At 58.5% G+C, this 55489-nt stretch carries 59 protein-coding genes and 1 pseudogene (1 of these 60 cut by a window edge); 34 read left to right on the top strand and 26 right to left on the bottom strand.

What is annotated here, in order from left to right; translation table 11 throughout:
• The first annotated feature begins 299 nt into the window (after nt 1-299).
• The 4 genes from QWY83_RS01725 (at nt 300) to QWY83_RS01740 (ending at nt 5655) form a co-directional block, all read left to right on the top strand.
• On the top strand, nt 300-1595 hold the full coding sequence (locus QWY83_RS01725; protein ID WP_249946232.1) for a tyrosine-type recombinase/integrase: 1296 nt from the start codon (nt 300-302) through the stop codon (nt 1593-1595).
• 639 nt (nt 1596-2234) lie between these two features.
• Nucleotides 2235-3194 (top strand): hypothetical protein, encoded by a 960-nt coding sequence (locus QWY83_RS01730; protein ID WP_249946231.1) that lies wholly within the window; start codon nt 2235-2237, stop codon nt 3192-3194.
• A gap of 789 nt (nt 3195-3983) precedes the next feature.
• Nucleotides 3984-4181 (top strand): hypothetical protein, encoded by a 198-nt coding sequence (locus tag QWY83_RS01735; RefSeq protein WP_249943074.1) that lies wholly within the window; start codon nt 3984-3986, stop codon nt 4179-4181.
• 127 nt (nt 4182-4308) lie between these two features.
• Nucleotides 4309-5655, top strand: coding sequence for a tyrosine-type recombinase/integrase (locus QWY83_RS01740; RefSeq protein WP_249946230.1), 1347 nt, complete (start codon nt 4309-4311; stop codon nt 5653-5655).
• A 264-nt stretch (nt 5656-5919) separates the two neighbouring features.
• On the opposite strand, the gene QWY83_RS01745 is transcribed toward QWY83_RS01740, so the two are convergent.
• Together QWY83_RS01745 and QWY83_RS01750 are read right to left on the bottom strand one after the other, a co-directional pair.
• Nucleotides 5920-6246, bottom strand: coding sequence for a YnfA family protein (locus QWY83_RS01745; protein WP_067548594.1), 327 nt, complete (start codon nt 6244-6246; stop codon nt 5920-5922).
• A gap of 1 nt (nt 6247) precedes the next feature.
• Nucleotides 6248-6673 carry a MerR family transcriptional regulator gene (locus QWY83_RS01750; RefSeq protein WP_067548591.1) on the bottom strand — a complete coding sequence of 142 codons (426 nt, stop codon included), beginning with the start codon at nt 6671-6673 and terminating at the stop codon, nt 6248-6250.
• A gap of 170 nt (nt 6674-6843) precedes the next feature.
• On the opposite strand from QWY83_RS01750, the gene QWY83_RS01755 reads away from it, so the two are divergent.
• The 5 genes from QWY83_RS01755 to QWY83_RS01775 all read left to right on the top strand — a co-directional run bounded on the left by QWY83_RS01755 (nt 6844) and on the right by QWY83_RS01775 (nt 11470).
• Nucleotides 6844-7449 carry an SCO family protein gene (locus QWY83_RS01755; protein WP_067548588.1) on the top strand — a complete coding sequence of 202 codons (606 nt, stop codon included), beginning with the start codon at nt 6844-6846 and terminating at the stop codon, nt 7447-7449.
• A 36-nt stretch (nt 7450-7485) separates the two neighbouring features.
• On the top strand, nt 7486-7947 hold the full coding sequence (locus QWY83_RS01760) for a copper chaperone PCu(A)C (protein WP_156529549.1): 462 nt from the start codon (nt 7486-7488) through the stop codon (nt 7945-7947).
• Nucleotides 7947-8579, top strand: coding sequence for an SCO family protein (locus QWY83_RS01765; protein WP_067548585.1), 633 nt, complete (start codon nt 7947-7949; stop codon nt 8577-8579). The genes QWY83_RS01760 and QWY83_RS01765 overlap by 1 nt, the downstream gene beginning before the upstream one ends.
• A gap of 116 nt (nt 8580-8695) precedes the next feature.
• Nucleotides 8696-10990 (top strand): heavy metal translocating P-type ATPase, encoded by a 2295-nt coding sequence (locus tag QWY83_RS01770; RefSeq protein WP_067548582.1) that lies wholly within the window; start codon nt 8696-8698, stop codon nt 10988-10990.
• A 12-nt stretch (nt 10991-11002) separates the two neighbouring features.
• On the top strand, nt 11003-11470 hold the full coding sequence (locus QWY83_RS01775) for a DUF411 domain-containing protein (RefSeq protein ID WP_067548580.1): 468 nt from the start codon (nt 11003-11005) through the stop codon (nt 11468-11470).
• 92 nt (nt 11471-11562) lie between these two features.
• On the opposite strand, the gene QWY83_RS01780 is transcribed toward QWY83_RS01775, so the two are convergent.
• The 6 genes from QWY83_RS01780 to QWY83_RS01805 form a co-directional block, all read right to left on the bottom strand.
• Nucleotides 11563-11988, bottom strand: a complete 426-nt coding sequence (locus tag QWY83_RS01780) for a rhodanese-like domain-containing protein (RefSeq protein ID WP_067548577.1) — start codon at nt 11986-11988, stop codon at nt 11563-11565.
• Between the two features lie 41 nt (nt 11989-12029).
• The gene (locus QWY83_RS01785) at nt 12030-12335 is read right to left on the bottom strand and encodes a rhodanese-like domain-containing protein (protein ID WP_067548574.1); all 306 of its coding nucleotides are present in this window, start codon (nt 12333-12335) and stop codon (nt 12030-12032) included.
• Nucleotides 12335-12688, bottom strand: a complete 354-nt coding sequence (locus QWY83_RS01790) for a DsrE/DsrF/TusD sulfur relay family protein (protein ID WP_067548571.1) — start codon at nt 12686-12688, stop codon at nt 12335-12337. Before QWY83_RS01790 ends, QWY83_RS01785 begins: the two co-directional genes overlap by 1 nt.
• A 9-nt stretch (nt 12689-12697) precedes the next feature.
• Complete coding sequence (locus tag QWY83_RS01795) at nt 12698-13051, bottom strand: DUF1499 domain-containing protein (RefSeq protein ID WP_067548568.1); 354 nt, start codon at nt 13049-13051, stop codon at nt 12698-12700.
• A 255-nt stretch (nt 13052-13306) separates the two neighbouring features.
• Entirely contained in the window at nt 13307-14617 is a 1311-nt protein-coding gene (locus QWY83_RS01800; RefSeq protein ID WP_067548566.1) for an MFS transporter, read from the bottom strand.
• Nucleotides 14614-15468, bottom strand: coding sequence for a sterol desaturase family protein (locus QWY83_RS01805; RefSeq protein WP_067548563.1), 855 nt, complete (start codon nt 15466-15468; stop codon nt 14614-14616). The genes QWY83_RS01800 and QWY83_RS01805 overlap by 4 nt, the downstream gene beginning before the upstream one ends.
• Before the next feature lie 87 nt (nt 15469-15555).
• On the opposite strand from QWY83_RS01805, the gene QWY83_RS01810 reads away from it, so the two are divergent.
• Complete coding sequence (locus QWY83_RS01810; protein ID WP_067548560.1) at nt 15556-16224, top strand: ArsR/SmtB family transcription factor; 669 nt, start codon at nt 15556-15558, stop codon at nt 16222-16224.
• 324 nt (nt 16225-16548) lie between these two features.
• Here the strand turns inward: QWY83_RS01810 and QWY83_RS01815 are convergent, their stop codons facing one another.
• The 8 genes from QWY83_RS01815 to QWY83_RS01850 form a co-directional block, all read right to left on the bottom strand.
• On the bottom strand, nt 16549-17028 hold the full coding sequence (locus QWY83_RS01815) for an RrF2 family transcriptional regulator (RefSeq protein ID WP_249946229.1): 480 nt from the start codon (nt 17026-17028) through the stop codon (nt 16549-16551).
• 159 nt (nt 17029-17187) lie between these two features.
• Entirely contained in the window at nt 17188-18333 is a 1146-nt protein-coding gene (locus QWY83_RS01820; RefSeq protein ID WP_249946228.1) for an iron-containing alcohol dehydrogenase, read from the bottom strand.
• Nucleotides 18330-19712 (bottom strand): aldehyde dehydrogenase family protein, encoded by a 1383-nt coding sequence (locus QWY83_RS01825; RefSeq protein ID WP_249946227.1) that lies wholly within the window; start codon nt 19710-19712, stop codon nt 18330-18332. Before QWY83_RS01825 ends, QWY83_RS01820 begins: the two co-directional genes overlap by 4 nt.
• A 15-nt stretch (nt 19713-19727) precedes the next feature.
• Entirely contained in the window at nt 19728-21080 is a 1353-nt protein-coding gene (locus QWY83_RS01830; RefSeq protein WP_249946226.1) for a glutamine synthetase family protein, read from the bottom strand.
• A gap of 59 nt (nt 21081-21139) precedes the next feature.
• A complete protein-coding gene (locus tag QWY83_RS01835; protein WP_249946225.1) occupies nt 21140-22174 on the bottom strand; it encodes a TRAP transporter substrate-binding protein in 1035 nt (344 codons plus the stop codon).
• Between the two features lie 51 nt (nt 22175-22225).
• On the bottom strand, nt 22226-23548 hold the full coding sequence (locus QWY83_RS01840) for a TRAP transporter large permease (protein ID WP_249946224.1): 1323 nt from the start codon (nt 23546-23548) through the stop codon (nt 22226-22228).
• Entirely contained in the window at nt 23548-24144 is a 597-nt protein-coding gene (locus QWY83_RS01845) for a TRAP transporter small permease subunit (RefSeq protein WP_249946223.1), read from the bottom strand. The genes QWY83_RS01840 and QWY83_RS01845 overlap by 1 nt, the downstream gene beginning before the upstream one ends.
• Nucleotides 24137-24901 (bottom strand): N-formylglutamate amidohydrolase, encoded by a 765-nt coding sequence (locus tag QWY83_RS01850; protein WP_249946222.1) that lies wholly within the window; start codon nt 24899-24901, stop codon nt 24137-24139. Before QWY83_RS01850 ends, QWY83_RS01845 begins: the two co-directional genes overlap by 8 nt.
• A 148-nt stretch (nt 24902-25049) precedes the next feature.
• Between QWY83_RS01850 and QWY83_RS01855 the strand changes: the two genes are divergently transcribed.
• Nucleotides 25050-25919 (top strand): MurR/RpiR family transcriptional regulator, encoded by an 870-nt coding sequence (locus QWY83_RS01855; protein ID WP_105236224.1) that lies wholly within the window; start codon nt 25050-25052, stop codon nt 25917-25919.
• Here the strand turns inward: QWY83_RS01855 and QWY83_RS01860 are convergent.
• Genes QWY83_RS01860 through QWY83_RS01875 form a run of 4 tightly spaced genes read right to left on the bottom strand, consistent with a single transcriptional unit; the run spans nt 25916 to nt 30790 of the window.
• Nucleotides 25916-26980 carry a DUF1513 domain-containing protein gene (locus QWY83_RS01860; protein WP_249946221.1) on the bottom strand — a complete coding sequence of 355 codons (1065 nt, stop codon included), beginning with the start codon at nt 26978-26980 and terminating at the stop codon, nt 25916-25918. The two genes, QWY83_RS01855 and QWY83_RS01860, sit on opposite strands and share 4 nt — an antisense overlap.
• 1 nt (nt 26981) lies before the next feature.
• Nucleotides 26982-27965, bottom strand: coding sequence for an imelysin family protein (locus tag QWY83_RS01865; RefSeq protein ID WP_249946220.1), 984 nt, complete (start codon nt 27963-27965; stop codon nt 26982-26984).
• The gene (locus QWY83_RS01870; protein ID WP_249946219.1) at nt 27962-29476 is read right to left on the bottom strand and encodes a di-heme oxidoreductase family protein; all 1515 of its coding nucleotides are present in this window, start codon (nt 29474-29476) and stop codon (nt 27962-27964) included. Before QWY83_RS01870 ends, QWY83_RS01865 begins: the two co-directional genes overlap by 4 nt.
• Nucleotides 29477-29527: 51 nt before the next feature.
• Complete coding sequence (locus QWY83_RS01875) at nt 29528-30790, bottom strand: imelysin family protein (protein WP_249946218.1); 1263 nt, start codon at nt 30788-30790, stop codon at nt 29528-29530.
• A 194-nt stretch (nt 30791-30984) separates the two neighbouring features.
• Here QWY83_RS01875 and QWY83_RS01880 point away from each other — a divergent pair, with 194 nt between their 5' ends.
• Genes QWY83_RS01880 through QWY83_RS01895 form a run of 4 tightly spaced genes read left to right on the top strand, consistent with a single transcriptional unit; the run spans nt 30985 to nt 35073 of the window.
• Complete coding sequence (locus QWY83_RS01880) at nt 30985-31593, top strand: CDP-alcohol phosphatidyltransferase family protein (RefSeq protein WP_249946217.1); 609 nt, start codon at nt 30985-30987, stop codon at nt 31591-31593.
• Nucleotides 31594-31604: 11 nt separating this feature from the next.
• Nucleotides 31605-32798 (top strand): ABC transporter substrate-binding protein, encoded by a 1194-nt coding sequence (locus tag QWY83_RS01885; protein ID WP_249946216.1) that lies wholly within the window; start codon nt 31605-31607, stop codon nt 32796-32798.
• Nucleotides 32799-34445: an ABC transporter permease gene (locus QWY83_RS01890; RefSeq protein ID WP_249946215.1), complete on the top strand. Its 1647-nt coding sequence runs from the start codon at nt 32799-32801 to the stop codon at nt 34443-34445.
• Nucleotides 34438-35073 (top strand): ATP-binding cassette domain-containing protein, encoded by a 636-nt coding sequence (locus QWY83_RS01895; protein ID WP_249946214.1) that lies wholly within the window; start codon nt 34438-34440, stop codon nt 35071-35073. The genes QWY83_RS01890 and QWY83_RS01895 overlap by 8 nt, the downstream gene beginning before the upstream one ends.
• Here QWY83_RS01895 and QWY83_RS01900 read toward each other — a convergent pair.
• Nucleotides 35062-35670 carry a TetR family transcriptional regulator C-terminal domain-containing protein gene (locus QWY83_RS01900; protein WP_249946213.1) on the bottom strand — a complete coding sequence of 203 codons (609 nt, stop codon included), beginning with the start codon at nt 35668-35670 and terminating at the stop codon, nt 35062-35064. The genes QWY83_RS01895 and QWY83_RS01900 overlap by 12 nt on opposite strands.
• Nucleotides 35671-35822: 152 nt before the next feature.
• On the opposite strand from QWY83_RS01900, the gene QWY83_RS01905 reads away from it, so the two are divergent.
• The 8 genes from QWY83_RS01905 (at nt 35823) to QWY83_RS01935 (ending at nt 41687) form a co-directional block, all read left to right on the top strand.
• Nucleotides 35823-36113, top strand: coding sequence for a hypothetical protein (locus QWY83_RS01905; protein WP_249946212.1), 291 nt, complete (start codon nt 35823-35825; stop codon nt 36111-36113).
• A 39-nt stretch (nt 36114-36152) separates the two neighbouring features.
• The gene (locus QWY83_RS14220; RefSeq protein ID WP_353958934.1) at nt 36153-36332 is read left to right on the top strand and encodes a hypothetical protein; all 180 of its coding nucleotides are present in this window, start codon (nt 36153-36155) and stop codon (nt 36330-36332) included.
• A gap of 5 nt (nt 36333-36337) precedes the next feature.
• Entirely contained in the window at nt 36338-36940 is a 603-nt protein-coding gene (locus tag QWY83_RS01910) for a hypothetical protein (protein ID WP_353958935.1), read from the top strand.
• Nucleotides 36933-38297 carry a tetratricopeptide repeat protein gene (locus QWY83_RS01915; RefSeq protein WP_249946211.1) on the top strand — a complete coding sequence of 455 codons (1365 nt, stop codon included), beginning with the start codon at nt 36933-36935 and terminating at the stop codon, nt 38295-38297. Before QWY83_RS01910 ends, QWY83_RS01915 begins: the two co-directional genes overlap by 8 nt.
• Nucleotides 38290-38682, top strand: a complete 393-nt coding sequence (locus tag QWY83_RS01920) for a DUF6165 family protein (protein ID WP_105236237.1) — start codon at nt 38290-38292, stop codon at nt 38680-38682. The genes QWY83_RS01915 and QWY83_RS01920 overlap by 8 nt, the downstream gene beginning before the upstream one ends.
• Nucleotides 38682-39446: an FkbM family methyltransferase gene (locus QWY83_RS01925; protein WP_249946210.1), complete on the top strand. Its 765-nt coding sequence runs from the start codon at nt 38682-38684 to the stop codon at nt 39444-39446. The genes QWY83_RS01920 and QWY83_RS01925 overlap by 1 nt, the downstream gene beginning before the upstream one ends.
• A gap of 61 nt (nt 39447-39507) precedes the next feature.
• Nucleotides 39508-40308: a flagellar motor protein MotB gene (locus tag QWY83_RS01930; RefSeq protein WP_249946209.1), complete on the top strand. Its 801-nt coding sequence runs from the start codon at nt 39508-39510 to the stop codon at nt 40306-40308.
• Between the two features lie 65 nt (nt 40309-40373).
• Complete coding sequence (locus tag QWY83_RS01935) at nt 40374-41687, top strand: flagellar hook protein FlgE (RefSeq protein WP_249946208.1); 1314 nt, start codon at nt 40374-40376, stop codon at nt 41685-41687.
• On the opposite strand, the pseudogene QWY83_RS14265 reads toward QWY83_RS01935, so the two are convergent.
• The 3 genes and pseudogenes from QWY83_RS14265 to QWY83_RS01950 form a co-directional block, all read right to left on the bottom strand.
• Nucleotides 41627-41767: pseudogene (locus tag QWY83_RS14265) on the bottom strand (flagellin N-terminal helical domain-containing protein); the annotation flags it as partial. The gene QWY83_RS01935 and the pseudogene QWY83_RS14265 sit on opposite strands and share 61 nt — an antisense overlap.
• Before the next feature lie 181 nt (nt 41768-41948).
• The gene (locus QWY83_RS01945; protein WP_249946207.1) at nt 41949-42278 is read right to left on the bottom strand and encodes a hypothetical protein; all 330 of its coding nucleotides are present in this window, start codon (nt 42276-42278) and stop codon (nt 41949-41951) included.
• Nucleotides 42271-42540 (bottom strand): rod-binding protein, encoded by a 270-nt coding sequence (locus QWY83_RS01950; protein WP_249946206.1) that lies wholly within the window; start codon nt 42538-42540, stop codon nt 42271-42273. Before QWY83_RS01950 ends, QWY83_RS01945 begins: the two co-directional genes overlap by 8 nt.
• 85 nt (nt 42541-42625) lie before the next feature.
• Between QWY83_RS01950 and QWY83_RS01955 the strand changes: the two genes are divergently transcribed.
• Nucleotides 42626-43552 (top strand): flagellar hook-length control protein FliK, encoded by a 927-nt coding sequence (locus QWY83_RS01955; RefSeq protein ID WP_249946205.1) that lies wholly within the window; start codon nt 42626-42628, stop codon nt 43550-43552.
• A 13-nt stretch (nt 43553-43565) separates the two neighbouring features.
• Nucleotides 43566-44213: a flagellar hook capping FlgD N-terminal domain-containing protein gene (locus QWY83_RS01960; RefSeq protein ID WP_249946204.1), complete on the top strand. Its 648-nt coding sequence runs from the start codon at nt 43566-43568 to the stop codon at nt 44211-44213.
• Here QWY83_RS01960 and ubiB read toward each other — a convergent pair.
• Both ubiB and ubiE read right to left on the bottom strand, forming a co-directional pair.
• Entirely contained in the window at nt 44206-45732 is a 1527-nt protein-coding gene (ubiB, locus tag QWY83_RS01965) for a 2-polyprenylphenol 6-hydroxylase (RefSeq protein WP_249946203.1), read from the bottom strand. The two genes, QWY83_RS01960 and ubiB, sit on opposite strands and share 8 nt — an antisense overlap.
• On the bottom strand, nt 45732-46484 hold the full coding sequence (gene ubiE / locus QWY83_RS01970; protein WP_249946202.1) for a bifunctional demethylmenaquinone methyltransferase/2-methoxy-6-polyprenyl-1,4-benzoquinol methylase UbiE: 753 nt from the start codon (nt 46482-46484) through the stop codon (nt 45732-45734). Before ubiE ends, ubiB begins: the two co-directional genes overlap by 1 nt.
• Before the next feature lie 84 nt (nt 46485-46568).
• On the opposite strand from ubiE, the gene mutM reads away from it, so the two are divergent.
• From mutM to gyrB, 9 genes are all read left to right on the top strand, one after another.
• Complete coding sequence (gene mutM / locus QWY83_RS01975) at nt 46569-47420, top strand: bifunctional DNA-formamidopyrimidine glycosylase/DNA-(apurinic or apyrimidinic site) lyase (RefSeq protein ID WP_249946201.1); 852 nt, start codon at nt 46569-46571, stop codon at nt 47418-47420.
• Nucleotides 47421-47483: 63 nt separating this feature from the next.
• Nucleotides 47484-48260 carry an enoyl-CoA hydratase gene (locus tag QWY83_RS01980; RefSeq protein WP_249946200.1) on the top strand — a complete coding sequence of 259 codons (777 nt, stop codon included), beginning with the start codon at nt 47484-47486 and terminating at the stop codon, nt 48258-48260.
• Nucleotides 48261-48409: 149 nt separating this feature from the next.
• Complete coding sequence (gene rpsT, locus QWY83_RS01985; protein WP_105236247.1) at nt 48410-48673, top strand: 30S ribosomal protein S20; 264 nt, start codon at nt 48410-48412, stop codon at nt 48671-48673.
• A 530-nt stretch (nt 48674-49203) separates the two neighbouring features.
• A complete protein-coding gene (gene dnaA, locus QWY83_RS01990; protein ID WP_105233969.1) occupies nt 49204-50559 on the top strand; it encodes a chromosomal replication initiator protein DnaA in 1356 nt (451 codons plus the stop codon).
• A 108-nt stretch (nt 50560-50667) separates the two neighbouring features.
• Complete coding sequence (gene dnaN / locus QWY83_RS01995; RefSeq protein ID WP_067551899.1) at nt 50668-51786, top strand: DNA polymerase III subunit beta; 1119 nt, start codon at nt 50668-50670, stop codon at nt 51784-51786.
• A gap of 46 nt (nt 51787-51832) precedes the next feature.
• Entirely contained in the window at nt 51833-52942 is a 1110-nt protein-coding gene (recF, locus tag QWY83_RS02000; protein ID WP_249946199.1) for a DNA replication/repair protein RecF, read from the top strand.
• Nucleotides 52939-53370 carry a VOC family protein gene (locus QWY83_RS02005; protein WP_249946198.1) on the top strand — a complete coding sequence of 144 codons (432 nt, stop codon included), beginning with the start codon at nt 52939-52941 and terminating at the stop codon, nt 53368-53370. Before recF ends, QWY83_RS02005 begins: the two co-directional genes overlap by 4 nt.
• Nucleotides 53367-53987 (top strand): LysE family translocator, encoded by a 621-nt coding sequence (locus tag QWY83_RS02010; RefSeq protein ID WP_105233972.1) that lies wholly within the window; start codon nt 53367-53369, stop codon nt 53985-53987. The genes QWY83_RS02005 and QWY83_RS02010 overlap by 4 nt, the downstream gene beginning before the upstream one ends.
• Before the next feature lie 81 nt (nt 53988-54068).
• Nucleotides 54069-55489, top strand: partial view of a DNA topoisomerase (ATP-hydrolyzing) subunit B gene (gyrB, locus tag QWY83_RS02015; protein ID WP_249946197.1) — the 5' portion only. The gene runs 1015 nt beyond the window's last position; 1421 of the gene's 2436 nt are visible here — the first part of the coding sequence; its start codon is at nt 54069-54071; the stop codon falls past the right edge of the window.

Here is a 55489-nt window from a genome sequence, read left to right on the forward strand (position 1 = left end):
ACTGACCAAGATGTGCCGTATTGTGATGAACTACGGATTAGCCTATGTAATGAAATCAGAGTGTTAGCAGAGTTGTTGTGCCTGTAACGGGAATAGAACCCAACGTCTAACCCTTCAGCGGCACCAGTTTTCCCCAGATTTTCTGATAAGTATCAATGTAATCTGGGGTTTACTGTTTTTACGGGACCAGTTTCGGGACCGCTTTTAGGACCACTCTGTCAGTTTTGGGACCGCTTTCGTCAGGTTTGGACGGTCGATTCTTCTTGCCTTGGGGCATGGTGGGCGGAAGAGTAACGACCATGGAAGAGACAGTGGCCCCCAGATTACCTCGGTATGTATTCAAGCGCGCAAATGGGACGTTCCGGTACAAGCGGAATGTGCCACTGGAGCTGAGAACGGTCATTCCAAAGGCAACGGTCTACAGGCAGCTGGGCCGAACTTATCAGGAGGCGATGCTGGCGCTTCCGAAAGTCCATGCTGAGATCGAGGCCCTGTTCGATCGAGAGCGGGGGACCAGTGACGAGGACAGAGCCCGGGCGATTGTGAGGGAACGCCTCGGTGAACGTCATGAGGCGATGTTCATTGAGGGCGTAGTGGATCCGGAGTGGGACGTCTTCGATGACTTCCAAGAGCTGGCAGAGGACACGAGAGGTGCTGTCCCCAAAGGCGTTACACAGCAACTGACCGCAGGGGCGTCAAAAGCACCCCCTATGAGCCTCAAGCGGGTCCTGGAGACCTACTATGCCTATAAGGCAGAGGAGGCAGATGATGGGTTACGCACCCGGATTGATCGCCTCCGCAAAGACCTGATTCTGTGTCTGGGGAAGAACCGCTTCGAGTGGACGGAGCTGAAGGACATCACCCGCGCTGATATGAACAGCTACCGAGACCTCCTGTTGGCGCGGATGTCACCCAACTCGGTGAAGCGGAACGTGGGTACGCTGAAGGCGGCCATCAATCATGCCATCCTCGAGTATGACCTCGATATCCGTAACGTGCTGCAAGCCTTGCCGATCAAAGGGGCAGGGACCAGCAATTCAGACCGCCTCCCCGTCACAGAGGAGCAACTAGCAAAGCTCTGGCCCGCCTATGCCAGCAACAAGACCGCTACAATCCTTCTCACTGTGCTGACCGACACAGGAGCGCGGCTGTCAGAGATCGCCGGACTGGTGATCGAGGATGTGGATTTGGAGGCTGAGGTCCTCCACATCCGACCCAATAGCTACCGAAGGCTCAAGACCAAAACCTCTACCCGGAGTATCCCTCTGTCCCCCAGAGCCACAGAGTGCTTGCAGGAGGCCATGGTTGGTCTCACCCAAGGAGACCCCATCTTCGCGAGTTACGCTCAACCTCGTGGCAATGATAAGGCCTCCGCCATGCTGATGAAGCGGCTGAGGACTGTCATCACGGACAAGAAGATCACCATCCACTCTCTACGGCACCGAATGAAGGACCGTCTGAGGAACACAGGCTGCCCAGAAGCAATCTCCACGGCCATCCTCGGCCATAGCAGCAATACCATCGCAGCCAACTACGGCTCAGGCTATGCCATCGAGGTCATGCGCGAGCACATGCAGAAGGTCTGGGGAGAGTAGGTGCCCCTCCCAGCCACATGACGTGGGGACGAATGACCAGGAGGGGGCGGAGCAGAAGAACGAGCAGTCCCTTCGCTCCGCGGACAAGGGGCACGCTAGGCAAAACCCGCAGCAAATCAACGGGGAAGACCCGCAGTCCCATATCTCACCCGCGTGGCTGTTGCGCCTCTGCATCAGCGCCTGAGGCACCTACAAAATCTACCACTCCGGGTCGTACCTCTGTGGGTGCACCACCAAACATCCCCAGCATGACCCTCTAAGGCTAAGACCACAAAGGCCGATAATTACCGCCGCATAAAGAGGAAGCATGTGATGCTGTTGGTCCCCGGGGTATGACCCGGGTCCTACCCCTGTTGGGTCATGTCTCACCATCCCCAGTAGGGCACCTGGTATAGCCGACGCTGAAGAAGAACCCTTCCTGCGGAAGCTCTCATTCTTATGAAGATCACAAACCAAATGATCCCTTAGGGTTGGTGTCCCCCAAACCCTTATATCTTATATATTACATATTATACATTATTCCTTATCCATTACATATTATCCATTATGGATTATTCTTTATTCTTTACATCTTATCAGTAGCTTATGGTTCCTGATCCTTTTCCATAGACGTCATTATGACTGAGAAAGTTATTGCCTATGACCCAGTATATTCATCCCCAGTTTACCCCAGAGATCCTAACCACCTACCAAGGCTACCACCTGCAGATCTTCTCCTCAGGACGGGCCAAGGTGACCCTCCAAGGAGAGGGTCGGTCCCAAGTGCATTACTATGCGGAGGCTCCTAAGCGGGACCGCGAGGCGTTTACTCGCCAGAAAGCCCGGACAGGACAGGTTCTTCGAGACCACTATCGGATCGTGGAGCAGCTCCTTGAGACGCTTCCTGATGGAAGGGTTCTGCGCTTTTATGAGCAGAGCAACCGCAACAACACAGCTGACAATGCCCATATGGTGGTGTCCATTGAGAGGGAGTGTCTCTGGCTGGTGATGGCTGAGGTGGTCCACACCTGGCACCTCCCCTCACTTCTTGCCCAGCTTCTGCTCATGGGACAGGGCCCCAAGAAAGGGGTGCCGAGTGTGTTCAATGAATACATGTCGAGCCTCGAGCATGACTGGGAAGATGCTATGTTCGAGGTGGACCACTATCGGTATGGGGTTCGAGATCAGAGCCTACTGCAGGAGACTAGGCTCTCCCAGAAGACCCTAGCGCCCCAGAGTTCGTCTCACCCCACTATGCCACCAGTGACCCCCAGAGAGCCACAGAGTGCTCTCGCTCGTACACAGCTGCATCATGAATACCCCGACGGATCCCTCGTGGACCCCTATGAAGAGGAGCCCGCTCCTGAGGACTGGGCGCTCACCCGAGCTGAGGCGGTTCCACTCTTCCGTTCTGCTGATGCACAGCCACCGCAACAGGACAGCGAACTGTGGGAAGATCCCTACGACGATCTGATCTTCTTTGTTCCTGATCCGGACCCGCAAGAACTGGACGACTACTTGCACAGTGAAGACACCGTCTCGGAGCGTGGCCACACAACGACCATAGGCAAGTCCACCCTCTACACTGGGACTGCGCTCTGGGAGCAGGTGGTGGGGTAGCAGCGACAACGAGTTGTTAGGGACAGTCCCCAGTCCATTTACCCAAGTCCCACCACGATTGCGTCCGGACCACTGCACCGCTTCGCCTAGCCGCTGTCTCTTGCCCCGTCCCAATTCGACAAAAGCGGAACGATATCATCACAATAGGGATGCTTTCCCTGTAAAATGTCGTGGAGATCTTTTGGGACGGGACTGAATCTTTATCGAGGGTTTGTGGTTTTACCTGGTGCTGTCCTGCCATCTCGTGAGGCGTGGAGTTCCCCATCCATAGAGGTCGGTGACCAAGGGACCTGTCACATCTGCTCATACCCCCACTTTGCGTTCACTGATCTTGTCGGTGGGGGCATGAGAGAGCTGGTGTGCATACTGCAGAAGCAGAGTTTGCCCTGCCCCGGTGTCCCACTGTCCCAGGGTTGGTCATTGGCCTTGGTTTACTCGACCTTTGGCTGGGACAGCGAAGTGTACCCTCTGTCCCAGGGTTGGTGTCCCATCCCCCCCTCAGAACTGAGGAGTTTTGAGCATCTATGATGGTGACAACCCATCATGGAGAACGCTTATGTTTACCTCACTCACACTGCTCGCCTGTGCGGGCGGTGCCCTTCGTCTTGGCCTGGGACTGGTCTTGTACCAGAAGACCCGGGTCGTCTTGTCTGTCCCTCAGGTACTGGCAGGTGCGCTTGTTGTTTTGGCGGGCCTGCCTGACGTTCTGAAGCCTGTGCCGTTCCCTCTCCCACCGGGACTGGTGCTGGGCTTTCTCTTGCCGGATCTCTTGTTCGCGAGGTCGGCAAAATGACAGAGCGCGATCTTTCCCTCACCTCCGGCTGCATCGTTGTGATTGCCGCCTTCGATGACGTCCCCGAACATACCTTCCGCGTGGAGGAGGTGTTCGAGGACTGTGTCACCGGGATCGCCCTCACGGGTCCTCTTGCAGGAGAGTACGGAGAGCCAGACCTCTCGCTCATCCTGCAGGTGCTCCCGAGCACGTAACCGCAACAGCCAAAACCCGTCAGTTCGGTCTTCAGGGGTCTGCCTAGTCCCTGAAGGCCCCTGACACGCATCACAAAATCCCACCTCACAGCACAAACCGGGGCCGCTGCCCCGGATAGGAGACCTCATGTCGACACGTATTACGTATGCCAGCCTCCAGCATAACACCTGGGTCTATCGCCGGACCTACCCGAGGCACCTACAGCCCCTCTTGGGCTCATCCCTGAAGCAATCCCTCAAGACCACCGACGCCCGGGTCGCCAAGGCACGGGTAGAGGAGCTGAATGCTACCTTCGCCAAGGTGGTGTCCGAGGCGGAAGCATCTCTGAAGGATGAGGACAAGAACGTCGTTCTACATCCACAGGCCACCTCACCCACCTGCACACCTGCAACCACCCCTGACACTCATACAGTTCAGCTGAAGGTCACCCGTCCCCGCTACACGCGGGTGCTATTGCAGGGGGATAAGACCGTCTCGGAGATGGCCAAGGCCTATCTGGAGGAGCAGTCCCAACGTCTGCGTCCTGGGAGCTACAAGTCGGTGCGCTTTGCGATGGAGCTACTGACCTCTCAGCTGGGATCCATACCCCTGAATGCCCTGACACAAGCACAGGGGAGAGAGGTCCTCACTCTGATCAGTCGTCTCTCTCCCAACATCCGCAAGTATCGGGTGGCTTGGGGACAACCCCTGATCCAGCTGGCACGCCTGTCAGGGGAGCTGGAAAGCCAAACCCTGACCGCCAAGACCCAAGGGCGGATCTGGGAGCAGATGACAGCCCTGATCGACTGGAGTGTCCGCCAAGGGGAGCTCTCAGCAAACCCTTGGGACAAGCTTACTCTTCTCGCGACTGAGAGGTCAGAGACGAAGCCCCATGCGGTCTTGACGGATGAGCAGGTTGGTCTGCTGCTCCAGACTGTCAGCCGTCAGTCCCAGGTCTATGGAGCACTGCTCTTTGGTCTTCTCGCTGGACTGCGCTCTGGGGAGATCTGTGGCCTGACCTGGGAGGACATCCACCGTAAGGGGAACCTTGGCCGGTTTGTCTGCGTTCGACCCAACCAGCACAGACCGTTGAAGTCGAAAGCGGCAGAACGGGAGGTTCCCCTGCATCCCACGCTTGAGGCCTATCTCGATCGGAGGAGCCCAGCCTCATCCCTCAGCACCACCGACACCCCTGAGGACCGTCTCTTCCCACGTCTGACCGTCGATCGGGTGGTGAAGGCCTATGCCAAGCTGAGGACCCAGCATCCGACCCTCCAAGGCACGGTGTTCCACTCTACCCGCAAGTGGTTCGTCACCCAGTGCGAACGCACAGGCACCCCGGAGCACTTCACCGCCACCCTCGTCGGTCACGCCTCCGCCCGCTCCGCCAACAGGCTCACCTACGGGCTCTACTCCGGCGGTATCTCCGATGAGCAGAAGCGGAGGATTATCGATGGGGTGAGGTTGCCAGTGCCAACCGGAGCGGAAGAGTGAGGTAGGGACCGCCGTCCCTCCGACGTAACCCCAACACAACACCCCGTTCGGTATCTCCATGTGAGGTATCGGGCGGGGGCAAATGAGATATTTTTTTGCACAAGGGCGGGGAGCGGATAGTCGCTGCGATGCGCGGTTCTATGAACGCGTCTCTAAAGCAGCCATTCGATGGATGGGATGGAGCTGACGCCGAATCTGACCCGAATCAAGTGATTGATTTAAATATATAATAACGCCCCAGCATGCACTCTTGCGCAAGCCCCTTCAGGCGGCCCGTGGCGCCGCGAGGATGACGAAGGCGCCGATGAGGCAGAGGGCCGCACCGACCAGGTCCCAGCCATCCGGCCTCTGCCCCTCGGCGGTCCACATCCAGAGCAGCGATGCGGCGATGTAGACCCCGCCATAGGCGGCGAAGGCGCGTCCGGCCAAGCCCACCTCGACCTGCGCGAGGAGCCAGCCGAAGGCCGCGAGGCTCGCCACGCCCGGCAGAAGCCAGAGCGCGGAGGCGCCGCTCCGCCACCAGGCCCAGACGGCAAAGCAGCCGGCGATCTCGGCCAGCGCGGCCAGCGGGTAGATCACGGCGGCCGGCACGTCAGGCCCCGGTCTGGTGGTCGGCGAGGCAGGCGCCATGGTCGCGCAGGACCTCGAGAACCCGGCAATCCGAGATGGTCTCCCGGCTGCATTCCCGCAGCATCCGCTTCAGTTCCGTGCGCAGCGCCTCCAGCCGGGCGATCCGGGCCTCGACCTCCTTGAGCTGGCGATGCGCGATGACATCCACCTCGGCGCAGGAGCGGGAGGGGTTGTCGGAGAGGTTCAGGAGCTCGCGGATCGCTTCGAGCGTGAACCCGAGCTGGCGCGCGTGCCGGATGAAGGCGAGCCGGTCGAGGTCGGCATTGCCGTAGCGCCGCTGCCCGCCTTCGGTCCGTCCCGGCTCGGGCAGAAGCCCGATCTGCTCGTAGTATCGGATGGTCTGCACCTTGGTGCCGGTGCGCTTGGCGAGCGTGCCGATGGCGAGCATGTGGGGCCTCCTGATTGCTACAGCGATTGTAGGTTTTGCCATCGGCACATACAAGGGTGCTCACGAATGCGTCATGACGGCTGCCCCAGTTCAAAAAAGTGCTTGAACCTCTACCTACTGTAGCTTGTAGGTAGCCGCCAAATCGAAGAATTGCGAGGCTTTCCGGGCGGATGACAAGACTACAGAAAGGATTGTGGGCGGCGGTTGCCGTCGCCGCGCTCGGCGCGGGGGCACAGGCCGTGATGGAATCGCGCGCGCCGGAGGTCGCCACAAGCGCCGCGTCCTTGGTGGTGGCCGAGTTCGAATTGACGGGCCATGACGGCGTTGTCCGCACCGAGGAGGATTTCTGGGGCAAGTGGACCCTCGTTTTTTTCGGCTTCACGAACTGCCCCGACATCTGCCCGACCACGCTGGCGGAGATCGCGCAGGTCATGGACGACCTCGGCCCGCAGGCTGACGCGGTGCAGCCGCTCTTCATCTCGGTGGACAGCGACCGTGACCGGCCGATGGATCTGGCCGAATACGTGCCGCTGTTTCATCCGTCGATCCTGGGCCTAACCGGCACGCCCGACCAGATCGAGGCCGCCGCCGCGTCCTTCAAGATCTTCTACGAGCGCGTGCCGGAGGAGGACGCGCCCGACGGCTACATGATGGGCCATACGAGCCAGGTCTTCCTCTTCGACCCGGATGGCGGCTTCGTGCGGCTCTACGGCTACGGCACGCCCGCCCCGGAGATCACATCGGACCTTAGCGCGCGGATCGACGCGCGGAATTAGAGTTCTCAAGGATGCCCCAAATGACATGGAGACGAAATGTTGAATAGATTTTCACGCGCCGCGTTGGTTCTTGGCCTTTTCGCTGTCGCGCCCCCCGTCCTCGCCGGCGGGGAGGACGTTGTGGTCGAAGACGCCTGGTCGCGTGCCTCGATCGGGACGGGCCGACCCGGCGTCGCCTACATGACGCTGCGCAACACCGGGGCTGAACCGGTCGTGGTGACCGGCCTGCGCACCGATCTCGCGATGATGCCGATGATCCATTCGACCACCACCGATGCGCAGGGCGTCACCCGCATGTCGCATATGGAGGCGGTGGAGATCGCCGCGGGCGAGGCCGTCGCGCTCGCGCCCGGCGGATTGCACGTCATGCTCATGGACCTTCAGCGGCCGATGGTCGAGGGCGAGAGCTACACCCTGTCGGTGATCTTCGCCGACGGGACGGAGGCAACGGTCGACGTGCCGATCCTCGGCATCGCGGCGCGGGGGCCGGCGAACTGATGCGGCGGCGCGCGCTCCTGCAATACGGCGCGCTCGGTTTCGGCGTCGCCGCGGCCACGCTCTTCGCGGGCTGGTGGCAGGTCGACGGCCCCGGCGCGCCGGACACCGCCACGGGCGACGGGCGTCCGCTGCCGCTCACCGCGATGGACTTCGCCCTCACCGACCACGAAGGACAGCCGGTCGGGCCGGAGACGCTGCTCGGCCGTGCCTCGCTCGTCTTCTTCGGTTTCACCTGGTGCCCCCAGGTCTGCCCGACCACGCTCGCCGACATCTCGCACTGGCTCGACGGTCTTGGGGACGAAGCAGATGCGCTCGACGTCGTACTGATCACCGTCGATCCGGAGCGGGATACCATTGACGCGATGGCCGAGTATATCGGCTATTTCCATCCGCAGGTCCGCGGCTGGTCCGGCAGCCCGGCAGAGATCGCGCGCGCGGCGGACGGCTTCCGGGTGCGTTATGAGAAAGTATCCCTCGAAGGTGGCAATTACACGATGGACCACACCGCGGGCGTGTTCCTGTTCGATGCCGAAGGCGCGTTCGTCAGCATCATCGACTACCACGAGCCCCGCGACTTCGCGCTGCCGAAGATCCGCCGCGCGATGGCCGCACCTGACGGAGCCACCGGCTGATAGCCGCTGCCGGCAGCGGCCTGCCGCCATACGAAGTGGCGCAGGCAGCACTTGAAGCTACAGTTGCTGCAGGTCTTATGTTTATGCCCGAACCGGAAGAATAACGGAGAATCACCATGGCCGACGGGAGCACAGAACTACGCGAATGGCGCGTGACGGGCATGGATTGCGGGTCCTGCGCCGCCAAGGTGCGCGGCGCGGTCGAGCGCCTGCCGGGCGTGGCGGATGTCGATGTGGCACTTATGGCCGAGCGGCTGCGTCTGACGCTCGACGAGCGTCAGACCTCTCCCGAAAGCATCGAGAAAGCCGTTCGCGGGGTCGGGTTCGGCATTGCGGCAAAGGGAGCGCAACCAGAGAAGCCCAAGGGTGGCTTCGTCCTGCCCGATGGTGCGTTTCCCCTGGCCGCGGAAGCCCCGGACCCCAAGGGCGAGCCTGCGGAAGACGCCGCAGAGCAGCCGCAGGAGGCACCGACGCCGTCCTGGTATCAGACAGCGAAGGGGCAGCTCGTGATCGGCACAGGGGCCCTTCTGGCGGCAGCCTGGGCATCTCGCTTCGCGTTTCCCGCGGATATCGCCCATTGGGCCTTCATCCTTGCGACCCTGATCGGACTCGTCCCCGTGGCGCAGCGCGCGTTCGCCATGGCGCGGGCAAGGATGCCCTTCACGATCGAGATGCTGATGACGATCGCCGCTGGCGGCGCGCTGGTGATCGGCGAGGCAGAAGAGGCCGCGCTGGTCGTCTTTCTCTTCGCGGTGGGCGAGTTGCTGGAAGGGGTCGCGGCCGGCAAGGCGCGCGACAGCATCCGGGCACTCTCGAAGCTCGTGCCGAAGACGGCGCAGCTCGAGGTGGGTGGCAAGATCCGTGAGGTCCCGGCGGAGCGGCTCCAGGTCGGCCAGGTCGTTCAGGTCCGCCCCGGTGACAGGGTGCCCTGTGACGGCGAGGTGATCGATGGCACCTCGGGTGTCGACGAGAGCCCGGTGACGGGCGAGAGTGTCCCGAGCCTCAAGGAGCCGGGCGCGGAGGTCTTCGCCGGGTCGATCAACGCGGAGGCGCTCTTGCGCGTGCGAGTCACGAAGGCAGCCGACGACAACACCATCGCTCGCATCGTCCGCCTCGTGGAGGAAGCCGAGAGCGCCCGCGCCCCGACCGAGCGCTTCATCGACCGGTTCAGCCGGGTCTACATGCCCGCCGTCGTCGGAGCCGCAGTCCTCGTCGCCGTCGTTCCGCCGCTGGCCTTCGGGCTGGCCTGGGGCGACTGGGTCTACCGCGCCTTGGCGCTTCTGCTGATCGGCTGCCCCTGCGCGCTGGTCATCTCGGTGCCGGCCTCGATCACTTCGGCGCTCTCCACGGGGGCCCGCAACGGCCTGCTGATGAAGGGCGGCGCCGTGATCGAGGCCGCGGCCCGCACGACCCATGTGGCATTCGACAAGACCGGAACCCTCACCCACGGCAAGCCCCGTGTCACCGACATCACGGCTCTTTCGGGAAGCGTGGACGAACTTCTGTCCCTCGCCGCCGGGGTCGAGAGCGGTGCGAGCCACCCGCTCGGACAGGCAATATGCGCAGAGGCAGAGCGGCGCGGCGTGGATGCGGCAGCAACGACCGGCGGCCACGCGCTGCCCGGCAAGGGGGCGGAAGCCGCCATCGACGGCGTGACCGTCAGCGTGGGCTCCCCGCGGCTTGCGGATGAGCGTGGCGCGCTCACGAACGACCTGCGGACCTGCGTGGCGGCACTGGAAGCCGGGGGCAAGACGGTGGTCATCGTGTTGCGCGATGACGTGCCCCAGGGCCTCATTGCGCTCAGGGACGAGCCGCGCGCCGATGCGGCCGTCGCCGTGGCGCAACTCCGCACGCTTGGCATCTCATCCGTGATGCTGACCGGGGACAACAAACGCACGGCGCAGGCCATCGCCGAAGGGCTTGGGATCGCGCATCACTCCGAACTCATGCCGGAAGACAAGGTGACGGCGATCCGTGATCTGACGTCCGACGCACGCGTGATGATGATCGGCGATGGGATCAACGATGCACCCGCGCTTGCCGCCGCCCATGTCGGCGTCGCCATGGGCTCGGGCACCGATGTCGCGCTGGAGACGGCCGACGCGGCGATCCTGCGCAATCGCGTGACCGATGTGGCGAGCAAGATCCGCCTCGCCCGCGCGACCATGACAAACATTCGCCAGAACATCGCCATCGCACTCGGGTTGAAGGCGGTCTTCCTCGTGACCACCCTGCTCGGGATCACCGGCCTCTGGATCGCAATCCTCGCAGACACGGGCGCCACAGTACTGGTAACGATGAACGCCCTCCGGCTGCTGTTCTTCCGGCCCTCCGTGGCGATCGACACGCCGCAACATGCGAGCCATGACAACGGAAACACGCGCTCCGACCGCGTATCCGCAACGACTTGAAAGGATATATTCATGACCCTCACCAGACGTGCCCTGCTGGCGATTACCGCGAGCTTCGCTGCCACCGTTCCCCTTCCAGGAATGGCCCAGACTGCGCCCGCAATCCACGTGCTGAAGGACCCGAACTGTGGGTGCTGCACTGCCTGGATCGATATCCTGAAAGAAGACGGATTCACCGTCACTACCGAGCGCAGTTTCGGCACCCTCCTGATCCGGCACAAACTCGAGAACGGCATCCCCCAGAATATAACCTCCTGCCACACCGGTGAGATCGAGGGCTATTTCATCGAGGGCCACGTCCCGCCCGCCGACATTCGACGGCTGCTGTCCGAGCGCCCCGATGCTGTCGGTCTTGCGGTGCCCGGCATGCCCTACGGTTCGCCAGGCATGGGCCTGGAAGAGAGCCGCGAGGCCTACGATGTGTTCCTGATCCGGCACGACGGCAGCACCGAGGTGTTCACGCGCTACGAGGCTGCATGACCTTCCCTGGTTTGGTCGTGTCACCGCCCCTCACCACTCGGACACATGTACTTGTCGCCGCGGCATGAACTCCCAGGCGCGGTTCGCGGTGGTCAAGGCCGATAGGCAGCATCCTGCTGCCAGCCGGTGAAGCCGGTCTGCATGACGACGACGTTCGACCGTCCCGCGACCCGCAGCGCGAAGGCCGCCTGTGCCGAGAGGCTGCCGGTGTTGCAGAACAGGATGGTCATGCGGCCCTCGGGGATCTCGTCGATCCGGTCGAGCACCTCGCGCCACTCAATGTTGACGGCACCGGGGATGGTGCCTTCCTCAAACTGACCCGCATCGCGGGTGTCGACGAAAAGCGCGGTCTCGAACACGGTCTGGTCGATCTGCTGGGGCAGGATGATGCCGGATTCGTATTCCGAGAACATCATGTATTCCTGCATGACCTCAACGGCTGCGTCTTGTGCCAAGGCGGGCGCTGCATGCAGCCCGAGCGCGACGGTCGTCGCCAAAAGTAGTTGTTTCAGGGTCATCCGGGGGTATCCTCCATTCCGGTTTCTTGGTGTTCGGGTGTTCAGGTGTTTCGTGCAAGCCAGCCCTTCGTGCCGCCCTCGAGCCAGAGGGCGTCCGGGTGGCCCAACTTCTTCAGTATGTCCGCACCCTCTGCTGACCGACCGCCGCCCTTGCCGCAGATGGTCACGGGTGTCTTTCCAACCGGCATTTCACCGGTGCAGTCTTCGAGTTCGGCCAGCGGGATATGCGGGATATGGACGGCGCCCGTCACATGGGCGGAGGAGAAGTCTTCCGCGTCGCGGACGTCGATCATGTGTAAGCAATCCGGGTTGGCCGCGAGGGCGGCGAGCGTGAGCATTTGAGCCATCAGACCACCAGCACCTTGTCGACGGCGAGCGTCGCCTGGGCGAGTTCGTCCATGGTCGATCGGCTCGCCCCCTCCATCATGTCGCCCTCGGTCAGGCCGCGCGCATCCATGGAGGTACCGCACATAAGGACGCGCCCCTTGGCGGATAAGAGCCTGCGGAGTGTGCGCTCGAGGTTGTAGTAGCCATCGGGCGTCTTCTGCCCCGCCTTGGCACAAAGCACCGCGTCGGCTATCAGGAAGACGGTGATTTCCGCTTCAGGTTCGTTCTTGGCAAGCGCGTGGGCCATGCGCAGCCCGTTGAAGCTACGCTCGTTGCCGTAGGGCGGATCGTTCAGAAGGATCAGGTGTTTCATTTTGGGTCCTCAGGTCCGGGCGCGCGTTTCAAGCTCCGACAGGAAGGCTTCGATGCGTCGTGCATTGGCCCCGCGGTCGATCTGGCCGAGGCGCGAGCGCGAGCGCATGTCGATGCGAGCGCCGCTTTCGGTTTCGGTCACGCGGATTGCCACCTCGTCCTCGAAGGCAAACAGACGGCTCCGGGCGATGGCCTCGATCTGGCTCTCCGCGGGATCGGCCGACAGCACCTCCCAGCCGCGCTGTTCCACGAGGGCGAGCGCCGCCGCGAACGCCTCGTCTGCGGAGACCGGCAGGTCCAGCGGGCGTACGTCCAGATAGGCGGCGCGCTGCGGGCTGCGATCTCGAACGCCGCACCAAGACATGCGACCGGCAGCGACAGGATCAACCCCAGCAGGACCGCGCCAGCGCGACCGTTCCTGCGGCGCAGCCAGACCACCAGCCCGGCCAGCGCGGCGATGACGCCGGCACCGGCCGCCCAGGCGCTCCAGCCGGCAAGGTCATAGGCCTGCGGCCAGGGCCAGCCGCCCGCCCGGAAGCCCCAGACAGAGACTGCAAGAAGCGCGATTGAGGCGACGCCCAACAAGATCGAAAGGAAGCCCAGAGAGCGGGCAAGCGTGTCAGGCATCTGCAAGCTCCCGTGGGCTGGCGGGGTTCAGTCGCGGGTGGGTTTCCTCGGAGAGCCAGAACAGAAGCCCGCCGGAGACGAACATGGATACCGCAACGAACCAGAAGGCCGCTTCCGCAGCGCCGGTCAGGCTGGCCGCCAGCCCGAGACCGAGCGCGCCGATCGCGTAGCCGAGGTCGCGCCAGAAGCGGTAGATTCCGATGGCCGAGCCGCGCCAGGCCGGCGGGGTGATGTCGGCGACCGCCGCCCCGAGGTTCGGATAGAGGAGCGCCATGCCGAAGCCGGCCACCCCGGCCGAGACCGACCACCATAGCGCGCCGGTGCCCATGACCACCATCGCCACGCCAGCACCGCAGATCCACATGCCGAGCACGTTGGGCCAGAAGCGCCCGACATGGTCCGACAGCCGCCCGGTGACAAGTTGCGAGCCGCCCCAGACAAAACCGTAGGTGCCGACGATCCAGCCGACCTCGGTCAAGGTCGCGCCTTGCGTCACGAGGAAGACCGGGAACAGCGCCCAGACCAGCGCATCGACGAACTTCTCGACCAGCCCCGCCTGGGAGATCGCGAAAAGCCGACGGTCGCGCCAGCTCATCACCGCGAAGACCTCTCCCGTCGTGGGATTCTCGGACACGCCCTGCGGATAGCGCGGTAGGGCTTTCGGCGGCGCTGCCTTGTGCGCGGCAGTTTCTGCCTTCGCCCAAGGAAGCGTGTCTTTCACCCAGACAACCGTCAGGACCAGTGCCAGTAGGACCACCGCCATGCCGAAGACCAGCAGGCCGACACGTGCCCCCAGCCACTCGGCGGCATATGCGGTGACGACGCCCGCGATCGCCACGCCGACATAGCCGGAGAATTCGTTGAGCCCCATGGTGAGGCCACGTTCCTCGGCCCTCGTGATATCGAGTTTGGCGGTCTGCGTCATCGACCAGCAAAGGCCCTGATTGACGCCCAAAAGCACAGTCGCCGCGACGATCCAGTTCCAGTCCGGCGCGGACCAGATCATCACCGGGATCGGCAGCGCCACGACCCAGCCCCAGAACAGCACCCGCTTGCGCCCGATCCGCTCGGACCACCGCCCGGCGACGAAGTTCATCACCGCCTTAACCGCACCGAAGGCCACGACGAAGGACGCCAGCAGCAGGAACGAGCCGCGCTCGAGCCCGAACTCGCTTTCGGCCAGCGCCGGGACCACCGTGCGCGTCATGCCGATGGCGAAACCCACCAGCATGACCTGGATCAGCTGATGCGCGACCTGGACCCGGTTCTCGCGGATGCCGCGCGTGTACTCACACGCGGTCATTCGGCGGGCTCCTTCGTCGTGATGCGCGGGTCGAGCGCGCCGCCCGAGGCCGGTCCGCGTAAAGGCTGGACCAGCATCCGGTCGAGCCAGAGATCGCGGCGCGTGCGGAACTGCTCGATGCCGATCTCCATCCCCTCATGCCCCTTGGCGGGCTGGGCGATGTAGGTGCCGAGGAGCTGGTCCCACCACGGCAGGTTGAAGCCGTAGTTCGAGTTGGTCACGCGCGGGTCAATGGAATGGTGGACGCGGTGCATGTCGGGCGTGACCACGATCAGCCGCAGCACCCCGTCTACCGGGCGCGGCAGGTCGATGTTGGCGTGGTTGAAGAGCGCTGTGGCGTTCAGGATCACCTCGAACAGCAGCACCGCGACGGCGGGCGGTCCGAGCGCCGCGACCACCGCCAGCTTGATCTCCATCGAGATGAGGATCTCCACGGGATGGAACCGCAGTCCCGTGGTCGCGTCGAAGTCGAGATCGGCGTGGTGCATCCGGTGCAGCTGCCAGAGCCCAGGCACTGCGTGGAACATCACGTACTGGAGGTAGATCGCCAGATCGAGCAACAGCATCGAAACCACAACCGCGACCCAGATCGGCACATCGAGATTGTTGAATAGGCCCAAGCCGTGATCCTCGGCCATGACGGCGAGCCCGACGGCGATGATCGGGAAGGTCAGCCGCAGGATCGCGGTGTCGAGCACCACAAGCGCGAGGTTGTTCGTCCAGCGGATGACGCGCGGGATCTCCCGACGCCTCCGCGGCGCCGCCACCTCCCACAGCGCCATGGCCACCAAGACGCCGAGAAAGGCAGCAAGGCGAATGGTTAGTTCAGCGGCGAGGATGGTCTCGGACATGGGATGTGGACTTCGGACTTGTGGGACGCGATGAAATCGCTATTATTCAAGTTATCGCTTGAATGATGTAGCGTCAGGAGGCACGACTTGTCAATCAGCCCGAAGTTGGCCCTGCTGGAAGAATACGCCCTCGTCGCGCGCGCCTTATCGGCACCGGCGCGTCTGATGCTGCTGGAACAACTGGCGCAAGGCGAACGCGGGGTCGAGGCTCTTGCCGACAAGACAGGCCTGACCATCGCCAACTGCTCGCAGCACCTGCAACAGTTGCGCCGCGCCGCACTCGTCACCAGCCGCCGCGACGGCAAGGCGGTGATCTACCGGCTGACCGACGCGAAGACGCTTCAACTGATGGACCTTCTGCGCATCGTTGCGGAGCGGAACCTCGCGCAGGTCGAGCGCATCTTGCGGGGGCTCTCGGGCGGCGAGGATGCCCCTGAGCCGGTCAGCAGAGAAGACCTGTCAGCCTGGATCGCCGAAGGTTCTGTGACCGTGCTCGATGTTCGCCCCGCGGACGAATACGCTGCAGGTCACATTTCGGGTGCGCACAACATGACGCTGACGGAGATCGAGCGGATCGTCCCGACGCTCGATCCGGCCACCGAAATCGTGGCCTATTGCAGGGGCCCTTATTGCATCTATGCCCACCAGGCTGTCGCCGCACTTCGCAAACACGGCCTCAATGCGCGCCGCCTTGACGGCGGTCTGCCGGAGTGGCGCGAGGATGGAAGGGTTGTGGAAACGGCCGCGATGAACTGACCATAGCAGCCTGATCACTCCATATATAAAAGTTTGCGCTGGCAAGCGCGATAGGGCTCGGTTGAATGACTGCATTCTCGTCATTTGACTGCTTCCGCGAAGAGTAATCGACCGGCAGCTTTGGGCCGGTTGTGTATCATCGCCTCGTCGATATTGCTTTGAGCAACCCCGGGACCGCTTTCGGGACCACTTCTGCGAAAGCGCCCACCACTAACCCTCTATAATTTCATCGAAATTGGCGGTGTTAGATTGCCCTTCAGCGGCACCAGTTTTTCTGGAAGAGTATTGAGCTATTGTTTCTAGTGGATTCAGTCCGCCAGAGGCTCAGCCCGCCACGGCAGCGCCGTTACATTCAACCGATGCCAATGGTGCGGTCATGGTAAAGATGTCGACCAGACCGCAGTTGCCTTTGACCAGATCTTCGAGCGTGACGAGGTCAAGCTCGTGAAAGAACGCCTCGAGTGCACGGCCGATGGCGACGCGAAGGCGGCAGGCTTTGACCAATGGGCAGGTGTTTGTGGCTTCAGAGAAGCATTCGGTAAAGGGAACGTCCGCTTCAAAAATGCGGAACACTTCGCCGATGTTGATTTTGGCTGCGTCCCGCGCCAACCGAACCCCGCCAGTGCGACCGCGTGTTGCGTCCACGAACCCGTTTACGTGCAGCGTATGAACGATCTGCGCCAAATGGTTGGCCGAAGCATTACATGCATCCGCAATGATGGACGATGGCGTGATCTGGTCCAAATGTGTGCCGCAATACATCAAAACGCGTATCGCAAGGTTTGTGCGGGTGGTGAGACGCAACTGAAACTTCCTCTCATCAACTGATTAGAGGTCAAAAATCACGTTTCTGTGCGCCCGTAACTGATCCAGATCAGAATCTTGGTGCGTTTTCGCGGAAAACTTTAGTCTGATATGCAGAATTTGTCCTGATCCGATGATATTCGGATCAGGGCTTAGGCATTAGATGACGGCCTCGAACAGCGCGCGAACGTTTGCCTCGTTCAGTTCGACGGGGTTACCGCCGCAGGACGGATCGGCCAGTGCTGCTGGAACCAATTCGTCGATCTTGTCCAAAGTTGCACCCATTTCGCGGAGTTTGCGCGGGATGGCGAAGCTGTCGTTGAACTCTTGGACAAAGCTGCGGAACCCGTCAAAGCCACCAGACACGCCGATATAGCTGGCTGCACGGTCAAAACGATCAGCGATCAGGGGTGCGTTCAGCTCAAGAACGGCAGGCATACAGACAGCGTTGGTTGTGCCGTGGTGCGTGTTGAAAACTGCGCCGATCGGGTGCGACAGCGCGTGAATAGCGCCGAGGCCCTTTTGGAAGGCCACAGCCCCCATCGCAGCCGCTGCCATCATGTTTGCGCGAGCCTCAAGGTCGGTGCCGTCTGCATAAGCGCGAGGCAGGTTTTCGACGACCAAGCGCATCCCTTCGAGCGCGATACCTTGGCTCATCGGGTGATAGAACGGGCTGCTGAAGGCTTCGACACAATGAGCAAAGGCATCGAGGCCCGTGCCCGCGGTGATGAACTTCGGCATGCCAACGGTCAGTTCTGGGTCGGAAATCACGACAGTCGGCAGAACCTTCGGGTGGAATATGATCTTTTTGACGTGTGTTTCAGAATTGGTGATGACCGAGGCGCGGCCCACTTCGGACCCTGTGCCAGCAGTCGTCGGAACAGCGATGATCGGCGCGATCGCGTCCGCGTCCGCACGGGTCCACCAGTCGCCGATGTCCTCAAAGTCCCAGATCGGACGGGTTTGATCAGCCATGAAGGCGACCATTTTACCGAGGTCGAGGCCAGAGCCACCACCGAAGGCAATCACGCCGTCATGACCGCCGGCTTTGTAGGCTTCAACGCCCGCAGCGAGGTTCAATTCGGTCGGGTTAGGGTCTACTTCGGCGAAAATCGCGCGACCGAAACCAGCCTCGTCCATGATGTCCAAGGTCTGCTGTGTGATCGCCATACTGGCAAGCCCACGGTCCGTTACCAAGAGCGGGCGCGTGATCCCTGCTTGGGCCAATGCCGCAGGAAGCTCTTTGATCCGGCCTGCGCCAAATTTCACAGCGGTCGGGTAGGACCAGTTACCGATGAGGTTCATTTCGTCACCTTCTTAAGATGGTAGGATTTTGGACGTGTGAGGTTGTGGTAGCCGATCACGGACAATCCACCGCCGCGGCCCGTATCTTTGCAGCCCGTCCAGCACAAACCCGGATCGAGGTAGTCCGCGCGGTTAAGGAACACAGTACCCGTTTCGAGCTGATCGCCCACGGCCTGCGCACGCTCCACATCTTGGGTCCAGAGGGACACCGTCAGGCCGTAGTCGCTGTCGTTCATCAGCGCGATGGCTTCGGCGTCGGACGAAACCTTCATGATGCCAACGACAGGGCCGAACGACTCTTCACGCATGACGCGCATGTCGTGGGTGACGTTGGTTAGGATTTGCGGCGTCAGGTAAGCGGCACCGTCGTCACCTTCCATTGTCGGGATATGAGCAACGGCACCAGCCTCAACGGCCTCCGCGATCTGCGCACGGACCTCTGTAGCAAAGCGGACGTTGGCCATCGGGCCAATCGTCGTGTCGCTGTCCATCGGATTGCCGAGCTTGTAGCCCTTAACCACCGCAACGGCCTTTTCGACAAAGGCGTCGTAGAGGCTTTCGTGTACGTAAATCCGTTCGATCCCGCAGCAGCACTGACCAGAGTTGAACATCGCTGCGTCAACCAGCGTATCAACGGCTGCATCCAGATCGGCGTCCTCCATGACGTAGCCTGGGTCTTTACCGCCGAGCTCTAGGCCAACACCCGTAAAGGTGCCCGCCGCAGCACGCTCCATCGCCTTGCCGCCGCCAACAGAGCCTGTGAAATTCACAAAGTTAAAGGCGCGACCTGCGATCAGATCATTGGTTGTGTCGTGGTCGAGGAAGACGTTGATGAACACGTCCTCTGGCACGCCAGCGGAATGGAACGCCTTAGCCATACGTTCGCCGACCAGTAGGGTCTGCGTCGCATGTTTGAGGATAACAGTGTTGCCCGCGATCAGCGCTGGCGCGACCGTGTTGATCGCTGTCATGTACGGGTAGTTCCACGGCGCCACGACGAACACGACGCCATGCGGAACACGTTTGATGTAGCGTTTAAAGGTCGCGTCTTCGCCCACTTGCATATCGGCAAGGCTGCTCTCTGCGATTTGCGCCATATAGCTCGCGCGTTCTTCAAAGCCGCGGAATTCGCCACCGTAGCGCACAGGGCGACCCATCATGTGCGCCAGTTCTGGCACGACTTCGTCGTTCATCGCGCCAACGGCAGCGACGCCAGCCAGCACCAGATCAATGCGTTCCTTCAGCGGACGCGCGGCCCATGCGGCCTGTGCTGCACGAGCGCGTTCGGCGACGGCAAAAGCCTCATCGCGGCTCAGCGTATCACGGGTGGCGTAAACTGACCCGTCGATGGGCGAAATACACTTCAGTTGCCCTGTCATAATGTCCTCATAGGGTTAAGAGCGTTCAAAGCCGCGTGCGACTTCGTAATCAGTCACGACGCGGTCAAAATCTTCGATTTCTACTTCTGCGGCGCGGGCGTAATGGTCAACGGCCCAGTCACCGAATGCTTCGCGGAGCATGTCAGATTTCACCAATGCAGACCGAGCATCGCGGAGCGTTTGCGGGATCGACTCGACCTCTGCGTCATAGGCATCCCCAGTGAATGGCGCGCCGAGGGTCAGGCCCTCTTCGATACCTGCGATACCAGCGGCAAGCTGAGCCGCCATCGCGAGGTAAGGGTTCAAATCGGACCCACCCACGCGACATTCAACACGAACGCCTTTGGTGTTTTCTCCGCAGAGACGGAAGCCCGCGGTCCGGTTATCGACCGACCAAATGATCCGCGTTGGCGCAAAGGTACCTTTCTGGAACCGCTTGTAGCTGTTGATATAGGGCGCGAGGAAATAGGTGTAGTCCGCCGCGTATTTCAGCAGACCCGCCATGTAGGATTTCATCACCGCCGACATGCCGCGTTTGTCCGCAGGGTCGTAGAATGCGTTCGCGCCGTCCTTCCAGAGCGACTGGTGAACGTGAGCGGAGGAGCCAACCTTGCTATGGTGATACTTCGCCATAAAGCTCGCCGCGTGACCGTTCTGCCAAGCGATCTCCTTGATCGCGTTCTTGGCGATGGTGTGGTAGTCGGCCGTCAGCATCGCTTCGGCGTATTTGATGTTCAGTTCTTCCTGACCAGCCTCGGCCTCACCTTTCGAGTTTTCGATTGGGATACCAGCGGCGAAAAGGTGATTACGGATCGGGCGCATGACGCCCTCTTCCTTGGTCGTTTGGAAGATGTGGTAGTCTTCATTATAGCCCGAAATAGGCTCTAAATCGCGGAAATTGCTCTTGCGAATGTGGTCATAGCTCTTCTCAAACAAAAAGAATTCGAGCTCGGTTGCCATCATCGCGGTATACCCCAACGCCTCAAGCCGTTTGACCTGCTTTTTCAGCATCGCGCGGGGGGAGTGTTCGACTTCTTTGTGGGTGTGGTGGTCGATCAGGTCGCACAGAACCATCGCTGTGCCTTCGAGCCACGGCACAGGGCGGATCGTGCTTAGATCAGGCTTCATCACGTAGTCGCCATAACCCGCTTCCCACGAGGTCGATGCGTAGCCGTCAGGCGTCGCCATCTCTAGGTCGGTGGCCAGCAGGTAGTTGCAGCAATGGGTTTCTTCCCATGCGCTGTCGATAAAATGCTGGGCATGGAACCGTTTGCCCATGAGGCGACCCTGCATGTCGATACCGCAGACCAAGATGGTATCGTAAGTGCCGTCAGATACCCGAGCCTTGAGCGTGTCGAAGTCTAGCATGGCGATGTTCTCCGTCGTTTAGGTGCCCTGCCGATGGGATACCGGCAGGGCGATTGCTCTTAGCTGTAGCGGTAAGGACGGCCTGCTTTGGCCATGTCTGCGTTGTATTTCTTGATGATCTCAACAACGCGCGCTTTGGTCGGGGATTCTGCGGCGATCTCGTCCCAGAATTCCATCGCCTTTGCTTCGACGGTTGCCCATTCAGCATCCGGGATCGAGGTGAGTTGCATCTTGGTGCCATTGACGCGCAGCGATGCTTCACCGCCCCAATACCACCACTGACGATAGTAGTGCGACTGGTCGGTGCAGACGCGGAACAGGGTCTGGAGATCCTCAGGCAGTTCGTTCCAACGATCCATGTTCGCAAAGAACGACCCAGCCCAAGCGCCAGAGATGTTGTTTGTGAGGAAGTAGTTGGTCACGTCAGCCCAGCCAACGGTGTAGTCTTCGGTGATGCCCGACCACGCAATACCGTCCAGTTCGCCTGTCTGCATCGCGACTTCTACGTCTTCCCACGGAATAGTCACTGGAACGACGCCGAACTGGGACATAAAGCGGCCAGCCGTCGGGAAGGTAAAGATGCGTTTGCCCTGAAGATCAGCGAGGCTGTTGATCGGGTCTTTGGTTGCAAAGTGGCACGGGTCCCACGAACCAGCCGAGATGTGTTTGACGCCAACCTTGGAGTATTCTTCGTCCCAGATTTCGTTCAGGCCGTATTGGTTGAACAGCACAGGTACGTCGAGCGAGTAGCGCGATGCGAAGGGGAAGTAGCCGCCGAACACGGTCACTTCGGTCGGGGACGCCATGGAGTCATCGTCCGACTGCACCGCATCAATGGTGCCGCGCTGCATGGCGCGGAACAATTCGCCTGTCGGAACCAGTTGGTCAGCGAAGTAGAGTTCGATCTGCATGCGGTCGCCTGCGATCTTGTTGAACATGTCGATTGCGGGTTTCACAACATGCTCAGCCAGAGCAGGACCCGCATAGGTCTGCATCCGCCAAGTGATGGTCGATTGAGCAATAGCCGGAGCCGCGAGTGGCGTTGCCAATGCGCCGACACCAGCGGTGGCTAGAAACTTACGTCTTGTCGTCATTTCTCTTCTCCTTGTTGGGGTTGATCGGCCCTGTTCAGGCTCTTTTATTGGTTAATTTCCGTAAACCGAGTTCGGCAGCCACATTGCGATGTCGGGAATGATCATCACGAGAGTAAGTGCCAGCACCATCAGCATCACAAACGGCACGATGGAACGGTAGATATCGCGAAGTCCGATCTCTGGCGGGGCCATGGCCCGCATGAGAAAGAGGTTATAGCCAAACGGCGGGGTCATATATGCGATCTGCGTGGTGATCGTGTAGAGAACGCCATACCAAATCAGGTCAAAGCCCAGCTGATCCACCAGCGGCACGTAGAGCGGCGCCACAATCACCAGCATCGCCGTATCGTCTAGGAAGGTGCCCATAACGATAAAGCTCAGCTGCATCAGGATCAGGATCGTCCAAGGGCTCAGGTGCATTTGTTCGGTGAACAGGTCTTTGATCGCGTTCACCGCACCCAAGCCATCGAAGATCGCCCCAAAGCCGAGCGCGGCTAGAATGATCCACATGAACATGCACGAAATGCCCAAGGTCTGTTTGACTGAAGTCTCAAAGACCTCTTTCGTCATGCGCCCTTTCAGAACGGCGGCAACAAACGCTGCCATTGCGCCAATCGCAGAGCTTTCCACCAGCGAGGTCCAGCCGTTCACAAATGGCACCATCATCGATGCAAAGATCACCAGCGGTAAAACACCAGCGCGCAGCAGGCGCATCTTTTCGGCGGTAGAGACATTGCGCTCATCCTCGGGCAGCGCAGGGCCGAGGTCGGGATTAATGCGGCAGCGAATGTAGATGTAGATGATGAACATCGCAGCCATCATCAGACCAGGCACCACCCCAGCGAGCCACAGTTGCCCAACAGGCTGACGCGCGATCATCGCATAAAGCACGAGAACAACAGAGGGCGGCACGAGGATACCAAGCGACGATCCCGCCTGAATAACGCCCGTCACCATGATCTTATCGTATTTGCGCTTTAGCAGTTCAGGCAGCGCAATCGTTGCACCAATCGCCATGCCCGCGACTGACAAACCGTTCATTGCAGAGATCAGAACCATAAGGCCAATTGTCCCGATGGCCAGACCACCACGCACGGGACCCATCCAAACGTGGAACATCTTGTAGAGGTCGTCGGCAATCTTTGACTCAGACAGCACGTAGCCCATGAAAATGAACATCGGCAGCGTGAGCATCGGATACCATTTCATCAGCTTCATCGCGGCTGAGAACGGCACGTCTACACCGCCCACACCCCAGAGCATCATGCCCGCGGCAGCACCAACAAAGCCGATAGCCCCAAAGACGCGCTGCCCCGTGAAGAGCATCACCATCATGGTGCTGAACATCACTATGGCGATCATTTCATAGGACATCAGAGTTCAACTCCACGAATGCGGCCAATATCTCGGAAGAATTCGGCAAGGACTTGTAGGATCATTAGGAAAACGCCTGCTGCAAGGATCAGCTTGATCGGCCAGATGTGAGGCCGCCATGCGGTAGAGCTTCGTTCTAGATAGCCCAGTTCCTCGCCCGCTGCGGTCGGTCCGCCAGTGACAAAGGCGACGATCAGATCCTTGAAATAGGTGATCGGCTCGGTGCCGAAATATCCCAGAGAATAAGACAAAGAGCCCAGCGCGCCATAGAGAAGAACGCCAAGATAAAAGAGCAGGAAGAACACGGTAAAGCCGTCCATCCACGCTTTCTGTTTGGCCGACCAATTGCCGTAAAACAGGTCCATCCGCACGTTTGACCCGAGCTGGATCGAGTATGGCCCGCCCAACACATAGTAAGCGACCATGATGAACTGTGCTGTCTCAAGCGTCCAAAGCGACGGCGTAAAGAAGGTCTTGGACACCGACGACCAGAGCAGAACGCCGATCAGGGCGAAAATCCCATACATCGCGATCCGACCGATAAAGCGGTTAATCGCGTCAATCACGTGGATGTAGCTTACGATCACACTAGGCATTCATGACCTCCAAACTGGCGAGTGCCGGACGTAAAAGTGCCAAGAGTTGATGCGCCACATCGCGCTGGGCATCAGGTGTATCGATAAGATCATTGCGGACCTCGATCATCACATTGGCGATGCCGTTAGAAATACCATGCAAGCGCAAAGAATGGGTTACACCATCGTCCGGTCCATACGGCTGGTTGCGTTCAACCCCCAACGTAATGGCATCGGATTGCGCGATCATCGCATCGGCGAGCCGTGTATCGCTGTCGTGCAGGATACCGATCTCAGTCGCACGAGGTTTCCCGAAATAGATCGGGGTAAAGCTGTGCATTGTCACGATCGCCATCGGATTAGAGCGGGTCGAGATGGCCTCGGCCACCGCTTCGCAGAAGGGCGCATAGACGGTTTCGGTCCGTTCGTCCCTTTGTTCTTGGGTCAGGCCGCGGTTGCCGGGCACTTTGATCAGTTCAGAGGTTTCAGGCATCGCGCTGGGCGCTTCGGGCGGGCGATTGCAGTCATAGACCAACCGCGACACTGCTGAGGCGACCAAAGGTGCATCCAAAGCAGCGGACAAGATTTGAGCAACAGGCAGGGCACCTGGATCCCACGCCGCGTGGCTTTTGCGGTCGTTTTCCGCCAAACCAAGGCCATTATACCGTTCGGGAATAGCGTGTGATGCATGTTCGCAGAGAATCACGACCGGAGATTTTCCCTCCGGATTAAACACCTCAACCGTTGATGTTCGTTGCGTTTTCGCCGCTTGGTTCATGCGATTTCCCTGTCGTTTGTAAAAATCTTTCCACACACTTTGCCAATGCGTCAATAATTTTCCTAAACGGTGGTGTTGAATCTTTTCTTGCGGTTTGATCAATCGCAGCGTCTGCTTAGGAAAGCAGCATTTGTGAAAGCGAGGCGTTGTGTCTGAACCCAAAACCACTGTGCGCGAATTGATCCGCGAGAAATACGCAACCCTCACCGCGTCCGAAAAGAAGCTCGCCAATGCGCTGTTGGAAAACTACCCAGCGGCAGGGATCGCCTCTATCACGGTCGTGGCGCAGAACGCGGATGTCTCGACGCCGACCGTGGCGCGTATGGTGGGAAAACTCGGGTTCAAGGGCTTCCCACAGTTTCACCAGTCCTTGCTGTCCGAATTGCAGGCTAAGGTTCAGGGTCCCACCCAGCGCCGCGCGAACTGGGCGACCGAGGCGCCAGAGTCACACCTTCTGAACCGCTTCTCTCAGGCGATCACGCGCAACCTCAGTCAGACACTATCCAACGTTGATCACGATAAATTCGATAAGGCTGCAGGGTGTTTGGCCGATACGAACGGGCGGCTCTATATCGTGGGCGGCCGCATCACGCGGGCTTTGGCTGAATACGCCTTTACCCACTTCCAAGCGATCCGCGAACGCGTCACCCATATGACCAGCTCGTCCGCGACGTGGCCGCACTATGTCTTGGATATGGTCACAGGCGATACGCTGCTGATGTTCGACATTCGCCGCTACGAGACGAACCTCCTCCGCCTCGCCGAACTCGCCAAAGAGCGCGGCGTCACGGTCATCGTCGTGACGGACCAATGGGCAAGCCCGATCGCCAGCATCGCGGACTACACATTTAACTGTTGGGTCGAAATTCCCTCGGCTTGGGACTCGAACGTTTCAACGATGATGTTGCTCGAAACTTTGATCGCTGCGGTCCAAGAAGAAAACTGGCCGCGTGCCAAGGACCGCTATGAGCGGCTCGACGAGATCTTTGAGGCCGCGCGCCTGTTCCGCAAACCCTAAAGCGCGATGATGTGGTTGTCCCAGTTCACAGGATGCTGCGCAATTTGCGTCGCGATACCATCACGCACGGCGGCGATATTGCCGAACCCGTCGCTGGACAGATAGCCGTCCGTGCCCGCAACCAGACCGCAAACATCGGGCTGGATCACTGCGCCGAGGAAGGCTCCGTTCTCATCAAACCGATGCAAACGCCCGCCCTTGGGCGATGAAATCGCAACCTCGGAACCGTTGGGGGCAAAGGCAATCGACCCCGCGTAGCCCTGCATCGGATATTCGTCAGACAGGGGCGCTTGGGCCAGAACAGGGTCTGATCCGCGACGATGAAGCCCCAACAAAGGGGGCAAATAGGACGGGTCGTCCTGCCACTGCATCGCAAACCCAACGAGGCCATCATCGCGCACGGCCAAATGGCGAATGGAGTTGAAATGCAGGTCAGGGTCTAGCGTTACGATCTCTTCCACACCATCCAAGGTCAGATAAACGAAGTTCGGCTGCATCGCGCCAACATTCAGCGGCGTCCGCCCACCGGGGTCTGTTTTAATACCACCGTTCGCTACGACCAGCGTTCGCAGATCTGGCATCAATCGCACATCATGGGGGCCTACCCCATAGGTGTCCAATTCACCAAGGCGAGAATAACCGTTCTCAGCATCCCATAGCCCCAATCGCCCTGCGCTATCGCTAGAACGCTGCTCTGTTGTGATCAGAATACGGCCATTGTCGACATAGAGCCCATGACCATTGAAGTGGTTACCCTCGGGGGCCTGCAGGTCTTTGAGAATTGATCCACTGACGCAATCAATCACGATCGCATAGTTTCCAGGACGACGGGCAAAGGCGACGGCGATGGGCTGTGTTGGGTGACCTGCGCCTGCATGTCCTCGTGCGGGCAGCGGAACCCGAAATGTGATCGCGCCCTCTGGTGTGAGGCCGAACAGTGCGTAGTCGTCCCCTTCTTTCGCGGCGGCGATATAGGAAGGGCTGCCCACGCTTGCCCACGTTAGACGGGGCGTCGCGGCGGCAGCTAAAAACGTGGTTAAAAAGCGGCGGCGCGTGGTCATATCAATCCCCGTCAGAGGCGTTAAATCCCGCCGAAATACCCATGACTGAGCCTATTTCGTTGGAAATCGCGTTCTTAACCCCATCAACCTTTTGGCCGAGGATTTGCAGCTTTAGCCAGCTCTGGGAGTTGTCCTCGATATCGGAAAAGCTTGGGTCAGGGATGGCGTTCGCTGCGTCGTGGAATTCGGCAACGGCCTGTGCCGTGGCGGGCAAAGGTGTGCCCATGAGTTCGACCGCTTGGGCATATGCCGTATCGACCACCAGCACGATATTGCGAAGCGAACGGTCAGATCGCCATGCCTCGGCCCGTGTCGGGCGCGGACGGGCAAAATCAGCTAGTGGCCTAACCACGCGACTATCGCTGGTGAATTCGAGCGAGTTCACAATCTGCGTATAAAGCGTCGCAAACGCATCGGCATCGGACACAATTGGCAGTGTTTCCCCGTCGCCCTGACCTTGGATGATCAGCGCATAGAGATCCTGCCAGTCCGTCGCCTGTGCGTGCGCCTCGCGGGCGATGTCGGCGGCAACGCGCTGGACATAGGCGCAGGTGTAACTTTCGGCATCGTAGCCATCGAACCGGTCGTCAAAAAGCAGCATTTCGAGCGCGAACAAACCACGGCCAGCAATCGAGGATGCGGCAAAGCCTTCGGCATCGTCGATCAACGGGTCAGTGTCCGCAATCATCGCAGAAAGCGTCTTGGCCGTGAAACCACGCTCATCAGGCCAAAACGCGATGTTCAGGGCGCCATTCTCGGTCGGTCCGATGCGCAAATGCTGAACACTCATCCACGCGTCAAATACTGCGTTATACTGCGGACGCATCGTTTCAATACCGCAATCTGCGGTAGCCATTTCGGCCATTTGGGCCGCAACAGTGTCGAATTTTGCGAAATCTGGCAGCACGTTGTTCGACATGACCGACGCGACATCCGCCGCCGCAGGCGTTGCGCAAATCAGGGCAAGGGCGATGGGACGTATCATAGGCTCTCCAAGAAACGGATGAGGGCGTCGCGGTCGTCTTTCGGCATGGCAACCACTGCATCGCGATGCGGTTGTGCTTCACCACCGTGCCACAAAACAGCCTCAAGCAAGGACCGCGCACGACCATCATGCAGGAAATAGGTATGTCCGCTGACCTGTTCGGTCAAACCAATCCCCCAAAGCGGCGGCGTCCGCCATTCGGTGCCCGTTGCGCGGGCTTCGGGACGGTGATCGGCGAGGCCTTCGCCCATATCGTGCAGAAGAAGGTCCGAATAGGGCCATATCAGCTGGAACGACTGCTCTGGCTGATCCTCCAGCCGAGCGGTGACGAATTTTGGAGTGTGACATGCGGTGCAGCCCGTTTCGTAAAAGATTTCTTTACCGAGAAGCACCTCTGGATCATCCAAATCGCGCCGTGCAGGGACCGCCAAATTGCGAGAGTAGAAGGTCACCAGATCGAGCCCATCCGTATCAATTTCCAACCCGTCATGCGCCTCATCACCACCATCAATCGCCATGCGGCATGCGACCTGCGTTTCGGTGCATTCGCCCCATCCATTGGGGTGCAGCGGGTTTGAAATGCCGATATCACCGGCAAACGCATCGGCGGACTGCTGACGAATGGTCGGCGCGCCCGCTTTCAGGCCGAGACGACCCAACATTGGCTGATCAAATTCGGTAGACCAAACGATATTGGCTCGACCGGAAATCCCGTCACCATCGGCGTCGGTTTCGTCCACATGGGCGAGGATATCCGCCGCTGGAATCGCTTCCAAAAGGCCAAGTCCGATCATCTGCGGTGCAATGCGCGGCGACAACATCGCGTCAGGGTGAAGGTCGCCATATCCGAGGTCAGCAGCGCGATAGGTTGGGTTGCGAAGCGTAACGATTTCGCCGCCAGCCAGTTCGACCTCGATGTCCTCATATTCAATGTCGAGGCGGTATTCCGCATCGTGGCCTGCGATTCCGAAATCTTGGAGTTGTAGCCCATAGGTCGGATCAGGTGCGGTTGGTATAAAATCGGCAATGGCCTTGATCGCCTCGTCGTCCGACGCAGGGATCGAGATGCGCAGGAACATTGAAATCGCGTTGTCGTTCGGGCCTTCGGGCGGATGGCCGCGCCCGTCCTTGAGGTGGCAGTTCTGGCATCCCCGCGCGTTATAAAGTGGCCCTAAACCGTCAGAAGCGAGCGTTGATGATGGGGCCGAGACCCAGATTTTCCGAAACAGCCCATCCCCGACTTTAAAGTCCAATTCGCGCTCAAAACTGACATTGCCCGACGGTTGCGAAAACGCGTCAGCGGTCGAATGGACGCGCACCGTCGCGGCACCAGCGGGGCGTTCTTCGAACCGTTCAGGGGTCGTGAAATCCGTCGTCGGCTGCACAATAGCCGCGATACGCGCCGCTTCTTCCGCGGTGCGTGGCACGACGTTTAGGTGAAGGTCGCTGACCTCTTGGGCAACCGCGGCAAAGGGAAGGGCGGTGGCAAAAACGACGGAAGCAAATTTCATGGTAAACCTGTGGTCTAGAGGGCCGCGCAGCGCGCGACCCCCGATAGTGGATTATTGGAAAACGGCGTTTGGATCGTCGAGGCTTTCGGACCCTTCGAACGCCACATTGTGCAGGGACAACGCGCCGACAATTTTCTCAAAGCTGCGAGTTTGGTCGATCAAACCATCGACACCAGCCATGATCAGCGCCTCACCTTCGGCGTTCTGACGGTCAAGCATCTGGTCATAGGCCATGCCGTTTTCGGCTGCGGTTACGATTGCGGTCAGGGCACCCATGGTGATGTCCAGTTTGCTACGCACTTCGCTATCCAGCGCTGGGTCAACAGCAGCGACCAAAGAGGTCAAGCCGGGGCCTTCGACAACGGTGCCGTCAATCCGCTCATAACGACCGAGATAAACGTTCTGCACGCCTTTTCCGTCGTAATAGTGACTGTTGTGAGTGTTGTCCGAGAAACAGTCGTGCTCTTCTTCAGGGTCATTCAGCATCAGCCCTAACCGCATCCTCTGACCTGCTTGCTCACCATAGGACAACGACCCCATACCCGTGATCATTGCGACGATCCCAGCGTCTGGATCGGCAAGCAGATCAGTCCGCGCCGCACCATCTTCGTCCCACTGGTCGATGATGAATTCGAGGTCAGTAATCAGGAGGTCGGTCGCGGCCGTGAGATAATCAACGCGGCGATCACAATTGCCGCCTGTGCAACCGTCATCTTGGACAAAGTCGGTATAGGGACGATCACCCGCGCCCGCATCAGTGCCATTCAAGTCCTGACCCCAAAGGAGAAACTCAATCGCGTGATAGCCACGGGCAACGTTAGTCTCGATTCCGTCGGCCTCGTTCAGGACATCACCGATCAGTTCAGGGGTGATCGCCGTTGCGTCTACATCCATGCCCGCGATGGAAAAGGTCGGGTTCGCAATGACGTTGAGCGCGGCGAATTCGTTCTCATCCGTTGGGCCGCCATAAGATGCGTCCACGTAGTCCATCAAACCTTCGTCGAGCGGCCAAGCGTTCACTTTGCCTTCCCAATCATCAACGATTGGGTTGCCGAAGCGGAACACTTCGGTCTGCTGGTAGGGTGCTCGGGACGCGATCCACGCGGTCCGTGCCGCATCCAAGGTTTCGATAGAAGGCGCAGCAACGAGCGCATTAATTGCATCCTGAAGCGCCAGCGCGGTCACGAGGCTATCTGAATATTCAGCGAGAGCAATATCGGCGTAAGTGGACAAAACGTTCGCGCGTTCATCCGCCAAAGCGCTCGTAGCGGTCAGGGCGAGAGTGGCTGAACCGGCTAAAAATGATCGATACATGGTGGTCCTTTCAATGCAGCTAAACTGACTGGCGAGTCAGAATGGCCATTACCTGACTAAAAATATAAGGATTGTCAATTCTGACAATTTAAGTCGGTTTATTTTGGATTGTGTCAACTCCTCAAATACGCGTCAGGGCAATTGCGCGGAGCCGTAACATTCGTCACAAGTTCTGAACCCCAAGGAGAAATCCCATGCTGGATTCAACAGTCCGAAAACTTATTGATCCGCCTCTGAATACGGCTGGGACAATTCTCGCGCGGTCGGGTGTTTCGGCAGATTTAGTGACGATTGTTGGGCTGTTTCTGGGTCTCACCGCAGCAGGTTTTATCGCCACGGGTGGGAATACTTGGGCCTTGATTTTTATCCTGCTTAGTCGGGTTGCCGACGGATTGGACGGGGCTGTAGCAAGGGCCAGTAAGCGCACCGACTTCGGCGGTTACCTCGACATAACTTGCGATTTCCTGTTCTACGGCGCGATCCCGATGGCCTTTGTCATCGCTGATCCAGCGACTAATGGAACCGCGGGTGCCATCCTCCTGACGTCTTTCTATTTCAACGGGGCGAGCTTCCTCGGCTATGCGATCCTTGCTGAAAAGCGCGGGCTAGACACCGCTGCGCAGGGTGTGAAATCACTCTACTACTCCAACGGTCTGCTCGAGGGCACAGAGACCATTGGGTTCTTTGTCCTTCTGTGCATCTTTCCCGCCAGCTTCCCAATCCTTGCTCTCATTTTTGGCGCTCTATGTTTTCTAACCGGTGCTTTGCGCCTCTTCGGCGCGCGTCGTCTCTTTGTTTCATGAAAGGAAACGCGATGAATTATCTTAGCCTTGCTTTGGCATGTGTTCTCCCAACCGTCGCTCTGGCTGATCCAAACCCATCTGACTGGACCGCTGTACTCGACGAGGCACAAGGCCAAACGGTCTATTGGAATGCGTGGGGCGGATCGACTGCGACGAACGACTTTATCGCGTGGGTTGGCGATCGCGTTTCAGAGGACTACGGCATTACGCTAGAGCACGTAAAACTCAGCGACACGGCTGATGCTGTGACCCGCGTTCTAACCGAAAAACAGGCTGGTCAAGATGACGACGGCGCTATCGACATGATCTGGATTAACGGATCAAATTTTGCGTCGATGAAAGACGCGGGCCTCCTCTTTGGTCCATTTGCCGAAAGCCTACCGAATTGGGCCTATGTAGACACTGAAGGTAAGACCGTTCAGACAGACTTTACCGTGCCTGTTGAAGGATACGAGAGCCCTTGGGCGATGGCGCAAGTGGTGTTCATGTATGACACGGCGGATATGGCTCCGCTGGGTGATATGAACGCTTTGCTCGACTGGGCGGTTACACATCCGGGCCGCTTTACCTACCCGCAGCCACCAGATTTCCTCGGCACAACGTTCCTAAAACAGGCACTGGTCGATCTGACCGATGACCCTTCGGTCCTGTCGCAACCCGTCACGGATGAAACCTACGCTGAGGTTACGGAACCGCTCTGGCTTTGGCTCGATGAGTTGACGCCGAACCTCTGGCGGCAAGGGCAGGCCTTTCCGCAAACTGGTCCAGCGCAGCTACAACTGATTGCCGACGGCGAGGTGGATCTGGCGATTTCCTTTAGCCCAGGCGAAGCATCGACAGCGATTGCCAATGGCCAGTTGCCCGATACCGTGCGGACTTTCGTTTTGGATAAAGGAACGATTGGCAACGCCTCATTCGTCGCGATCCCTTACAATTCAGGATCAAAGGCGGGCGCGATGGTCGTTGCAGACTTCCTTATGTCCCCTGAAGCCCAAGCCCGCGCCCAAGATCCGAATGTCCTCGGCTACGGTACCGTGCTGGATATGGCGAAATTGTCTGACGATGAACGCGCTGTTTTCGACAGTCTTGACCTAGGCGTTGCGACCCTGACACCAGCCGAGCTTGGCACGGTGCAGGCTGAACCTCATCCGTCATGGATGACCCGTATCGCGGACGATTGGCAACTTCGGTTCGGTAATCAATAAGTGGCCCGAGCGCTGGTTATTCTCATTCTGATCGGGCCGGTGATCGCTGGTCTGATCGGGGTGATCTTGCCAGCGCTTGGCTACTTCCCTGCGGCGGGCGCGGATCAGTTCAGCTTAGAGCCTATTCTAGCCCTATTTGCATGGAACGGCCTCGCGTCCGCCATTCGACTGTCCATCACCACAGGCCTATTTGCGACGGCGCTCTCTTGTCTGATCGCACTTGGTTTCACCGCGTCTATGATGGCGTCACCTTGGTGGCGGCGGGTTCAGTCGATACTGGGACCGTTGCTTGCCGTGCCACATGCGGCGGCGGCATTTGGGATGGTGTTTTTGATCGCACCGTCAGGCTGGATCGCGCGTGCGCTGGCACCCGTGATGGGATGGGACCGCCCACCAGACCTGCTTATCGTAAATGACCCGTGGGGTGTGGCGCTCGTCCTCGGTCTGGTGATCAAAGAAGTTCCGTTTCTTCTTCTCATGATCATCGCGGCCCTACCGCAAGCCGATGCCCCATCGCGGCTAAAGGTCAGCGCGTCACTCGGATATGGGCCAATCGCGGGGTGGATCCTTGCGGTGTTACCTGCCGTCTACAAACAAATACGGCTGCCGATCTACCTCGTCTTGGCGTTCTCAATGTCGGTCGTAGATGTTGCGCTGATCCTTGGTCCGACGACACCCAACACCATAGCGGTCCAAGTCCTGAAATGGATGAACGACCCCGATATATCGCTCCGCGGCCAAGCGGCTGCGGGGGCAATCCTTCAATTCGGATTGATCATCGTCGTGATTTTGACCATGCTGGTACTCGAGCGTTTGATGGGTGGGCTGGGGAAATGGCTCATCACAGGTGGGTTTCGTTTGGCCTTGTTAGAGCCGTTTCGCGGCCTGTTGCAATGCCTCGGAACGACAGTGTTTCTAACTCTCTTGATCGGACTGTGCGGTCTGTTGATGTGGTCAGTTGCGGGCTTTTGGGCCTTTCCTGATCTCATGCCAAACAGCATCTCACTTTCGAACTGGGCCCGCCATTCCGACGGTTTGCTGGACCGATTAGGGGAAACCGCGATCATCGGATTTTCTGCGGCGACGATCGGACTAGTGGTCGCGGTCCTTTACCTTGAATCGACCCGAACATTGCCAAATTGGACCATTTTTCTCCCCCTTATCATTCCTCAAGTCGCATTCTTACCAGGAGTCCAAATTCTATTATTGAATATGGGGCTGAAGGGCGGCTTGGCGGTCGTGATTGCGGCGCATATGGTCTTTGTCCTGCCCTATGTGATCCTGACCTTAGGCGGCAGCTATCGCGCATGGAACCGCGATTTCGCGCGTGTGGGTCATGCTCTTGGGGCTTCACCCAGCAGGGTTTTTTGGCACATTCGTTTGCCCATGCTTTTGGCGCCGCTCGTGTCTGCTTTTGCGGTCGGCTTTGCGGTTTCCGTAGGGCAATATTTGCCGACGTTGCTGATCGGAGGTGGCCGCATCTCAACGCTGACAACCGAGGCCGTGGCGTTGGCGTCTGGTGGTGATCGACGCGCGATTGCGGTCTTTTCAGTGTTGCAATTGCTGGCCGCTCTGGTGCCTTTTGTGATCGCTTTGGGTCTTCCAATGATCCTTTGGCGCAATAGACGAGGAATGTCGCATGGCTGACGGATTGGGGTTGAGCAATGTCGCTATATACAGGGGCGAAACGCTCTTGTTGTCTGTAGATACCCAAATCAATCGAGGTGAGGCGCTGACGATCATGGGACCGTCTGGTTCTGGAAAATCGACGCTCCTGTCCTACATAACTGGGTCGCTTGACCCTGCCTTTAAGGCGGAGGGCGGCGTCACCCTTGATGGTGAGAATATCGACACTAAACCGGCTCATTTACGTCAAATCGGGATACTGTTTCAGGACGATCTCTTGTTCCCGCATATGTCGGTCGGCGCGAACCTGTCGTTCGGACTAGATCGTTCCATCCCGAGAGCGGAGAGAACAGATCGCATCAACGCCGCACTCGCCTCCGTCGGGCTTGCTGGGTTTTTCGATCGTGATCCAGCCACGTTGTCGGGTGGGCAAAGGGCGCGCGTGTCTCTTATGCGTACACTTTTATCTAACCCCAAGGCGCTCCTCTTGGACGAACCCTTTTCACGGCTCGATCAGGATTTGCGACAGCAGGTGAGGGAACTGGTTTTCAACCACGCCAAGGCGCAGTCCTTGCCCGTGTTATTGGTGACGCATGACATGGACGACGCTCAGGCGGCTGGCGGAGCAATACTGAGGTTAGACCGTTAGCATCTTTCTAAAGAGCTGGTCGAGGTAGGCATCAGCCCCAGGGAACGGGTCTACGCCACCCAAAACGGCACGCACTTGCACGTCGAAGTCAGCGTAGTGCTGCGTCATCGCCCAGATCGAAAAGATCAGGTGATATGGATCGACTGGTGCAATTTTCCCCGCATCGCTCCACTCGCGGATAAGAGCGGCCTTTTCATCAACGAGCGGCTTTAGACCGTTGGTCAGATCGTTGAGGATACGCGGGGCACCTTGCAGGATTTCATTGGCAAAGAGGCGGCTTTCACGCGGGAACTTGCGTGCCATCTCCAATTTGCCGTGCACATAGGCGAGGATTTCTTCGACGGGATCGGCATCCGCCTTCATAGAACGCAGAGGATCGAGCCACGTATCAAGCAAACTCTCCAACAGTTCGACGTGGATCGCTTCCTTTGATGGGAAATAATACAAGAGGTTCGGCTTTGAGAGCCCAGACGCCTCTGCAATCTGGTCGAGCGTTGAGCCTCGGAAACCGTATTGGGAAAAAATGCCCAAAGCGGCGTCCAAAATCGCGCCGCGGTTCCGTTCTTGAATACGTGTGCGTGTAGTAACTTTTGCCATACTTAAGATCCTCGTTACCTATATGACCCCTAGTCAACGCGAATTGAAACGGAAAATCAGCGTTTAGGCGGGACATTGGTTTACTTTCCCTTGGACCAATTGGTTGCTTGGGGGTTAACTAGATGTAACTGAATACAACCGGACGATTTATTATGACCCGTGTGTTTGCTTTTGTGCTGTTCGCCTGCACCTCGCTCTCCGCCTGCGTGATGAGCGATTTTCCCTTAGATGAGAACGGTCAACCGATCTATCCGCCAGAGATCATCGCGGCTTTGCCTGAAGGTGTGCCGCCTGCGATCGTCTTTTTGGCCGCTGATGGGTGTTATGCCTATTCGATTGAGGTTTCAGAGCCAGCCACAGGTTTCCCGCTTTATGGTCGTGATGGAAAACGTGTCTGCAATGCAGAAGCCCAAGCGCGGGTCGCTGCGACACCTGACGTATAACAATAGCGCAGCGTTAACTGCGCCCATAGGACGACGAGAATGGAATTTTCGGTCAAGTTCGAGAACGCACCGGGTTTGCCAGAAAACAAAGGTCCAGTGACCGTTGGATGGTTCCTGAACTCACAAAAGGCGGGGGTGATTTTCTATCCGCCCGAACGGTTCCGCAGCACGGAAAAGAATAAGACCCACGCCAAATCGGCATCACGCTGCCCGCTGTGATCAACATGGAGAGCAGGTATTTCGTATTCCGCGCTCCGTTTGACCTGCATCTGCAATTCGTGCGGGACAAGGACGGCAAACCTGGACTGCGCAACCTGAATGGCGATCTTAGCCCCGTTCGGGCGAATAAGATTAGCCAGCACCTCCACCTGACATCTGAAAAGGAATGGCGGCATCCAAACGTGCCGACGATCCAATTGTCGCTGCCCTATGTCTTGGTCGCGGATGAGCCAGTTTATGCGACCCAGCTCGCACCGTTTATGCATTACCAAAAGGACCCTTGGCCGGGCACGATCTTTGGCGGGCGGTTCCCCATTAATGTGTGGCCGCGCCCGTTGATGTGGGCCTTTGAATGGCACGACACGTCAAAGCCGCTCAAGATCAATCGCGGTGATCCCCTGTTCTACGTCATGTTCGAAGCCGCCACGCCCGACCGCAGTATCGCCTTGGTAGAGACTGAATTGACCAAAGAACTGGCCGATTACGTTGATTTCGTGTCGGGCGCTGTGAACTTTGTGAACCAGACGTTTAGCCTGTTTGAACGCGCCGAAGAGGTGCGCCCCGATACGCTGATCAAACCTGTGAAGCGCCGTAAAACAGATGACTGAACGGACCGCCAGAGAGATCCGCTCTGCAGCGATCAGCGCCCATCAATCGGGCAAGCTGGATACGGCTTTGCGAGACTATGCGGACTATCTCGCGGCGCGACCCGACGATGCCCAGATGTGGTCGAACTACGGCGCTCTGTTGCGGCGGATCAAACAGTATCACAACGCAGAACGGGCACATCGGCGCGCCTATGCCGTCGACCCTGAAAATACGGTCGTGCGGGCGAACTTTGCGAATATCTTGTCGGATCTCGGTAAATACGAAGAGTCGATTGCGTTGCGGAAACTGCTGCTCGCTGAAGACCCTAACCTGCCCGAACAGCATTCCCTCATCGGGCGGTGTTTGCGCGGAATGGGGCGTTACGAAGAAGCTGTCGAGTATCTCTCTCCGCTGATCCCTCAGTTTCCCGACTATCACGACATGTCACTTCAAGCGGCCATGTCAGCACTTGCGCTGGGCGACTATGAAAAGGCCTTCGATCTCTACAAGGCGCGTTGGGACTTGGGCGAGCTCACAAAGCGTGACTTGTCGTTTCCCGAATGGAATGGCGAACCTCTCGACGGCAAAACGATCCTGGTCTTGCCGGAGCAAGGATTTGGCGATTGCGTTTTGATGGCGCGTCACCTGCCTGATCTGAAACGTCTGGGTGCGAAAACAGTCACTGTTTTGGCTGAAAAACCTCTGTTCCGTCTTTTCCATGGCCTTCCGGGTGCGGATCGTGTCGTCAGTTCGATCAACGCAAAGTCCGAAGCCGACTACTGGATCAATATGATGGACTTGGGTGGTATCGCGTTGAAAACGGATGCCGATCTGCGTCACCCGACCCAGCTATCGATCCCCGAAGATTCCCGCATTCGCGCCCGTGCCATCACCGCGCCATATCGCGATAAATTCAAGGTCGGCGTCGTCTGGACTGGCTCCGTCACCTATAAGGCCAACGCGTTTCGGTCATTTAGTCACACTGACTTCGTACCCCTAGCGGATGTAAAATCTGTACAGCTGTTTTCACTCTACAAGGGCCCGATGATCGATGCCTTTTACGCTGACGGAAGCGCGGGTTTGATCGTGGATGCGGCGTCATCGGACAGGGACTTTGCCGATTGCGCAGCGACGATGGAGGAAATGGACCTGATCATTTCGTCAGACACGGCCACCGCGCATATCGCGGGATCGCTGGGTTTGCCGACGTGGGTGGTTCTGCATTCCGATGCGTTTTGGGTCTATCGGCACAGAGGGGACACCACGCCTTGGTATCCGACGATGCGGTTGTTCAGACAACAAGAGGCGCTGAAATGGGATGAAGTTATGGGCCGTGTTAGGGTCGAATTGGAACGGAAGGTAGCAGCACATGGATGATATTTTGGTTCCGACTGCGCCGGGTGAATTGATCGACAAACTGACCATTCTCCGCCTGAAATCCGAACGTATCTTGGATGCGGCAAAGCTTACGAACGTCGCCCATGAGCGCAAAGTTCTGCAAGACATCGCTGATCAGGCTCTGCCCGAGTCCAAGAAATTGGGCCTTTTGTGGGAAACACTTTACCAGATTAACGCGAGCCTTTGGGTTATCGAAGATGACATCCGCGAATGTGAATCTCGTCAGGATTTCGGCGCAGAGTTCATCCGACTTGCTCGTGCCGTGTATCAAACCAATGACCGTCGGGCGGCGGTTAAGAAACAGATCAACCTACTGCTCGGCTCGGCCATCGTTGAGGAAAAATCCTATTTCGAGGTGCCATAATGACGATTGATAGCCGCCTACGCACTGTAAAAACCGAAATCGCCCAATTGCAGGCCGAGTTGAACGGTCTTTTGGTCGCCGAAAAGACCCGCAAACGGGGTGCGATTTTACGGGAATTGCATCAACTGCGCCGCGCTACTGATCCGACCTATCACTACATGTCGCAAGCGGGTCAGGACTGGGTCATTGACCGTTTGCTGGACCATAAAACGGGCGGAACTTTCGTCGATGTGGGCGGCTATGACGGCGTAACAGGGTCGAATTCTCTGTTCTTTGAGCAAATCCGCGGGTGGACAGGTGTACTGGTCGAACCCGTGGCGTCCCAGATTGCAAAAGCACGAATCGCACGGAAATGTCCCTGCGTCGAAGTGGCCGTGGCCCCAACAGACGGCACCGCATCGTTTATCGCGGTGACGCGGGGTTTTACGCAGATGAGCGGGCTTGCCGATTTATATGATGAAGATTTGCTTCAAACTGTCCGCGATGACCCCCGTCACGCCGAAGAATTGGTCACCGTCGAGACGCGCACCCTGTCCCGCATTTTGACCGAGAGCGGCATCCCTCATCCCGACTTCATTTCGTTGGACATTGAGGGCGGCGAAGTCGCTGTTTTAAAGGCGTTTCCCTTTGATCATCATCGGGTCGCGTTTTGGTCGATTGAGAACAATTCCAAGACCACCGAGATCGCCGATATCATGCGTGCAAACGGCTACGATCTGATCGAATTCGCAGGCCCGGATGAACTCTACCGTCGCCGGTCCTGAATTTACGACCTGTTAAACCTCTCCCCTTAGCCCTGATTGCGGGTGAATAAAGGTGGATGAGATGGCAGTTCAATCTAACGCGCCGGTGATCATCAAGCGCAAAAAGGTCGTGGCCGGTGACGGTCATCACGGCGGCGCTTGGAAGGTTGCCTACGCAGATTTTGTGACCGCGATGATGGCGTTCTTTATGCTTATGTGGCTTCTGAACTCCACGTCAGAACAGCAACGCACTGGACTCGCGGATTACTTCGCACCCTCGATCCCGCTCAGTCAGGTGTCTGCAGGCGGCGAGGGGATGTTTGGCGGCGTAGACATCGCGACACGCGATACGTTTATCAAATCAGGAGATGGCGGCACGCCTGATATAGGCGGGGATGGTGGCGCCGTTCCACCCGATGTGGCTGCGCTAGAGGAACTAGAGTCCATCCTGAACGGTCAAGGCGGCGAGGTTCTGCTATCTGACCGGATGATGCGCCATGTCGTGACCCGCATCACCGACGAGGGCCTTGTCATCGAACTCTTCGATGTCCCTGACGCGCCGTTGTTCGACGGTGTGAACCCGTCCGAGACAACACAAGACCTCGCAAAGGTCATCGCTCGCGTTGCGACGATGGTGACCAACGGAATCGCAATCGAAGGGCATGTCGCTGCGCGTCCGCTGGTCATCGCAGACAATCCCGTGTGGCAGTTGTCGACCGATCATGCCGCCGTTTTCCGAACCCTTCTCGAAGGGGCAGGTTTGCCGCCCGAACGCCTCCGCCGTGTGACGGGTCATGCGGATCGCGAACCTGCGGACCCGATACCGACAGCCCTGCGGAACAATCGGCTCGAGGTCATCTTACTCCGCGGTCCGCTGCGTTAGGCGACTGTTAAGAGGTGGCGGATATTCTGCCTGAAATCATCGTCCCCGATGCAGAAAGGCTCCGTATGACGATTTCATCTTCGCTTAATGCTTCCGTTGCTGGTTTGGCCGCGAACGCGACCCGTCTGGCTGCGATCTCTGATAACATCGCGAACTCTTCGACCTATGGTTACAAACGGGCCGTGACCGACTTTCATTCCATGGTGATTGAGACGGGCACGGGCACCTATTCCGCTGGAGGAGTGCGCACGACGAATACGCGTCTGATCGATCAGCGCGGCGCACTGGTATCTACGTCGAGCGCGACTGATTTGGCCGTTCGTGGGCGCGGCATGTTGCCCGTCACGACCGAAGCCTCGGTGAATGTCGACAACGGTGATCATCCGATGATGCTGACCACGACAGGGTCGTTTAGCACCGATGATCGCGGGTATCTCACCACGTCCAGCGGGCTTATCCTCATGGGCTGGCCGGCAAATACCGATGGCACCATTCCGACCTATCCGCGCGATACAGCGGACGGGTTGGAACCTGTCAAAATCAACACGAACCAATTCGCGGGCGAGGCGACGACCTACGTCGATCTCGCGGTGAACCTGCCCGCGACCTCAACGGACTCCTCCGCCATCGGGGAGACCGAAGAACTATCGGTCGAATACTTCGACAACCTCGGAAAATCAGAGAGCCTAACGATCGAGTTCGTGCCGATTGTACCCGCAAGCGGCTCGTCCAATTCATGGACAATGGTCGTGCGCGACAGTGCCTCTGCCAATGCGATTGTGGGTGAATATAACCTGACCTTCGACGACACGCGCGGTGCGGGCGGAACGCTGAAATCAGTCACGCCCGTTACGGGTGGCGCTTACGATGGCACCGACGGTTACATCAGTCTGAACGTGAACGGCGGGCCAATGGCTCTAAACCTTGGTATTCTGGGCACCTCTGGTGGTCTGACGCAACTTTCTGACGCGTTTCAGCCAGTATCAGTGTCGAAAAATGGAACCCCCGTCGGCAATATGACCTCCATCGAAGTCGATGCGAATGGCTTTGTCTCGGCCGCCTTTGACATCGGAATCACGCGAGTGATTTACCAAATCCCGCTCGTTGATGTGTCCAATATCAACGGCCTCGAATCCCTCGATTACCAAAGCTACCGACCCACCCCCGACAGCGGATCGTTTTTCCTCTGGGATGCGGGCGATGGCCCGACAGGTGACATCGTGGCCTATGCACGCGAGGAATCCTCGACCGACGTTGCAGGGGAATTGACCGAACTGATCCAAACCCAGCGTGCCTATTCGTCGAACGCCAAAGTGATCCAGACCGTGGCGTTGTCCTTGGCTGAATTGACCTCTTTGCCCGTGGAAATGGTGTCCTGAACCTTGGACAGGTTGCTGTTGATCGATTTCAATGTGTTCAGCGCAACCATTGCGCCGTTATTCGTCAGAATGCTCGACATGAGTGCGAGTCCTTTTCATGGAGGGGCGCTTTTGCGCCGTGAGTTCAATGGCCATTCCGGCCGGAGAAATCGTCGTTCTGACGGGGGTCAGGTCAGGCCTGACAATCCATTTCGGATGTGAGGCCACCTTGGGCAGAGTCGGCTAACGAAGTCCTAATCGCCGCCTCAAAAATCGTTCAAATTAGATCTTTTGTTGCAGGGCTTCGGGCCGCATTACGTGAACGGCATGATGCCCAGCCGCGTCATAGGTCCCGAAATTCGCCATCTGCTGTTTCTGATCAACGAGCCGTTTTCGCACGTTCTCAATCCCGTTCAGCGCCATCTGTAAGAGCCGCGCATTCCGCTCCGCCGCGGGTCGAATAGCCGCTGCAAAAGCGGCATCTGTGCTGGCCTTTTCGGTGATCGCCTTCAAGGGCGCCGACAGTTGATCCAAAGCGCGATAATCGCCGCATAAAGTGGCCTGTCGCGCCCTATCCAGCAGGTCCAAAGCGTGTTGTGTCTGGTCAGTCATGGGCTCTCTCCGAAAGGGCGCGAAAGATCGATTCCGAGAGGCCGATTCCGCCGCCTTCGACCATAATTCGGGCCTGTTCTTCGCGCAGGAACGACGCGAAATGTTCACCTCCTGCGCCCGCACCAAAGGCGCCTGACGTATCGCCAAGTCCCGAATATTTCAGCATTTCTGCCAAAAACGCGGTTTCCATTTCGTTGGCGACCGTTCGCAATTGCGAGGTCGGACTGACTGCGCTGGGCTGTTCGGTCAAAAGGGGGATCATCGGCACCTCCGATCCGTGGGTTTCGGGGATGAATTAAATTGATGGCGGTAAAGATTCGGTAAGCATCGGGCGCTAAACCCGCCCCATGATGCTTCAACCCGATCTCATCTGCGCTCTGCCGATTTTGCCCCAGATTCCCGTCGGATCTGCAGAGGCAATGCCGCAAGAGCTGCCCGATTTCGCGAGGGTATTGCAGGAGATCACTGAGGTTGAGACAGAGGAGCCTGAATTGGAGGTTGGCACCGAAATGATCGCGCCTGAGTGGGAGGTCATTACGGTCCCCGTTGTGGCTCGGGTCTTTGTGCCCCAGCCCGAACAACCGATGGTGCCAGCGGATGAGGTGGATCGTGACTTTACGCTCGAACCGAAGCAATCGACTGCGCCTGTGGCCGAAGTGGAACGCGCACCTGACAGTCCCGATACGCAGGCGTCGACATCCCCTCCAACACGGGCGGAGGCGGTGCAACTCGTTTCGGTGGAAGCAACTGAACCCGAAATGACGGAAGATATAGAGCATCGCTCTACTCTCATTTCGACACCTCCCCCTATCGCCGAGACGCCCACATTTACGCTGCCATATCATCCGATTGCTCCCATTCCGATTGAGGCACCAAAACCGATCCTCGTCCCTGCGCAAACCGTTCAGCACATTGCCGAACAGATTGTGGTTTCGGTCGCCAACGATGACAGTGGCACCACCGAAATTGCTCTGGACCCCGAAGAACTAGGCCGCGTGCGGCTGCATATGACCGTGACGGATCAAAGCGTTCAAATTGTGATCGCTGCGGAACGACCTGAAACCTCTGACCTCATGCGGCGGCATTTGGACGTGTTGCAGCAGGAGTTTCGGTCGCTTGGCTTCCAATCCGTCGATCTGGGGTTCGCGGACGAAGGCGGGCGAAACTCACCCAAAGAGACCCCGAAACCGACTCACATTGCCGTCGAAGTCCCTCCCGACGACCCAACCCCCACGCAGCAAATCGTATCGAGCGGCGTCGACATAAGGCTCTGAAAAGGATGATAAAATGGATGTGACTGCAACGACATCAACGACAACCACGACGGCACCCACCTCGTCATCGGCGATCAGCTCGGATTTCGAGACGTTCTTGAACATGCTGACGGTCCAGATGCAGAATCAGGACCCGCTGAACCCAACAGATCCCTCGGACTATGCCGTGCAATTGGCGACCTTTTCGTCAGTCGAACAGCAGGTCAAAACCAACGATCTCTTGGCGCAGTTGATGGCCATAATGTCATCCTCAGCGATGTCCGACATGGGCGCATGGATCGGTCAAGACGTCAGGGCGCCGACCACCGCGCACTTCGACGGAACGCCCATTTCTGTCACGACATCGGTCGACGCTGACGCGGACTCTGCCGATTTGGTCGTGGTGAACAGTTACGGGGCCGAAGTGCAACGCATCGCCATTGATCCGACCTCGGGCACCGTGACGTGGGCGGGGGTTGATGACTACGGGTCGCCGATGACCTCTGGCGACTACGGTTTCTATGTTGAGAGTTATCAATCGGACACCCTCATCGCGACCACACAGGCGAGCGTTTACGGCACCGTGGCAGAAGTCCGCACCGGATCTGGTGCGACCGTGCTCGTCCTCGAAAATGGGGCGGAGGTGCCAGTCGAAACCGTCACCGCCCTGCGTGCTAGATAAACAGCGTCGCGACCCAAGCCGCCCCCACGACCGCCGCGCCCGCAATCGCCCAGAGGGCAGAGGTGCTGCGCACTTCTTCCTCTTCGCCAAAGTTTTTACCCTGACGCACCAGCGCGGCCTCGGCCATTTCAGGAAGGCGCGGACCAAAGCGGGACAGAACCCGCGCTGTCCGTATGAGGTCTCGCATGACCGCCTTGGGTCCGATCGCGTTCTTAATGTAGGACTCGACGACAGGGCGTGCATCGGCCCAGATATCGACGTTCGGATTGAGCGACCGCGCCACGCCTTCGACAACGACCATCGTGCGCTGCAACAGGATCAGCTCGGTGCGGGTTTGCATCCCGAACCGTTCGGTCACTTCAAAGAGGTAGGACAGCAGACGCGCCATCGAAATGCGGCTCGCATCCATGCCAAAGATCGGCTCACCAACGGCACGCAGCGCACGCGCGAATTCATCAACATCTTGATTTGCAGGGACATATCCCGCTTCAAAGTGCACTTCGGCCACGCGTTTGTAGTCGCGTTTGATGAACCCGTAGAGGATTTCTGCGTATACACGACGTGTATATTCATCAATGCTGCCCATGATCCCAAAATCATAAGCAATAATGTCGCCATTCGCCGCGACCTTGAGGTTGCCCTGATGCATATCGCCGTGGAACAGACCATCGCGCAGCGCTTGGCTTAGGAAAATTTGCAGCACGCGAGTCGCCAGCGCATTGCGGTCGTGACCTGCAGCATCCAGCGCCGCGTTGTCACCCATATTGGTGCCCTCAGCCCACTGAAGCGTCATCACGCGCCGCGCCGACAACTGCCAATTCACGCGCGGAACGGTAAAGCCCTCGTCGGCTTCGGTGTTCGCCGCAAATTCAGAAGCTGACGCGCTCTCTAGCCTGAGGTCCAACTCGCCACGCACAACACCGTCGAAATGTTCGATCACTTCGATCGGGCGCAGACGGCGGGATTTGCGCGACAGAAACTCGATCATATTGGCGGCAAAGTAGAAGGCGTCGATATCCTTGCGGAACGCCTTTTCCACGCCGGGGCGCAGAACCTTTACGGCGACTTCTTCACCCGTCGACCGCAGTACGGCCTTGTGAACCTGCGCGAGCGATGCGGCGGCAACGGGTTCGGAAAAGCTGGCGAATACTTCATCCACAGAAATGCCCAGTTCGTGCTCGACCTCGCGTTTCGCGATATCGACCGAAAATGCGGGCAACTGGTCCTGCAACACGCGCAGTTCCCGTGCGAGGTCGTCGCCCACTACGTCAGGACGCGTCGAAAGGATCTGACCGAATTTGATATAAGCAGGCCCCAGCGCCGTCAGCGCCCTCGTGGTCGGCGGCAAAGACGCATCGCCACGGTAGCCCAGCCAGCGAAACGGCAGCGCCAGCGTCCGCGCAGTGAACCGCAGCAACGGCCCAGCCTCAAACGCGTCTAGAACGACATTCATAGCGCCCGCGCGTTCCAGCGTGGCACCCGTGCGGACAAGCCGCCAAATGTTGTGAGGCCCGCGCATCAGATTTTCCACCCCGAATGCAGCGCTGCGATGCCCAGCGACAGGTTGCGATACTTCGCGTTCTCGAACCCTGCCTTTTTCACCATCGATAGGAACGTGTCCTGATCAGGGAACTTTCGGATCGATTCGACGAGGTATTGGTAGCTGTCACGGTCATTCGCGATCAGTTGGCCCATCCGCGGAATAACGTTGAACGAATAGAGATCGTAGGCCTTTTGCATCATTGGGTTCGGCAGCTGGCTGAACTCCAGCACCATCAGGCGACCACCCTTGCGCAGAACGCGATAGGCTTCGTTCAGCGCCTCTTGGGGGCGGGTCACGTTACGGATGCCAAAGCTGATCGTGTATACGTCGAACGTATTGTCGGGGAACGGCAGCTTCATCGCGTCGCCCACAACCCAGTCGAGGCTATCGGCCATATCGTCCGCCTCGGCCCGTTGGCGCCCAGCCACCAGCATCGATTCCGTGAGGTCGAGCACCGTCGAATGTCCGCTGCCAGCCCGCTTCAGGAAACGGAACGAAATGTCGCCTGTCCCGCCTGCAACGTCCAACAGCTTTTGTCCCGGACGCGGGGCCAGCCAATCCATCATCGCGTCTTTCCAAACGCGGTGGATGCCGACGCTCATCACGTCATTCATAATGTCATATTTCGACGCGACCGAAGTAAACACGCCCTGCACGCGGCCTGCTTTTTCGTCTTCCCGCACGGTTTCGAAACCAAAGTGGGTGGTGTTTTCTGGTGTCTCGGTCATGGCACTTGCCGTCCTCGTGCTTGCGTCACATCTTTAGGGGCCAATTGGGGCATACACTGGACCCCCGCAGATAGGAAGCACGCCATGCCCGAATTGCCAGAGGTAGAGACAGTCCGCCGCGGCCTGCAACCCGCGATGGAAGGCGAAATCATCGCCAAAGCCTCGGTCAACCGTCCCGACCTGCGTTGGCCGTTCCCCGAAAATATGGCGGATCGTCTGACAGGCAAGCGGATCAATGCCCTGCGCAGGCGGTCCAAATACATCCTCGCTGACCTTGATAGTGGGGAAACGCTGCTGATTCACCTAGGGATGTCGGGGCGTATGACCGTCTCTGGCGTCACCATCGGCGAATTCCACCACCCGCACCCCGTGCCTGCGAAACACGATCACGTTGTCTTTGATATGGCGAACGGTGCGCGCGTGACCTTTAACGATGCCCGTCGGTTCGGCGCGATGGATCTGATGGAGACGGCCAAGGCCGATGACCACTGGCTGTTGCGGGACATCGGGCCAGAGCCGTTTTCCAACAGTTTCAACGAACACTACCTGACCGAGCGACTCAGGGGAAAGAATTCGCCCATCAAAACGACCCTCCTCGATCAGGGAATCGTTGCTGGATTAGGGAATATCTACGTCTGCGAGGTTCTTTATCGCGCTGGCATCAACCCAAAGCGCAAAGCAGGCCAAAATTCTGCCGCTCGTATCGCATCGCTTGTCCCGATCATCCGCGAAGTCCTCTCTGAGGCGATAGAAGCAGGCGGTTCTTCGCTCAAAGACCACCGTCAAGCCGATGGAGGGTTGGGATATTTTCAGCATACGTTCCGCGTCTACGATCAGGAAGGAAACCCTTGCAAAACAGAGGGATGCCCTAACGTCATTCATCGATTCGTACAGTCGGGACGCTCAACTTTCTATTGTCCGCAATGCCAAAGATAGCTTGATCGGTGTCACAGCTTTGTTAAGCAGTTGGTCCTGTGAAAATGATAACAGAGGCTGCACATGGCTTATGAGACCATCATCGTCGACGTTCAGGGATACGTCGCACTGATAACCCTGAACCGTCCCGAGGCTCTCAATGCGCTGAACTCGAAACTTCTCTGCGAACTGTGCGATGCACTCGAAGCCGCTGATGAAAACGAGAAGGTGCGCTGCATCGTCATCACTGGTTCAGAAAAGGCATTTGCCGCTGGTGCTGACATCTCCGAAATGTCGGAAAAATCCTTCGTTGATATGGTCAGCGCAAAGTTCTTTGCGACCGAAAGCGACCGTTTCAACAACACAAAGAAACCGATCATCGCAGCCGTTGCTGGTTACGCGCTGGGCGGTGGCTGCGAACTCGCAATGATGTGCGATTTCATCATCGCAGGCGACAACGCTAAATTCGGCCAGCCCGAGATCAACCTCGGTGTGATCGCTGGGATCGGCGGTACGCAGCGCCTGTCGCGCTACGTCGGCAAATCCAAATCGATGGATATGCACCTGACGGGCCGTTTCATGGATGCCGAAGAAGCAGAGCGTTCGGGCCTCGTGTCCCGCGTCGTTCCTGCGAAAAAGCTGAAAGAAGAAGCACTGGCCGCCGCTGGTAAGATCGCAGAGAAATCGCTGATCGCCGCCGCTGCTGCGAAGGACTGCGTGAACAAGGCGTTCGAAACCTCGCTATCCGAGGGCGTCGCTTACGAACGTGCGGTGTTCTACTCGCTCTTTGCGACCGAAGATCAAAAAGAAGGCATGGCTGCCTTCCTCGAAAAGCGTGAACCGCAGTTCCGCGACCGCTAAAACACTTGCCTTTTTGGGCGGCGGGCCTTAAACGCCGCCCGATACATGCGTGTGAGGCCCGCTCTGGCCAGAATCAGCCGGTTCAGAAACCCGGTCGGGCTCCGTTGCATTAACGATATTCAAATTAGCCCGAGAGAGGGGAACCGCACATGGCAAACACGCCACAGTCCAAAAAACGCGCCCGTCAGAACGTTGTTCGCGCTGACATCAACAAAATGCGCCGTTCGCGCATCCGCACATTCCTGCGTAAAGTCGAAGAAGCAATCGCTTCGGGCGACAAAGACGCAGCTGCGGCGGCTCTGAAAGCTGCTCAGCCGGAACTGATGCGTGGCGTCACCAAAGGCATCTTCCACAAGAACACCGCATCGCGCAAAATGTCGCGCCTTGCATCGCGTGTTAAAGCGATCGCCTGATTCCATCCTTTAGGGTAGAAAAACGAAAAATGAACGCGCCTCTCGGGGCGCGTTTTTTGTTGCCCACTTACCACCGAAACCCAATTTTATAAGCGCTTTCAAAAAACGAACAGATTCTTTTTGGCCAAAGTCCGAGTCAAGATCGTTGTTGTGTTGAAGCGGTCCGAGTGAGGTTGCTAGTGTCACTCAGCGATTCACATCGTTCCTGGGGGAGCATGGTGAAAGTGAGGTCATTGTAGCATCCGGATCTGCTCTGGATGACACCTGATTTTTGCGCTCACCTGGCCAGTACCATTTAGTACGGCCATAATGTTCTGACGTTTTTCACTCTGGCAGGGTGACGAACGCACACCCAATATTGGGCTCGTTATGTGCCGTCCGACAGGCGGTAAAGCGGATCCAGACCAGAGATGCAGGTGACCTTGGCTGTCCGAATTTGGGATCGGGCAAACGATGGTGCTTTGTCTTTTGTGGAGTTGATGTGTCGGGGGAAACCTATCGCAAGAAACGTATGGGACAGGCATTGGGATATGACGACGACTATGTGGGGCACGATTCGCGAAACGCTAAAAAACAGTGTGGGGACTGGAAATTTTGCGAACTGGATCGAGCCGCTTGAACTAGTAAGTGTGAATGAAGGCGTGGCACAATTTACAGCGCCGACCTCGTTCTTTGGTAACTACGTCACGCAAAACTATGCGGACCAGATTATCTATCATTTGAACCGCAATGGTGCCCAAGTCGAACGCCTCGCGTTTGATGTCCGCCCTGCCGCCAACAGCGCCCGTCCCGCGCCTGTTGCTGCTGCGCCTGTGCGTCAGTCCCCTGCGAGCATCGATCCCTCGATTCCCGATGCAACGCTGGACCCGCGTTACACATTCGAAAATTTCGTCGTCGGAAAACCGAACGAGCTCGCCCATGCTGCGGCCCGTCGCGTTGCCGAAGGTGGCCCCGTCACCTTTAACCCGCTGTTCCTTTATGGTGGCGTTGGTCTGGGTAAAACCCACCTGATGCACGCCGTTGCCCATGAAATCCGCCGCCGTTCGCCGGAAAAGAACGTGGTGTATCTCTCGGCTGAGCAATTCATGTATCGCTTCATCTCCGCGCTCAAAGATCGCAAGATGATCGACTTCAAACAGATGTTCCGTTCGGTCGACGTCCTGATGGTCGACGACGTGCAGTTCATCGCCGGCAAAGACTCGACCCAAGAAGAGTTCTTCCACACCTTCAATGCTCTCGTTGAATCCCGCAAACAGATCATCATTTCCGCCGACCGTGCGCCGGGTGAAATCAAAGACCTTGAGGACCGCATCAAATCGCGTCTCCAGTGCGGCCTCGTTGTGGACCTGCACCCGACCGATTACGAACTCCGCGTCGGCATTCTCCAGACCAAAGCGGAACTCTATGCAGAGCAATTCCCGGGTCTTCAGATCGACAACGGCGTGCTGGAATTCCTTGCGCACAAGATCACAACGAACGTCCGCGTTCTCGAAGGTGCGCTGAACCGTCTCTTTGCGATGGCATCGCTGGTCGGTAAGCCGATCACCTTAGAGATGACGCAAGACTGCCTTGCTGACCTTCTGAAATCGTCCGAACGTCGCGTGACCATCGACGAAATTCAGCGCAAGGTCGCAGAGCACTTTAACATCCGTCTGTCCGACCTCATCGGTCCAAAACGTCTGCGCGCCTATGCTCGTCCGCGTCAGGTTGCGATGTGGCTGGCGAAACAGCTGACCAACCGTTCCTTGCCGGAAATTGGTCGGAAATTCGGCGGCCGCGACCATACGACCGTGATGCACGGTGTGCGCCGCATCGACGAACTTTCCGCGGCAGATTCGCAACTTTCCGACGAATTGGAACTGCTTCGCCGCACGCTCGCGTCTTGACGCTGCACGCGCAGTATTAAACAGTGACAAAAAGAGCTTGAGCCGAGAGGGGAAACGTATAGTTTTCACCTCCCGGCCTTGTCAGGTCCGAGAAGCGGAGCGAGGGACATGAAATTCAGTATCGAACGCGCGGTTTTGCTCAAGGCAGTCGCACAAGCCCAATCGGTTGTTGAACGCCGGAACACTATTCCAATTCTGGCCAACGTCTTGATCGAAGCCGAAGGCGATAGCGTTCAGTTCCGCGCCACCGACCTCGACATCGAAGTCGTTGATAAAGCATCCGCAATGGTCGAACGCGCTGGCGCCACCACGGTCGCCGCCGTTACCTTGAACGAAATCGTTCGCAAACTGCCCGATGGCGCGCTGGTCACCCTGACCGAAGACGGCGTCAAAGGTCGTCTGACCATCGAAGCAGGTCGTTCGAATTTTAGCCTCGCGACCCTTCCCAAAGAAGATTTCCCCGTGATGGCGTCGTCCGACTACGCGACGAACTTTGCCGCACCTGCACCAGTTCTGCGCCGCCTGTTCGATAAATCGAAATTCGCGATCTCGACCGAAGAAACCCGTTATTATCTGAACGGCGTCTACATGCACGTCGCCACGGGCGAAGACGGCCCCGCGCTGCGCTGCGTTGCGACCGACGGCCACCGTCTGGCCCGCATCGACGCCGCTCTGCCTGATGGCGCAAGCGATATGCCGGGCGTGATCGTTCCGCGTAAAACCGTTGGCGAACTTCGCAAACTGCTCGACGACGATGATATGCAGATCGCCGTATCGGTTTCGGAAACCAAAGTCCGCTTTGCGACCCCGAACATCACCCTGACCTCCAAGGTCATCGACGGCACCTTCCCTGACTACACCCGCGTGATCCCACAGGGGAACACCCGCAGGCTCGAAGTCGACGCGAGCGATTTCGCAAAGGCCGTGGATCGTGTGGCAACCGTGTCATCTGAACGCTCCCGCGCCGTCAAATTGTCGCTCGACGAGGACCGTCTGGTTCTCTCCGTCAACGCCCCTGACAGCGGTGCCGCGACCGAAGAACTGGCTGTTGCCTATGACGACGAACGCCTGGAAATCGGCTTTAACGCCAAATACTTGCTTGAAATCGCATCCCAAGTGGACCGCGAAAATGCAGTATTCCTGTTCAACTCGTCAGGCGACCCGACCTTGATGCGCGAAGGTAACGACACCTCTGCCGTCTACGTCGTCATGCCGATGCGCGTCTGACCTTGGTCAGCAGCCATCGACAGACTGGAATTAGGGAGGGCCGCGCATGAGCGGCCTTTCTGTTGATGTGCTCAAGCTTTCCCATTTTCGGTCGCACAAACGCGCCGTGGCAGAGTTTGATGGCCGCCCCGTTGCGATCTACGGACCTAACGGCGCGGGCAAGACCAACATTCTAGAGGCCGTCTCGCTCCTCTCCCCTGGTCGTGGCCTTCGTCGCGCCGCAGCCGAGGATATGATCCGCAAGCAAGAGGCGCTCGGCTGGAAAATCAGCGCGGAAATTACGTCTCTCCATCAGTTTCACGAGGTCGAGACGTGGATGGAGCCCGACAAGGGCCGCCAACTTCGCATTGATGGTAAAGCCGCGCCGCAAGTAGCACTAGGCCGCATTGCTCGCGTCCTCTGGCTCGTGCCATCTATGGATCGCCTTTGGATCGAGGGGGCAGACGGGCGCCGTCGGTTCCTTGATCGAATGACGATGAGCTTTGAACCCTCTCATGCCGAGGCCGTTCTGACCTATGAAAAAGCCATGCGCGAACGCAATCGCCTGCTCAAAGACATGGTGCGCGATGCTCATTGGTATGCCGCTCTAGAGACGCAGATGGCGCAGGCTGGCATTGCGATCACCGCCAATCGCAACCGCGCCATAGCAGAGCTTCAGGATGCCCAAGACGCCGCCGAAACCGCCTTTCCCATCGCGGATTTGGCGCTGACCCACGCAGAGGACTTGGCCGAGGACGAAACGTCCCTGCGCGACCAATTCGCAGCCAACCGTCAGCGCGATATGTCCGCTGGCCGCACCCTGATCGGCCCGCATCGTAGCGATCTGGACGCCACATTCCGCGCCAAAGGCGTTCCCGCCTCTGATTGCTCGACGGGTGAACAAAAAGCGCTTCTTATCTCGCTGATCCTCGCCAATGGTCGCGCTTTGGCTCGTGATTTCGGTGCCCCGCCGATCCTTTTGCTGGACGAAGTTGCAGCCCACCTTGACGCAGGCCGCCGCGCCGCGCTCTATGATGAAATATGCGCGTTGGGGGCACAGGCGTTCATGACTGGCACCGGTCCAGAACTGTTCGAAGAACTGCAATCGCGCGCGCAATACATTGAAATTACAGAAGATAATGACACGTCCATTACCACCCAAAAGGATCTTCCATGACCCCTCAGCGCGTCACCTTGATCACCCTCGGCGTGGCAGACCTCGAACAATCCAAGGCCTTCTACGCGGCCCTCGGCTGGTCACCCGCCGAAGAGCAACCTGGAGTGACGTTCTACCAACTCCATGGACAACTCCTGGGCCTGTTCCCGCTCGACGAACTGGCGAAAGACCAAGGTCGCCCAGACGCGCAGCTCGGGACGGGGGCAGTCACATTGGCTCAGAATTTCAACACCGTCGAAGACGTCGACGCCGCTTTTGAACTTGCCCTGTCCGCTGGTGCGACCTGCCTGAAACGGCCCGAAAAAGTGTTCTGGGGCGGTTACTCTGGCTACTACGCAGACCTCGACGGTCACGTTTGGGAACTCGCTCACAATCCATTTTGGCCGCTCTCCGACGACGGCAGCTTAACTTTACCGAGGTCCGAATGACCCTGACGATTCAACAGCTTGCGCTTTACGCAGGCGCGCTTTTCATTCTGTTCATGACTCCCGGCCCTGTCTGGGTTGCGCTCATGGCGCGTGCGATGTCAGGCGGGTTTCGCGCTGCATGGCCACTCGCCCTTGGCGTGGTGGTCGGCGATGTGATGTGGTCCGTCCTCGCCATCCTCGGCGTGTCGTGGATCGTGAGTCAATACGCGGGCTTCTTGGACCTGATGCGCTACGTGGCCTCGGTGACGTTCCTGTTCATGGGCTACATGGTCATCCGCAACGCCGACAAATCCATCGCCTCTGACAGCCGCCTAACCCGTCCGGGCGTCATCGCAGGCTTTGTCGCGGGCCTCGCCGTGATCATCGGGAACCCCAAGGCGATCTTGTTCTACATGGGCATGCTGCCGGGCTTCTTTGACCTGTCCCAACTCACCGTCGCAGACATCGTGGCCATAGGTGCACTCTCGGCCATCGTGCCACTGATCGGCAACCTCATCATGGGCGCATTTATCGGCAAGGTGCGGGCGCTTCTGACCTCTCCACGCGCGCTCAAACGGATGAACCTGACGGCAGGGTGGCTACTGGTAGCTGTCGGGGTCGTTATCCCCTTTTTATAAACACAAAATATGGTGCGAACTGCGTGACATTCCCCTGCCAATTTTCTATATTTTGGCAACTGAATAACGGGAAAACACCGAATGTCCGATCAAGAGCAGCAGCCAGCCGAGTATGGCGCCGATTCTATTAAAGTTCTCAAGGGCTTGGACGCTGTCCGCAAGCGCCCTGGGATGTATATTGGCGACACCGACGACGGGTCTGGCCTGCACCACATGATCTACGAGGCCGTCGATAACGGCATCGACGAAGCACTAGCTGGCCACGCCGACCATGTTTCTGTGAAAATTCACGCGGATAGCTCTGTTTCCGTGACCGACAACGGTCGCGGTATCCCCGTAGACATGCACTCCGAAGAAGGCATTTCCGCCGCTGAGGTTATCATGACCCAGCTGCACGCGGGTGGTAAGTTCGATCAGAACTCCTACAAGGTCTCTGGCGGTCTGCACGGCGTGGGTATTTCCGTTGTGAACGCGCTGTCCGACTGGCTCGAACTGCGCATCTGGCGCAACGACAAAGAACACTACGTCCGCTTTGAAAAAGGCGTGACCGTCGAACCGCTCCGCGTGGTCGGTGACACTCCGGGCAAAAAAGGCACGCAGGTCCGCTTTATGGCGTCCTCCCGCACGAATTCGCCCGACGGCACCTTCTTGAACCTCGAATACAGCTACGATGTTCTGGAAAAGCGTCTGCGCGAACTGGCCTTCCTGAACTCTGGCGTCCGCATTCTCGTCGAAGATGAGCGCCCTGCCGAAGCGATCAAGACGGAACTGTTCTACGACGGTGGCGTGAAAGAGTTTGTGAAATACCTCGATCGCTCCAAACACCCGATGTTCCCAGAGCCGATCTTTGTGAACGGTGAACGTGACGGCATCGGCGTTGAGGTCGCGATGTGGTGGAACGACAGCTACCATGAAAACGTTCTGCCCTTTACCAACAACATCCCGCAGCGCGATGGCGGCACCCACTTGGCGGGCTTCCGCGCTGCGCTGACCCGCACCCTGACCAAATACGCGCAGGAAAGCGGGATCGCGAAAAGGGAAAAGGTTTCCTTCTCTGGCGACGACGCCCGCGAAGGTCTGACCTGCGTTCTCTCGGTCAAAGTGCCTGATCCGAAGTTCTCGTCCCAGACCAAAGACAAACTCGTCTCATCCGAGGTCCGTCCTGCGGTCGAGAACCTCGTTGGCGAAAAACTGTCTGAATGGTTCGAGGAAAACCCGAACGAAGCCAAACAGATCGTCGGCAAAATCATCGAGGCCGCTCTGGCCCGTGAAGCAGCCCGCAAAGCCCGTGAATTGACCCGCCGCAAAACCGCGATGGACGTCAACTTCCTCGCTGGCAAACTCAAGGATTGTTCGGAAAAAGACCCGTCCAAGACCGAAGTCTTCCTCGTCGAGGGTGACTCCGCAGGTGGTTCCGCGCAGACAGGTCGTGACCGTAGCACGCAGGCTATTTTGCCTCTCAAAGGTAAGATTCTGAACGTCGAACGCGCTCGTTTCGACCG

The sequence above is a fragment of the Marivivens donghaensis genome (assembly GCF_030410045.1).
Classification (GTDB): Bacteria; Pseudomonadota; Alphaproteobacteria; order Rhodobacterales; family Rhodobacteraceae; genus Marivivens; species Marivivens donghaensis.

What these genes read in the sequence shown, in the direction of transcription:
- QWY83_RS01725 (WP_249946232.1), top strand. Translation starts at nt 300, where the DNA reads ATGGAAGAGACAGTGGCCCCCAGATTACCTCGGTATGTATTCAAGCGC.
- QWY83_RS01730 (WP_249946231.1), top strand. Translation starts at nt 2,235, where the DNA reads ATGACCCAGTATATTCATCCCCAGTTTACCCCAGAGATCCTAACCACC.
- QWY83_RS01735 (WP_249943074.1), top strand. Translation starts at nt 3,984, where the DNA reads ATGACAGAGCGCGATCTTTCCCTCACCTCCGGCTGCATCGTTGTGATT.
- QWY83_RS01740 (WP_249946230.1), top strand. Translation starts at nt 4,309, where the DNA reads ATGTCGACACGTATTACGTATGCCAGCCTCCAGCATAACACCTGGGTC.
- QWY83_RS01750 (WP_067548591.1), bottom strand. Translation starts at nt 6,673, where the DNA reads ATGCTCGCCATCGGCACGCTCGCCAAGCGCACCGGCACCAAGGTGCAG.
- QWY83_RS01755 (WP_067548588.1), top strand. Translation starts at nt 6,844, where the DNA reads ATGACAAGACTACAGAAAGGATTGTGGGCGGCGGTTGCCGTCGCCGCG.
- QWY83_RS01760 (WP_156529549.1), top strand. Translation starts at nt 7,486, where the DNA reads ATGTTGAATAGATTTTCACGCGCCGCGTTGGTTCTTGGCCTTTTCGCT.
- QWY83_RS01765 (WP_067548585.1), top strand. Translation starts at nt 7,947, where the DNA reads ATGCGGCGGCGCGCGCTCCTGCAATACGGCGCGCTCGGTTTCGGCGTC.
- QWY83_RS01770 (WP_067548582.1), top strand. Translation starts at nt 8,696, where the DNA reads ATGGCCGACGGGAGCACAGAACTACGCGAATGGCGCGTGACGGGCATG.
- QWY83_RS01775 (WP_067548580.1), top strand. Translation starts at nt 11,003, where the DNA reads ATGACCCTCACCAGACGTGCCCTGCTGGCGATTACCGCGAGCTTCGCT.
- QWY83_RS01780 (WP_067548577.1), bottom strand. Translation starts at nt 11,988, where the DNA reads ATGACCCTGAAACAACTACTTTTGGCGACGACCGTCGCGCTCGGGCTG.
- QWY83_RS01785 (WP_067548574.1), bottom strand. Translation starts at nt 12,335, where the DNA reads ATGGCTCAAATGCTCACGCTCGCCGCCCTCGCGGCCAACCCGGATTGC.
- QWY83_RS01790 (WP_067548571.1), bottom strand. Translation starts at nt 12,688, where the DNA reads ATGAAACACCTGATCCTTCTGAACGATCCGCCCTACGGCAACGAGCGT.
- QWY83_RS01795 (WP_067548568.1), bottom strand. Translation starts at nt 13,051, where the DNA reads ATGTCTTGGTGCGGCGTTCGAGATCGCAGCCCGCAGCGCGCCGCCTAT.
- QWY83_RS01800 (WP_067548566.1), bottom strand. Translation starts at nt 14,617, where the DNA reads ATGACCGCGTGTGAGTACACGCGCGGCATCCGCGAGAACCGGGTCCAG.
- QWY83_RS01805 (WP_067548563.1), bottom strand. Translation starts at nt 15,468, where the DNA reads ATGTCCGAGACCATCCTCGCCGCTGAACTAACCATTCGCCTTGCTGCC.
- QWY83_RS01820 (WP_249946228.1), bottom strand. Translation starts at nt 18,333, where the DNA reads ATGAACCTCATCGGTAACTGGTCCTACCCGACCGCTGTGAAATTTGGC.
- QWY83_RS01825 (WP_249946227.1), bottom strand. Translation starts at nt 19,712, where the DNA reads ATGACAGGGCAACTGAAGTGTATTTCGCCCATCGACGGGTCAGTTTAC.
- QWY83_RS01830 (WP_249946226.1), bottom strand. Translation starts at nt 21,080, where the DNA reads ATGCTAGACTTCGACACGCTCAAGGCTCGGGTATCTGACGGCACTTAC.
- QWY83_RS01835 (WP_249946225.1), bottom strand. Translation starts at nt 22,174, where the DNA reads ATGACGACAAGACGTAAGTTTCTAGCCACCGCTGGTGTCGGCGCATTG.
- QWY83_RS01840 (WP_249946224.1), bottom strand. Translation starts at nt 23,548, where the DNA reads ATGTCCTATGAAATGATCGCCATAGTGATGTTCAGCACCATGATGGTG.
- QWY83_RS01845 (WP_249946223.1), bottom strand. Translation starts at nt 24,144, where the DNA reads ATGCCTAGTGTGATCGTAAGCTACATCCACGTGATTGACGCGATTAAC.
- QWY83_RS01850 (WP_249946222.1), bottom strand. Translation starts at nt 24,901, where the DNA reads ATGAACCAAGCGGCGAAAACGCAACGAACATCAACGGTTGAGGTGTTT.
- QWY83_RS01860 (WP_249946221.1), bottom strand. Translation starts at nt 26,980, where the DNA reads ATGACCACGCGCCGCCGCTTTTTAACCACGTTTTTAGCTGCCGCCGCG.
- QWY83_RS01865 (WP_249946220.1), bottom strand. Translation starts at nt 27,965, where the DNA reads ATGATACGTCCCATCGCCCTTGCCCTGATTTGCGCAACGCCTGCGGCG.
- QWY83_RS01870 (WP_249946219.1), bottom strand. Translation starts at nt 29,476, where the DNA reads ATGAAATTTGCTTCCGTCGTTTTTGCCACCGCCCTTCCCTTTGCCGCG.
- QWY83_RS01875 (WP_249946218.1), bottom strand. Translation starts at nt 30,790, where the DNA reads ATGTATCGATCATTTTTAGCCGGTTCAGCCACTCTCGCCCTGACCGCT.
- QWY83_RS01880 (WP_249946217.1), top strand. Translation starts at nt 30,985, where the DNA reads ATGCTGGATTCAACAGTCCGAAAACTTATTGATCCGCCTCTGAATACG.
- QWY83_RS01885 (WP_249946216.1), top strand. Translation starts at nt 31,605, where the DNA reads ATGAATTATCTTAGCCTTGCTTTGGCATGTGTTCTCCCAACCGTCGCT.
- QWY83_RS01895 (WP_249946214.1), top strand. Translation starts at nt 34,438, where the DNA reads ATGGCTGACGGATTGGGGTTGAGCAATGTCGCTATATACAGGGGCGAA.
- QWY83_RS01900 (WP_249946213.1), bottom strand. Translation starts at nt 35,670, where the DNA reads ATGGCAAAAGTTACTACACGCACACGTATTCAAGAACGGAACCGCGGC.
- QWY83_RS01905 (WP_249946212.1), top strand. Translation starts at nt 35,823, where the DNA reads ATGACCCGTGTGTTTGCTTTTGTGCTGTTCGCCTGCACCTCGCTCTCC.
- QWY83_RS14220 (WP_353958934.1), top strand. Translation starts at nt 36,153, where the DNA reads ATGGAATTTTCGGTCAAGTTCGAGAACGCACCGGGTTTGCCAGAAAAC.
- QWY83_RS01910 (WP_353958935.1), top strand. Translation starts at nt 36,338, where the DNA reads ATGGAGAGCAGGTATTTCGTATTCCGCGCTCCGTTTGACCTGCATCTG.
- QWY83_RS01915 (WP_249946211.1), top strand. Translation starts at nt 36,933, where the DNA reads ATGACTGAACGGACCGCCAGAGAGATCCGCTCTGCAGCGATCAGCGCC.
- QWY83_RS01920 (WP_105236237.1), top strand. Translation starts at nt 38,290, where the DNA reads ATGGATGATATTTTGGTTCCGACTGCGCCGGGTGAATTGATCGACAAA.
- QWY83_RS01925 (WP_249946210.1), top strand. Translation starts at nt 38,682, where the DNA reads ATGACGATTGATAGCCGCCTACGCACTGTAAAAACCGAAATCGCCCAA.
- QWY83_RS01930 (WP_249946209.1), top strand. Translation starts at nt 39,508, where the DNA reads ATGGCAGTTCAATCTAACGCGCCGGTGATCATCAAGCGCAAAAAGGTC.
- QWY83_RS01935 (WP_249946208.1), top strand. Translation starts at nt 40,374, where the DNA reads ATGACGATTTCATCTTCGCTTAATGCTTCCGTTGCTGGTTTGGCCGCG.
- QWY83_RS01945 (WP_249946207.1), bottom strand. Translation starts at nt 42,278, where the DNA reads ATGACTGACCAGACACAACACGCTTTGGACCTGCTGGATAGGGCGCGA.
- QWY83_RS01950 (WP_249946206.1), bottom strand. Translation starts at nt 42,540, where the DNA reads ATGATCCCCCTTTTGACCGAACAGCCCAGCGCAGTCAGTCCGACCTCG.
- QWY83_RS01955 (WP_249946205.1), top strand. Translation starts at nt 42,626, where the DNA reads ATGATGCTTCAACCCGATCTCATCTGCGCTCTGCCGATTTTGCCCCAG.
- QWY83_RS01960 (WP_249946204.1), top strand. Translation starts at nt 43,566, where the DNA reads ATGGATGTGACTGCAACGACATCAACGACAACCACGACGGCACCCACC.
- ubiB (WP_249946203.1), bottom strand. Translation starts at nt 45,732, where the DNA reads ATGCGCGGGCCTCACAACATTTGGCGGCTTGTCCGCACGGGTGCCACG.
- ubiE (WP_249946202.1), bottom strand. Translation starts at nt 46,484, where the DNA reads ATGACCGAGACACCAGAAAACACCACCCACTTTGGTTTCGAAACCGTG.
- mutM (WP_249946201.1), top strand. Translation starts at nt 46,569, where the DNA reads ATGCCCGAATTGCCAGAGGTAGAGACAGTCCGCCGCGGCCTGCAACCC.
- QWY83_RS01980 (WP_249946200.1), top strand. Translation starts at nt 47,484, where the DNA reads ATGGCTTATGAGACCATCATCGTCGACGTTCAGGGATACGTCGCACTG.
- rpsT (WP_105236247.1), top strand. Translation starts at nt 48,410, where the DNA reads ATGGCAAACACGCCACAGTCCAAAAAACGCGCCCGTCAGAACGTTGTT.
- dnaA (WP_105233969.1), top strand. Translation starts at nt 49,204, where the DNA reads ATGACGACGACTATGTGGGGCACGATTCGCGAAACGCTAAAAAACAGT.
- dnaN (WP_067551899.1), top strand. Translation starts at nt 50,668, where the DNA reads ATGAAATTCAGTATCGAACGCGCGGTTTTGCTCAAGGCAGTCGCACAA.
- recF (WP_249946199.1), top strand. Translation starts at nt 51,833, where the DNA reads ATGAGCGGCCTTTCTGTTGATGTGCTCAAGCTTTCCCATTTTCGGTCG.
- QWY83_RS02005 (WP_249946198.1), top strand. Translation starts at nt 52,939, where the DNA reads ATGACCCCTCAGCGCGTCACCTTGATCACCCTCGGCGTGGCAGACCTC.
- QWY83_RS02010 (WP_105233972.1), top strand. Translation starts at nt 53,367, where the DNA reads ATGACCCTGACGATTCAACAGCTTGCGCTTTACGCAGGCGCGCTTTTC.